Origin of the sequence: Streptomyces sp. NPDC050085, assembly GCF_044460595.1 — a bacterium.
Taxonomy (GTDB): Bacteria; Actinomycetota; Actinomycetes; order Streptomycetales; family Streptomycetaceae; genus Streptomyces.
Genome location: NZ_JBITJZ010000002.1, coordinates 57,372 through 111,607, shown reverse-complemented (window position 1 = coordinate 111,607; position 54,236 = coordinate 57,372). Strand labels below are relative to the sequence as shown.

Here is a 54,236-nt window from a genome sequence, read left to right as displayed (position 1 = left end):
CGGAGCTGCACCTGCACATCGAAGGCACGCTCGAACCGGAGCTGGCCTTCGTCCTCGCCGAGCGCAACGGCTTCCGGCTCCCGTACGCCGACACCGAGGCGCTGCGGAAGGCGTATCTCTTCGAGGACCTGCAGTCGTTCCTCGACCTCTACTACTCGCTGATGGCCGTGCTCATCACCGAGGACGACTTCGAAGCGCTCGCCGAGGCGTATCTGGAGCGCGCGGCCGAGCAGGGCGTGCGGCACGCCGAGATCTTCTTCGACCCGCAGGCGCACATGGCGCGCGGTGTGGAGATGGGGACGGTCGTGCGCGGCCTGGCGCGCGCCCTCGGGCGCAGCGAGGAGCGGCACGGCATCTCCACCAAGCTCATCATGTGCTTCCTGCGCGACCAGTCCGCCGAGTCGGCGATGGAGACGCTGGCGGCGGCGAAGCCGTATCTGGAGCACATCGTCGGCGTCGGGCTCGACTCCGCCGAAGTCGGCAACCCCGCCTCGAAGTTCCGTGACGTGTACGACGCCGCGGGCGCCCTGGGGCTGCGGAAGGTCGCGCACGCGGGGGAGGAGGGCGACCCGTCGTACGTGTGGGAGGCCCTGGACGTGCTGGGTGTCGAGCGCGTCGACCACGGCCTGCGGTCATTGGAGGACCCGGAGCTGGTCGCCCGGCTCGTCCGGGACCGCATCCCGCTGACCCTGTGCCCGCTGTCCAACGTGCGGCTGCGCGCCATCGACGTCCTGGAGGAGCACCCGCTGCCGCGGATGCTGGACGCCGGGCTGCTGTGCACGGTGAACTCCGACGATCCCTCGTACTTCGGCGGGTACGTCGGCGACACCTTCCACGCCGTCCACGAGGCGCTCGGCCTGGACCACGAACGGCTGCGGGAGCTGGCCCGCAACTCGTTCGTGGCGTCCTTCCTGGACGGCAGCGAGGAGGACGAGGCGCGCCGGGCGCGCTACCTCGCCGAGGTCGAGGCGTACGACTTCGAGGGCTGAGCGGGCTCCTGAACGGGCTCCTGAACGGGCAGGGGCGCTTCTTCGGGGGTGGTGAACTCGGCCTGGACCGGGCCGAGTTCACCGGCGGGCACCTCGATCTCGACGACCGGCTGCTCGGGCACCGCGGTCGGCGGGACGAACGCGCCGACCGGGGCGCCGCTGCGGCGCCGGGCCGCGGCCGCGAACAGCGGGCGGCCACCCGTGTGCAGGGCCACCCCGGTCAGCGGCACCGCCAGCAGGAGCAGGGCGGCGGCGAGCGCCGCGCCCATCGTCGGGAAGCCCACCGACTGCGAGAGCGAACTGCCCACCAGGGGGCCGCACGCCGTGCCCAGCGACGACGCCGAGCCGACGAGGACCGCCCAGCGGCCGCGCGGGTCGAGCGAGGCGGCGAGGCCCAGCAGATAGGACAGGACCACCGGGTACAGGGTGTTCCAGGCGATCTCGCCGGTCGCGAAGGTGGCGAGGCCGTCCGCGCGGGCGCTGAGCGCGATGCAGCAGGCGATGGCGGCGGTGCCCGCGCCGATCGGCAGGGCGCGGCCGAGCCGGGCGCCGAGCGCGCCCGCGCCGATCACGCCGAGCAGGCCCGCGCCGAGCGCCACCGCGAAGACCGAGCCGACGGCGACCTCGGACAGTCCCGCCTGGTCGGTGCCGATGCGGCTGCTGACGCCCCACAGGGAGTTCTGCGCCATGGACCAGCAGACGATCACGGTGGCCAGGACGAGGCCTGAACGGGCGTACGGGAGCGGGGACTTGGGGGCCGGGGCCGCGCTGTTGTCCGGGCCCGCCGGGTCGGAGAGGCGGTTCGTCGCGGGCCACACGGCGAGGGCCGTGACGGCGAGCGCGGCGAAGGGGAGGGCGTGCCCGCTCGGGCTGATCCGGGGGATCGTCAGATAGAGGGCGCCCGCGAGCGCGGAGACGGTGAGCAGGCCGAGCGTGGACGCGCGGTGCGGGTCCTTCTGCGCGGCGATGCCGGTCGCGGCGACGGCGGTGGCCGTGCCCGAGCCGAAGCCGCCGAGCATCGCACCTGCGACGACCAGGGGTATGGAGGCGGACAGGGCCGCGGTGCCGTAGCCGACGGCGGCGAGGAGGAGTCCTGCGCGGGCGGCGCGGCGGGCGCCGACGCGTTCGACGCGGGACGCGAGCGTGAAGCCCGCGGTGGCCGAGCTCAGCAGCAGTGCGCTGCCGGCCAGACCGGCCTGGGTGGGTGAGAGCCGCAGGCTGTCGGCGAGACGGCCGACGACGGTGGGCAGCAGATAGGCAGCGAGGTAGCCGGCCGTGAAGAGGGCTATGAGGGCGGGCTTCGAGAAGGAGGTGCGGCCCGCAGGGCCCCTGTTGAGGGCGGTGGTGGGAGACGGGAGGGCGCGCGAAGACACGGGCAGTCCTGGAGACGGACCCCCTGCCTTGGCCGCTGTTTTGGGCAAGGGGGTGGTAAGGAAAGGGAGTTGGGGGGGCGTGGCGTCTTTGCGAACGGGACCGAACCGGGGACGCCTGCGCGGCCAATTTGTATCAAGCCGGAGGGGCCGCGCAGAAGTCGGGGATGTGTGACCTGCGGCACGTTTGGTTTGGGGGTGGTTCGGTCGGGTATCGGGTTGCCTCGGCTCTTGCGACATCTATCGAGATTCGATAGATTCCCATCGTTGTTCGATGGGGAGAGGGGTCATGGGGAAGCTGACCGTGCGCGCGCTGCGTGCCGTGCTCGTGGTGGTGCTCGCCGGCACCGTGCTCGTCCAGGCGTTGATGGTGTGGGCGCTGGTCAGTGGGAACGATCCGGAGGACGGGTCGCTGCCGCTGACCGCGTTGCGCGTGGTCACGATCCTGGGCATCGGGGCGGCCCAGGTCGCCCTGGTCTGCGTAGGGCGACTGGTCACGATGGTGCGACGCGGAACCGTGTTCTCCCACGCCGCCTTCCGGTACGTGGACGGCATCATCGGCGCGATCGTCGCCGCCGCCCTCGTGTGGTTCGCCGTCACCGCCCTGAACGCGCCCGGCCAGCGGGACGACCCGGGCGTCACCCTCATCATGGGCGGGATCGGCCTGGCCATCCTGGGGGTCGCGCTCATCGTGCTCGTGCTGCGGATGCTGCTCGCCCAGGCCGTCGCCCGTGATGCCGAGGCGGCGCAGATGCGGGCCGAGTTGGACGAGGTCATCTGATGCCGATCGCCGTCGACATCGACGTGATGCTGGCCAGGCGGAAGATGTCCGTGGGCGAACTCGCGGACCGCGTGGGGATCACCCCCGCCAACCTGGCGGTGCTCAAGAACGGCCGCGCCAAGGCGGTCCGCTTCGCGACGCTCGCCGCGCTCTGCGAGGTGCTCGAGTGCCAGCCGGGCGACCTGCTGCGCTGGGAGGCCGAGGAGGCCGAGGGGGCCGACGGCGAATAGGGGACCTAGGGCGTGTCTTCAAACTCCCTCCCCCGGCCGAAGGCTGGGGGAGTGCCGGGTGCCGACCCTCGTACTGGATGTACTTGGGTCTGCGCCCGGTGCGGCGAAGGGGGCACCTCCCTGCTCGAGGTTGTTCGAGAGCTTGGGGGCGCGTGCCAGACGTCGTGAGGCTGGGGGCACCTCCCAGCGTTAGCTGGGGAGGGAGTTTGAAGACACGCCCTAGCGCCAGTCGGGCGTGCCCGAGCCGCCTCGGTGGGCCGCCGTCTCGATCTTCGAGCGGGTCTCGCGCATGACCGCCACGATCCGCTCCTCGTGCTCGGGCGTGAGCCGGGCGACCGGCACCGAGCAGCTGATCGCGTCGTGTGCGGGAGCGGCGTAGCGCAGGGCGAAGCCGAAGCCGACGATGCCGGCCACGCCCTCCTCGCGGTCGATCGAGTACCCGCGGGCCCTGGTCGCATCGAGGTCGGCGGCGAGCGATTCGCGGGTGGTGTGCGTGTTCACGGTCGCCCGGGCGTAGGGGCCCTTCGGCAGTTGTGCGTCCGGGCGTTCGGCGAGCAGTGCCTTGCCGAGCGCGCCGACGTACGCGGGCAGGCGACGCCCCACGCGGCTGATGGTGCGCAGGTACTCGTGCGACTCGCGGGTGGCGAGATAGGCGACGTCGAACCCGTCGAGCCGGCCCAGGTGGATCGTCTCGCCGAGCGCCGTGGACGCCTCGTCGAGGAAGGGGCGCGCGGTGCGTACGTGCGGGTCGGTATCGAGGTAGCTGGTGCCGGTCAGCAGGGCGTGGATGCCGATGCCGTAGAGCGATCCGGTGACGTCGGTGCGGACCCAGCCGCGTGCGATGAGGGTCTGCAGCAGCGCGTACATGGAGCTGCGCGGCACGGCCAGCTCGTCGGCGAGCTCCTGGAGGCGGGCCGGGCGGTCGCCGCGGGCGGCGAGGACTTCGAGCAGCTCGACGGTGCGGGCCGCGGACTTCACCTCGCGGACGCCGCGGGGCGCTTCGCTGGGGGCGTGGGGCTCCGACATGGAGGTGATCGTATGCGCCGGGCGAGGGGCACGGGGTGCCGCGGCGGCGTTGACGAGACCTGTTCGCATCTCTAACCTCTGTCTACAGATGTGGATGGCGTCTACGTGGGGAGATGGCATGGCGGAGCAGAACGTGGCGGCCCGGCTGCGGGACGGGATGGCGCGAGGGGTGCTGTCGTTCCCGCTCACGAGCTTCGGAGCAAGCGGCGAACTCGACCTGGACGCGTACCGCGCCTACGTGGCCGGGCAGATCGGGTCCGCCCCCGGCGCCGTCTTCCCGGCCTGTGGCACCGGCGAGTTCTTCTCGCTCGACGAGGACGAGTACCGCCGCGTCGTCACGGCCACGGTCGAGGAAGCGGCCGGACGCGTGCCCGTCGTGGCCGGTGTCGGGTACGGCTGGGCGCAGGCGGCCCGGTTCGCGCGGATCGCCGAGGAGGCCGGGGCCGACGCGCTGCTCGTCCTGCCGCACTACCTCGTGCGCGGACCGCAGAGCGGGCTCGTCGCGCAGGTCGAGCAGATCGCGGCGCGGACGCCGCTGCCGCTGATCGTCTACCAGCGCGACCAAGTCGCCTTCTCCGTCGACTCGTTGAGGAAGGTCGCCGCCCTGCCGAACGTCATCGGGCTCAAGGACGGACACAGCGACCTCGACCGGCTCCAGCGCCTCACGCTGGCCGCGCCCGACGACTTCCTCTTCTTCAACGGGGCCGCGACCGCGGAGATCCAGGCGCGCGCGTACGCCGCCGTGGGCGTGCCCGCGTACTCCTCGGCCGTGCACGCCTTCGCGCCCGAGATCGCCGACGCGTTCTTCACCGCCCTGCGCGACGCGGACCACGCCCGAGTCGACCGGCTACTGCGGGAGTTCTACGTCCCCTTCGTCGAGATCCGCGACCGCGTGCCCGGCTACGGCGTCTCGCTCGTCAAGGCCGCGGCCCGGCTGCGCGGTCGCCCCGTCGGGCCCGTGCGCGCACCCCTCGCCGACCCGACGCCGGGGGACCTCGCCGACCTGGAGCGGGTGCTCGCCGCCGGGCTCGACCTCGTCTCGCGCGTCTCCGGGAACACCCTTGCCGGAGCCGCCCGATGACCGCAGCCGCAGCGGCAGCCGCAGGCCTGACCGTCACCGACGTCCGCCTCACGCCGATCCTCGTCGCGGACCCGCCGCTGCTCAACACACAGGGCCTGCACCAGCCGTACACGCCCCGGCTGGTCATCGAGGTCGTCACGGCCGGCGGCGTCACCGGGATCGGCGAGACGTACGGCGACGCCAAGTACCTGGAACTGGCGCGGCCGTTCGCCGAGAAGCTGATCGGGCGTCACGTGTCCGACCTCAACGGCCTGTTCGTGGTCGCCGGCGAGGTCTCCGTGGCCGACGCCCGGGTCGACGGCCAGGTCGACGTGGGCGGTCTGCGCGGCGTTCAGACCGCCGACAAGCTGCGCCTGTCCGTGGTCTCCGGGTTCGAGGTGGCCTGCCTCGACGCGCTCGGCAGGACGCTCGGCCTTCCCGTGCACGCCCTGCTCGGCGGCAAGCTGCGCGACTCCGTCGAGTACAGCGCGTACCTCTTCTACAAATACGCGGACCATCCTGAAGGAATCGCCTCCGAGAAGGACGACTGGGGCGCGGCGCTCGACCCGGCCGGGGTCGTCGCGCAGGCCCGCCTCTTCCACGAGCGGTACGGCTTCGAGTCGTTCAAGCTCAAGGGCGGCTGCTTTGACCCGGAGGAGGAGATCGCCGCGATCAGGGCGCTCGCCGCGGCCTTCCCCGGCAAACCGCTGCGCCTCGACCCCAACGGGGCCTGGTCCGTGGAGACTTCGCTGAAGGTCGCGGGCGAACTCGGGGACGTACTCGAATACCTGGAGGACCCCGCGCTCGGCACGCCCGCCATGGCCGAGGTCGCCGCGCGCACCGGGGTGCCGCTCGCCACGAACATGTGCGTGACGACCTTCGCGGAGATCGAGGAGGCGTTCCGCGCGCGGGCCGTCCAGGTCGTGCTCTCCGACCACCACTACTGGGGCGGACTGCGCAACACGCAGCAACTCGCCGCGATCTGCCGGACGTTCGGGGTCGGCATCTCCATGCACTCCAACACGCACCTGGGGATCAGCCTCGCCGCGATGACGCACGTCGCGTCCACCGTCCCGAACCTGCACCACGCCTGCGACTCCCACTACCCGTGGCAGTCCGAGGACGTGCTCACCGAGCGCCTCACCTTCGAGGGCGGCCGGGTCGCCGTCTCCGACGCGCCGGGCCTCGGCGTCGAACTCGACCGCGACAGGCTCGCGTTGCTGCACGAGCGCTGGCTCGACGAGGGCAACGCCCAGCTGCGCGACCGCGACGACGCCGCCGCGATGCGCGCCCTCGACCCGGAGTGGGTCACCCCGGCGGTGCCGCGCTGGTAGCGGACGGCACTGCCGGCGGACGGCACCGGTGGAACACGACAGCCGTGTGACCGGGGGATGTCACCGGCCGTGGTGCGGGCCCGCTTCGTGCACACTGTGCGGACCCGTACCACGGCAGGGAGCAAGGACGTGAACCACACCCGCCAGGACACCCGCCAGGACCATGCCCACACGGACCCCCTCGCGGCGCTGCGCGCGCCCGGCGACCCGGCCTGCGACGTGTACCTCACCGGCACCGTCTTCCTCGACATCGTCTTCACCGGGCTCGACAGCGCGCCCGTGCGCGGCACCGAGTCCTGGGCCCGCGGCATGGGGTCGAGCCCCGGCGGCGTCGCCAACATGGCGGCGGCGCTCGCCCGGCTCGGCCTGCGCACGTCGCTGGCCGCCGCGTTCGGCGACGACCACTACGGCGAGTACTGCTGGGACACCCTCGAACAGGGCGAGGGCATCGACCTGAGCCACTCGCGCAAGGTGCCCGGCTGGCACTCCCCGGTCACCGTCTCCATGGCGTACGAGGGCGAACGCACCATGGTGAGCCACGGCCACGAGCCGCCGCCGCAGGAACCCGCCCCGCGCTGCCCGCCGCGCGCGAGAGCCGCCGTCGCCTCGCTCGCGCCGGGCGCCGACGCGCCCTGGGTCGGCGAGGCCGCGCGCAAGGGCACCCGGATCTTCGCGGACGTCGGCTGGGACGACACCGGCCGCTGGGACCTGGCCGCGCTGCCCGACCTCGGTGAGTGCGAGGCGTTCCTGCCCAACGCCGAGGAGGCCATGCGCTACACCGGCACGTCCTGTCCGCGCGCCGCCGCGCACGCCCTCGCCGAACACGTCCCGGTCGCCGTGGTCACGCTCGGCGCCGAGGGCGCGTACGCCGTCGACGGCCGCACCGGCGAGACCGCCTCCGTCCCGGCCATCGAGGTCGCGGCCCTCGACCCGACCGGCGCGGGGGACGTCTTCGTCGCCGGGTTCGTCACCGGCACACTCGCGGGCTGGCCGCTCGCCGACCGGCTCGCGTTCGCCGGACTCACGGCGGCGCTCTCGGTCCAGGAGTTCGGCGGCTCGCTGTCGGCGCCCGGCTGGTCGGAGATCGCGGGGTGGTGGCGGCAGGTGCGGTCCTACGACGATCAGGACCCGGCGGCGCTCGAACGCTACGCCTTCCTGGAGCCGCTGCTGCCGGAGGCGGTCCGCCCGTGGCCACTGCGCCGGGCCGTGCCGACGATCGGCTTCGGGGGTTCGGCGTAGCCCGTAGCTCTGTTGAACGCGCCCCGGATCATTGACAGTTGACGTTTCGCGCTCGATTATCGGCGAGATCGCGCACGTTCTTGCACGGATGACTTCTCGCACCGATGACTTCTCGCACCGATGACTTCTCGTGAGTTCCCCGGAGGCGCAGCAACTGTGAGCAGCGGCATCAGCAGACGGTGGGTTCTGGGCGGGGCCGTGGCCCTCGCGACGGTGTCCGGCGGCGGGGTCGCCAGGGCCGCCGGGGCGGGCAGCGCGACGGGCAGCGCGACGGGCAGCGCGACGGCGGGTGGCGGCTTCTCGGTGCGCGCCGCCGAGGACGCCGTACGCCGCCTGCTGCCCCGGCACCACCGGCAGCTCGTGCTGCGCGCCGTCGACGGCGGCGCCGATCGCTACCGGGTGAGCGGGCGCGCCGGACGCCTCGTGGTCGAGGGCACGAGCCCCGCCGTCCTGCTGGCCGGGGTGCACGCCTATCTGCGAGGGGCCGCGCACGCCTCCGTGTCGTGGAACGGGGACGGGCTCGGCCGCCTGCCGCGCGTCCTGCCCGCACCCGCGCAGCCGATCGAGGCCACGGCCAACGTGCCGTACCGCTTCGCCTTCAACGACACCAACGAGGGCTACACAGGACCCCATCGGCAGTGGCCGGACTGGGAGCGCGAGCTCGACGTGCTGGCCGCGCACGGGGTGAACGCGGTCCTGGTGACGCTCGGCGCCGACGCCGTCTACTACGACACGTTCCGTGAATTCGGCTACGGCGAACGGGAGTTGCTGGACTGGATCCCCGGGCCCGCGCACCAGCCCTGGTGGCTGTTGCAGAACATGGCCTCCTTCGGCGGTCCCGTGTCCCGGCAGCTCCTCGAGGCGCGCGCCGAACTGGCCGCCCAAGTAACCGGGCGCGTACGGGAATTGGGCATGGTGCCCGTCCTGCCCGGATACTTCGGGACCGTGCCCGACGACTTCGCCGGCCACCACGCGGGCAGCGACGCCCGCGTCGTCCCCCAGGGCGACTGGGCCGGATTCCCGCGGCCCGACTGGCTCGATCCGCGCACCGGAGCCTTCCGGGACGTCGCGGCCGCGTTCTACCGGCGCCAGCACGAACGCGTCGGCGACAGCGCCCTCTACAAGATGGACCTGCTGCACGAAGGCGGACAGGCCGGTGACGTGGTCGTCGGCGACGCCGCCCGCGCCGTCGAGACGGCCCTGCGCCGGGCGCGGCCCGACGCCGCCTGGGCGATCCTCGGCTGGCAGAGCAACCCGCGCCGCGACATCCTCGACGCCGTCGACAAGACCCGGATGCTGATCGTCGACGGCCTCTCCGACCGGTACGCGACCGTCCAGGACCGCGAGCGCGACTGGGGCGGGACCCCGTACGCGTACGGCTCCATCTGGAACTTCGGCGGCCACACCGCCATCGGCGCCAACCTGCCCGACTGGGTCGAGACCTACCCCAAGTGGCTGCACAAGGACGGCAGTTCACTGCGCGGCGTCGCCGCCATGCCCGAGGGTGCGGACAACAACCCGGCCGCCCTCGCCCTGCTCACCGACCTCGCCTGGGGGAGCGGCGAGATCGCCCTCGACGACTGGTTCGACGCGTACGCCGCGGCCCGCTACGGCGGCGCCGACCCGCACGCCCGCGCCGCCTGGCGCGCCCTGCGCTCCACCGCGTACGGCATGCGCCGCACCGACTCCTGGAGCGAGCCCCCCGACGGCCTGTTCGCCGCGCGCCCCGACCTGGCCGCGGACAAGGCGGCGGCCTGGAGCCCGGCGGCCGAACGGTACGACGTCGTCGCCTTCGACCGCGTGCTGGACGAACTCGTGCGCGTGGGCGGGGAGTTGAGGGGCGGCAGCGCCTATCGCCACGACGCCGTCGACGTCGCCCGGCAGGTCCTGTCGAACCGCAGCCGCGCGCTGCTGCCCCTGATCAAGAGCGCGTACGACGCCGGGGACCGCCCCCTGTTCCGGGAGCTGACCGGGACCTGGCTGGACTGGATGCGGCTGCTCGACCGGCTGCTCGGCGCCTCGCCGCAGCACCTGCTCGGGCGCTGGCTCGCCGAGGCGCGGGCCTGGGGCGCGGACCGGGCCGAGCGGGACCGGCTCGAGTACGACGCCCGGTCCATCCTCACCACGTGGGGCACGCGCGACGGCAGCGAATCGGGCCTGCACGACTACGCGAACCGGGAGTGGGCCGGGCTCGTCGGCTCGCTGTACGCGGGGCGCTGGCAGCGGTACTTCGACGCGCTCGACGCCGCCCTGGCCGACGCCGTGGCGCCCGAGCGCATCGACTGGTTCGCCTACGAGGACGCCTGGGCGCACGGGCACGAGACCCACCCCGCCGAGCCGAAGGGGGACGCGCACCGCCTGGCCGAGGAGGTGCGGGACACCCTCGCCCGCTCCCCGCACCAGATCGCCCTGCACGCGGAGGCCGACCACGCGGCAGTCGAGGCCGGGCAGCCCGTCACGGTGACCGTCTCCTTCACCAACCGCAACGGGTTCGCCGCGGCCGGTGACGTCACCCTGTCCCTCGACGTGCCGGACGGGTTCACGGTCCGCGCCCTCGGCCCGGTCACGGCGCGGTCCGTGGCCTCGGGCGACATCTTCACGGCCCGCTTCGAAGCGGCGCTCGGCGGCGGCCCCGTGACCGGGCTCGTCGCCCGCCTGACCGCCCGCGCCGCGTACACCGCGGGCCGGGGACGGGCCCGCGCGCTCACCGCGCTGCGGCTGCTCGCGGCGGCACCCGTGACCGCCCCCTACGCCACCTTCACCACCAACGGGGCCGTCTTCGGACAGCAGGGCGACGCCTTCGCCATCGAGGGCGGGGGAGCGGACCTGTGGGGCGGCACCAGCGAATACGCGGCCGTGTACCGCGGCGGCGCGTACGGGACCGGGAGCGGCGCCGCCGTGCGCGTCGACGTACAGGACGCGACCGGCGGCTGGGCCCGCGCCGGGCTCGTCGTGCGCAACGACCAGTCGAGCGCCGCCTCCGCGGGCGCCGTGAACCTCGCCGTCACGCCCGCCAACGGCGTGGTCCTGAGCTGGGACGCGAACGGCGACGGCCGCTTCGACACCTATGCCTCGGCGGGTTCCGTCACCGCTCCCGTCCGGCTGCGGCTGCGCCGGGAGGGCGAGACGTACGTCGGTGAGTACAGCGGCGACGGGCAGACCTGGACGGCCGTCGGCACCGCACGCCCGGCCGGTGCGGCGGCAGCGCAGGACGTCGGGGTGTTCATGACCGCGGCGAACGGCGGCTCGGGGCGGCGCGGGATCGCCGCGTTCTCCGGGTTCGAGGTCACCGGGGGCTGAGGCGGCCTCCGGGGCGGTCGGGGCCGGACGGGAAAAGCCCTCGGCCCTGTCAGTGTCGCGTCGTACTCTGGAACGCATCAGACCACGGCTGTCACAAGGAGATTGCGGCCTTCAGAGCCCGCCCATGACGCAGACACCATCCAGCGCCCGCGCGCAGTTCACCGTCCCGGCGAAGCACCCCATGGTGGAGGTCCTCGGATCCGGTGACGCGCTGCTGCGAGTGATCGAGAAGGCCTTCCCGGAGGCCGACATCCACGTCCGGGGCAACGAGATCAGCGCGACGGGCGAGCAGCGGGAAGTAGCCCTCATCCAGCGCCTGTTCGACGAGATGATGCTGGTTCTGAGGACGGGGGCTCCCATGACGGAAGACTCGGTGGAGCGCTCCATCGCCATGCTGAAGGCCAGCGAGGGCGGCGAGGGCGACGGCCAGGAGACCCCCGCCGAGGTCCTCACGCAGAACATCCTGTCCTCGCGCGGCCGCACGATCCGCCCCAAGACGCTGAACCAGAAGCGCTACGTCGACGCCATCGACAAGCACACGATCGTCTTCGGCATCGGCCCCGCCGGCACGGGCAAGACCTACCTCGCCATGGCCAAGGCGGTGCAGGCCCTGCAGTCCAAGCAGGTCAACCGCATCATCCTGACCCGCCCCGCGGTCGAGGCCGGCGAGCGCCTCGGCTTCCTGCCCGGCACCCTCTACGAGAAGATCGACCCGTACCTGCGCCCGCTGTACGACGCGCTGCACGACATGCTCGACCCGGACTCGATCCCGCGCCTCATGGCGGCGGGCACGATCGAGGTCGCGCCGCTGGCGTACATGCGCGGACGCACGCTCAATGACGCGTTCATCATCCTCGACGAGGCGCAGAACACGAGCCCCGAGCAGATGAAGATGTTCCTCACCCGGCTCGGCTTCGAGTCGAAGATCGTGATCACCGGTGACGTGACGCAGGTCGACCTGCCGAACGGGACGAAGAGCGGGCTGCGGCAGGTGCAGGACATCCTGGAAGGGCTCGACGACGTGCACTTCTCGCGCCTGTCGTCCCAGGATGTCGTGAGGCACAAGCTGGTCGGCCGTATCGTCGACGCGTACGAGAAGTACGACACCGAGCACGGCACGGAGAACGGGTCGCACAAGGGCCGTTCCAGAGGGAAGTAGAGAACCAACAGCGCCATGTCGATCGACGTCAACAACGAGTCAGGAACCGAGGTCGACGAGCAGGCGATCCTCGACATCGCCCGCTACGCCCTCGCGCGGATGCGCATCCACCCGCTCTCCGAGCTCTCGGTGATCGTCGTGGACGCCGACGCCATGGAGCAGCTGCACGTGCAGTGGATGGACCTGCCGGGGCCGACGGACGTCATGTCCTTCCCGATGGACGAGCTGCGTCCGCCGGCGAAGGACGACGAGGAGCCCCCGCAGGGGCTCCTCGGCGACATCGTGCTCTGCCCCGAGGTCGCGAAGAAGCAGGGCGAGGACGCGCCGACGCAGCACACCATGGACGAGGAGCTCCAGCTGCTCACCGTGCACGGCGTGCTGCACCTGCTCGGGTACGACCACGAGGAGCCGGACGAGAAGGCCGAGATGTTCGGTCTCCAGGCCGCCATCGTGGACGGCTGGCGCGCGGAGAAGGGGATGGAGGGTCCGTCCCCGGCCCCGACCGTGTCATGAGTCCGTCCCTGATCGCGGGCGCCGTCGCTCTGGTCGTCGTCGCCTGGCTCGCGGCGTGCGCCGAGGCGGGCATCGCCCGCACCTCCAGCTTCCGCGCAGAGGAGGCCGTACGGTCGGGGCGGCGCGGCAGCGCGAAGCTGGCCCAGGTCGCGGCCGACCCGACGCGGTATCTGAACGTGGCGCTCCTGGTCCGCGTGGCCTGCGAGATGGCGGCCGCGGCCCTGGTCACGTACGCGTGTCTCGAGGAGTTCGACGAGACCTGGCAGGCGCTGCTCGTCGCCATCGGCGTCATGGTGCTCGTCTCGTACGTGGCCGTGGGCGTCTCGCCGCGCACCATCGGCCGCCAGCACCCGCTGAACACTGCGACGGCCGCCGCGTACGTGCTCCTGCCGCTGGCCCGGATCATGGGCCCGATCCCGCCCCTGCTCATCCTCATCGGCAACGCGCTCACGCCCGGCAAGGGCTTCCGGCGCGGCCCGTTCGCCTCCGAGGCCGAGCTGCGTGCCATGGTCGACCTCGCCGAGAAGGAGTCCCTCATCGAGGACGACGAGCGCCGCATGGTGCACTCCGTCTTCGAGCTGGGTGACACCCTCGTGCGCGAAGTCATGGTGCCGCGCACCGACTTGATCGTCATCGAGCGGTACAAGACGATCCGGCAGGCGCTGACCCTCGCGCTGCGCTCGGGCTTCTCCCGCATCCCGGTCGTCGGCGAGAGCGAGGACGACGTCGTCGGCATCGTGTACCTGAAGGACCTCGTCCGCAGGACGCACATCAACCGGGACTCCGAGGCCGAGCTGGTGTCCACCGCGATGCGCCCGGCGGCCTTCGTCCCGGACACCAAGAACGCCGGTGACCTGCTGCGCGAGATGCAGCAGCTGCGCAATCACGTGGCCGTCGTCATCGACGAGTACGGCGGCACCGCGGGCATCGTCACCATCGAGGACATCCTGGAGGAGATCGTCGGGGAGATCACCGACGAGTACGACCGGGAACTGCCGCCCGTCGAGGAGCTCGGCGACGACCGGTTCCGGGTCACCGCCCGGCTCGACATCGGCGACCTCGGTGAGCTGTACGGCATCGAGGAGTACGACGACGAGGACGTGGAGACCGTCGGCGGTCTCCTCGCGAAGGCCCTCGGCCGGGTGCCGATCGCCGCGGCCTCCGCCGTGGTGACGCTGCCCGACGGGCGGGAGCTGCGGCTGACCGCCGAGGCCGCGGCGGGCCGCCGGAACAAGATCGTGACGGTGCTCGTGGAGCCGGTCGTCGCACCGGCGCAGGCGGCGAAGGGGGAGGGTTCGGAGTGACACCGCAGGAGTTGCGCGCACTGTGCCTGTCGTTCAACGCGGCGGTGGAGGAGTTCCCCTTCACCCCGGAGACGTCGGTGTTCAAGGTGCTGGGGAAGATGTTCGCCCTCAGTCATCTCGACGCGCGGCCCCTGACGGTCAACCTCAAGTGCGATCCCGAGGACGCGATCCGGCTGCGCCGCGAGCACGAGGGGCTGATCGTGCCCGGGTGGCACATGAACAAGCGGCACTGGAACACCGTCACCGCCGACCGGTCCGACGAGCTGCCCGACCGGATGGTCCGTGAGCTCGTCGAGGACTCGTACGACCTGGTGGTGGCGGGACTGCCGCGGGCGGATCGGCTCCGGCTCGACCGGGCCTAGAGCCCGGGCGTACAGGCGGCCGCGCGCTGTCCACGCGCCCCGAAATGGCCCGACTGCCCCTCCCCAACACAGGGAAGCGGCGGCAGAATGGTGGGGCGCGGCGCCCCCTGCGACGCCACCGCTCCGGGCAAGCCTGCCAGGGAACTCGGAACGGCAGCGTCAGTCTCGGGCGTCCGCCGCTGTCGGCCCCGGCCTTCGGGTCGGGGCTGATTACTGTCACACGTAGGGCAGGATCCACTCCTCGGCGATCTTGTGGATCGCGATCAGCAGGTTCACCAGCGGGATGATCAGAGCCACCCGCTCGGCCCACGTGCGCCTGGTCTTCTGCGGCTGGGGCCCTCCTTCCTCTCCTTGGCGTCCGGACATGTCGCTCAACCCCTTTCCGGTCGGGGAGTTGAGGCTGACGGGCGATCAACTCCTTTGCGGATCTTGGGTGTTGATCGGGTCACACCTCATCAACTTACCCCCGCAGCGTATCCCCGTGTTCGCCAAAAGCACAGTGCCTAAACGAGACCTCTCTCTAAGCCGAGTCCAATCTGCTACCTAGCAGAGTGCGGAGTAAGGGTAGGGTGTGCACAGCACACCCGGTGTGCGGCGTGCGCACACCGGCTTGAGCGATAGTGAAGTGTCGCAACTAAGAGGTCTCGATGAGTCATGTGTATAGCTGCTATGTTGCACAAAGCCGGATGCGGTCGGGGGTGAAGCATTCATGGCAGTGACCAGTGCGGCGCTGCTGCGACTGCAGCTGCGCACCGAGCTGCGCAAGGCGCGGATCGCGGCGGGGCTGACTCAGCGACAGGTTGCCGACCGGATGGAGTGGAGCCCTTCCAAGCTCATCCGGATCGAGGCGGGCGAGGTCGGCATCTCCGTCAACGACCTGCGTCCACTCGTCGCGGCGTACGGCATCTCGGACCGGCGCAAGCTGGAAGAGCTGCTCGACATGGCCCGCGGAAGCCGGCGGATGCCGTTCACCGAGTACCGGGATCTGTACAGCAAGGACTTCATGCAGCGGCTCGCGCTGGAGTCGGGCGCTTCGGTGCACCGCCAGTTCGCCTCGCTGGTCCTGCCCGGTCTGCTGCAGACCGAGGAGTACATGCGGGCCGTGATCCGCGCGTACAGCAAGGAAATGACGTCGGAGGAGCGCGTCGACCGCGTCGTCGAGTCGCGCCTCGCCCGCCAGGAGGTGCTGGACCAGGAGGACGGGCGCGAGTTCAGCTTCGTCCTGGACGAGTCCCTGCTGCGCCGTGTCACGGGAGGCCGGGGGGTGATGCGGGCCCAGCTGGAGCACTTGGCCGAGCTGTCCGAGCGCGAGCACGTGACGCTGCAGATCCTGCCGTTCAGCGTCGGTGCGCACCCCGGCATCCAGGGGCCGTTCACGCTGTTCGAGTTCCAGGCCGAGGGCATGGAGGACGCCCTGTTCCTTGAGGACTCCCGGGGCGTGACCATCGCCTCGACCTCCCCGGAGGAGACCAGGCAGTACCTGGAGCGCTTCTGGGAGCTGGAGGACCTGTCGTTGAAGGACGGGGTCGGCGTGCTGCTGCGGCGTCTGTCGGAGCGCATCGCCGAGGGAGGGGATGAACTGGAGGTGCTGCTGCAGCACGACCCCGTCTGAGCAGGCGTTGTCGCCAACTTGCCGTGAGCGCCGGTAAGTTGGCGGAAATTGTCATGTCTGCGTGCGTGGAATCTGCACGTACTATGGGAGTTCTGCCGTGCGACCCACGGCGCTGTACGGGGGACGCCCCCGGCTGGGCGGTCCACAACCGGGGTGGAGGTCGAGGGTGACTCAGGCACGCGCATGGGCATGGCGCAAGAGCAGCGGATCCGTGGACACGGACGACTGCGTCGAGGTCGCCTGCACGGGCGCCGCGATCCGCGTCCGCGACTCCAAGCGCCGACGCGGCGACGTCATCGCCGTGGCCCCCGACACCTGGGACTCCTTCCTCGGCTACCTGGGCCACCTCACCGACCCGTCGGCCGAGCGCCCCTAGTCCGCTCCTTATGCTCACCTCATGACTGAGAGCACCGACCTCGGCCCCGAGGACCGCAAGATCGTCACCCTGGCCCGCTCCGCGCGGGCCCGCAACGGTGTGCCCGAGGGGGCGGCCGTGCGCGACGAGACCGGGCGTACGTACGTCGCGGGCACCGTCGCCCTCGACTCGCTGAAGCTGAGCGCGCTGCAGACCGCCGTCGCCATGGCCGTGGCGTCCGGTGCGCAGTCCCTGGAGGCGGCGGCCGTCGTCTCCGCTGCGGACGTCCTGCCGGACGAGGACGTGGCCGCGGTGCGTGATCTGGGCGGGGCCGGCACGCCGGTGTTCCTGGCCGGGGCCGACGGTGCGGTGAAGGCCATCCTGGAGGCCGGTCCGCCGCAGTGACCCGGGTCACCCGGAAGGCGCCCGGAACGGTGTCCGTGCAGGTCAGGGCCTAGTTTTCGGCGTGCAACCGGGGGCGGCGTGAAGGGTGCCACATCGGCCGGGGCGGGGGCAGGACGTCCTGGTGGCCGGTCCGGGCTGCCGGTCCCGCAGGCCACGGGCGCGGCGTCGGCGCAAGGGGCGCAGGGCCCGCCCGGGGAACCTTTCGATTCGGGACCTCGGTCCCGTCCGGCCGGGCCGAAGCCCCGCGGATCGGTGCGCGGCGGCGGTCATCGTGGAGTGGTCGCTCCGGCACTGCCCGAGGCGACAGCCGCGTTCCGGGCAGCGTCCTGGCCGCGGTGGCCCCGTCCCCGAACAAAGGCTTCCTCCACGTGTTCACCACCGTTCGCAAGGCTGTCGTCCGCTCCTGTGCCCGTGTCCGCCGCCTGACCACGGCCGCTGCCGTCGTCGGCGCCGGCGGCATCCTGGTGATCGCGGGCACCGGCTCGGCCTCGGCCGCGACGACCGCCTCCCAGACCCAGTGGGACTCGGTCGCGCAGTGCGAGTCGGGCGGCAACTGGGCGGCGAACACAGGCAACGGCTTCTACGGCGGTCTGCAGTTCACGACCTCCACCTGGGCCGCGTACGGCGGCACGCAGTACGCGTCCTCCGCCGACCAGGCCAGCCAGTCCCAGCAGATCGCGGTCGCCAACCAGGTCCTGGCCGCCCAGGGCGCCGGTGCCTGGCCGGTCTGCGGCGCCGGCCTCTGACCGGGAGCAGGACGCACAGCAGAACGCACGGAAGGGCCCGTACCGCAGCGAGCGGTACGGGCCCTTCTGTACAGCGCAGTGGGTCAGACCGCGTCCGGGCCGCGCTCCCCGGTGCGGACCCGGACCACGGACTCCACCGGGACCGCCCAGACCTTGCCGTCCCCGATCTTCCCGGTCCGCGCGGCGCGCACGATCGCGTCCATGGCGGGCTCCGCGTCCTCGTCCGCGACCACGACCTCGATCCGCACCTTCGGGACCAGGTCGACCTGGTACTCGGCGCCCCGGTACACCTCGGTGTGACCGCGCTGGCGCCCGTAGCCGCTGGCCTCGGTGACCGTCAGGCCGTGCACGCCCAGTTCCTGCAGCGCCGTCTTGACCTCGTCGAGGCGGAACGGCTTGACGACCGCGGTGATCAGCTTCATGGCTGCTTGGCCTTTCCTGCGAGGGCAGCGGGGACGTGCGCGGGGTGCGTGGAGGCACTCAGGACGCCGTGATCGTACGCACTCTCCGCGTGCACCGTCTGGTCCAGGCCCGTCAGCTCCTCGTCGGCCGACGCCCGGAAGCCCATCAGCCGGTCGATGCCCTTCCCGATCCCGTACGTGACGAGGAAGGTGTACGCCGCCACGACCAGGACGGCGAGCAGCTGCTTGCCGAGCTGGCCGAAGCCGCCGCCGTAGAAGAGGCCCTCCTTGGCCGTCGAGCCGGTCATCGCCGACGTCGCGAAGAGGCCGATCAGGAGCGTGCCGACGACACCGCCGACGAAGTGCACGCCGACCACGTCGAGCGAGTCGTCGTAGTTGAGGCGGAACTTCCAGGCGACGGCGTACGAGCAGACGACACCGGCCGCGAGGCCCACGACAGCGGCGCCCAGGACCCCCACCACGCCGCACGCCGGGGTGATCGCGACCAGGCCCGCCACCGCGCCCGATGCCGCGCCGAACGTCGTCGGGTGCCCGTCCCGCTTCTGCTCCACGAACAGCCAGCCCAGCAGGCCCGTGCAGCCCGCGATCAGGGTGTTGAAGAGGGAGGCGGCGGCGACGCCGTTCGCGCCGAGGGCCGAGCCGCCGTTGAAGCCGAGCCAGCCGAACCAGAGCAGGCCGGCGCCCATGACCACCATCGGCAGGTTGTGCGGGCGCATGGCCTCCTTCTTGAAGCCGATGCGCGGGCCGAGGACCAGGCACAGGGCCAGACCCGACGCACCCGAGGCGATCTCGACGACCAGTCCGCCCGCGAAGTCCAGGGCGCCCAGCCGGTTCGCGATCCACCCGCCGGGGCCCCAGACCCAGTGCGCGACGGGAACGTATACGAGCAGCGCCCACACGGGTACGAAGACGAGCCACGCCCCGAACTTCGTGCGGTCCGCGACCGCTCCGCTGATCAGCGCGGCCGTGATGATCGCGAAGGTCAGCTGGAAGGTGGTGAAGAGGAAGGTGGGGACCGTGCCGGTGAGCGAGTCCGGGCCGATGCCCGCCATCCCCGCGTGCGACAGATCACCGATCAGGCCCGAGAACGCGTCGTCGCCGAAGGCCAGCGAGTACCCGGCGACGAGCCAGACCACCGTGACCAGGGCGATCGACACGAAGCTCATCATCAGCATGTTGAGGACGCTCTTCGTGCGGACCATGCCGCCGTAGAACAGGGCCAGGCCCGGTGTCATCAGGAGCACCAGGGCGGTCGCGGCGAGCAGCCAGGCGGTGTCGCCCGTATCGAGGACGGGGCCCGGGGAGGCGGCGAGGATCTCGGTCGTGGCAGGCATGCGAGCCAGCGTCACCGGGCCGCGTTTCCGAATCCCTACCCGCGCGTTTCCGCCGTGTTTCGTATTGCCGAGGCGTTACGGGAACCTCACCGTGCTGCACCGCCTCCGGCATCAGGGACAATGGGCGCCATGAGCGTTCACACCCCCGCACCCGGATCCGCGCACCGCGCCGGCTTCGCCTGCTTCGTCGGCCGCCCCAACGCGGGCAAGTCCACCCTTACGAACGCTCTGGTCGGCAAGAAGGTGGCGATCACCGCCGACCAGCCGCAGACCACGCGGCACACCGTGCGCGGCATCGTGCACCGCGAGGACGCGCAGCTGATCCTCGTGGACACCCCCGGGCTCCACAAGCCGCGCACGCTGCTCGGCGAGCGCCTCAACGACATCGTGCGCACCACTTGGGCCGAGGTCGACGTCATCGGCTTCTGCCTGCCCGCGAACGAGAAGCTCGGCCCCGGCGACCGGTTCATCGCCAAGGAACTCGCGTCGATCAAGAAGACGCCGAAGATCGCGATCGTCACGAAGACCGACCTCGTCGACAGCAAGCAGCTCGCCGAACAGCTCATCGCCATCGACCAGCTCGGCAAGGAGCTCGGCTTCGAGTGGGCCGAGATCATCCCCGTCTCGGCCGTCGGCGACAAGCAGGTGGACCTGCTGGCCGACCTGATCGTCCCCCTCCTCCCCGAGGGCCCGGCGCTCTACCCCGAGGGCGACCTCACCGACGAGCCGGAGCAGGTCATGGTCGCGGAGCTGATCCGCGAGGCCGCGCTCGAAGGCGTACGGGACGAGCTGCCGCACTCCATCGCCGTCGTCGTCGAGGAGATGCTGCCGCGCGAGGACCGGCCCGCCGACAAGCCGCTGCTCGACATCCACGCCTTCGTCTACATCGAGCGGCCCAGCCAGAAGGGCATCATCATCGGCCCCAAGGGCAAGCGGCTGAAGGACGTCGGCATCAAGTCCCGCAAGCAGATCGAGGCGCTGCTCGGCACGCCGGTCTACCTCGACCTGCACGTGAAGGTGGCCAAGGACTGGCAGCGGGACCCGCGCCAGCTGCGCAAGCTGGGCTTCTAGTCACTTACCTGTGGGGCTGAGGTCCTGGAGGCCTATCACCCGCAGCAGCTCCAGGCGTTCGTACGTGTCCGTGCCCGGCCGCGCCGAGTGCACGACGAGCAGCTGGCCCGCGCCGTTCCCGTCGCCGAGCAGCACCTCGCAGTCCAGGTCGAGCACGCCGACCACCGGATGCAGGAAACGCTTCGGCGACGGGCGGTGCACCGTCACCTCGTGCGACTGCCACAGCTCCTCGAACTCCCTTGACGCCGCGCGGAGTTCGGCCACCAGCGCGGCCGGGCCCGGGTCGTCGGGACGGGCCGCGGCGACCGCCCGCAGGCCCGCGACGTGGCTGCGGGCGTGCGCCTCGTGGAACTCGGGCGGGAACAGCTCCCGGGCGCCCGGCACCGTGAACCAGCGGCGGATCATGTTCGCCCCCGCGTGGTCGCCGGTCAGCGCCACCGACATCGTGTTCTGCGCCAGCACCTGGCCCCAGTCGCTCAGCACCGACGCCGGCAGGTCGTGCAGCCGGTCCAGGATGAGCAGCAGGCCCGGGCGGACGTGCCCCGAGAACGCGCCGGGCCGCGGCGGCTCCTCGCCCGCCAGGTGGAACAGGTGGTCCCGCTCGGCGTCGGTGAGCCGCAGCGCGCGGGCCAGGGCCGTCAGCATCTGCCGCGAGGGCCTGGCTCCCCGGCTCTGCTCGAGCCGCGCGTAGTAGTCCACCGACATTCCGGCGAGCTGCGCCACCTCCTCGCGGCGCAGCCCCGGCGTACGGCGCCGCGGCCCCGCGGTCAGGCCCACGTCGGACGGGGCCAGGCGGGTGCGGGCGCGGCGCAGGAAGTCGGCGAGTTCGGCTCGGTTCACCCCTCCAGCATCGCTCGGGTCCCGGGTCTTATCCAGGGAGTGCCGGTCCCTGGATAAGGCGGTCTCTCCCGCCGGGCCGCCGTTTCGCCGACGGTGGTGTGCATGGCTACGACAACGAGGAGGCGGCCATGCTGACATTGGTGACAGGGGCGACGGGACAGGTCGGGCGGCGCTTCGTGCCGCGGCTGCTGCAGGGTGCTCCGCTCGGCGACCGGGTGCGGGTGCTGGTGCGGGACGAGGCCCGCGGGGAGCCGTTCGCGGCGCTCGGCGCGGAGGTCGTCGTCGGCGATCTGCGCGACGCGGAGGTCCTGGGCAAGGCGACCGCCGGGGTCGACGCGGTGGTCAATGTCGCCGCCGCGTTCCGTGGCGTGCCGGACGAGGAGGCGCGGGCGGTCAACCGGGACGCGGCGATCGAGCTCGGGCGGGCCGCGGTTGCCTCGGGCGTGAGCAGGTTCGTGCAGGTCAGCACGGGGCTCGTGTACGGGGCCGGGCGGGGCAGGCCGCTCGTGGAGGAGGACGGAACGGTGCCGGGCGGGCACTTCTGGGGCGCCTACCCCGAGTCGAAGTGGGAGGCGGAGAAGGCGCTCGGCGCGCTGGAGGGCCTCGACGACCTGCGCATCGGGCGACTGCCCTTCGTGTACGGGGACGGGGACCCGCACCTGGACCAGGCGGTCCAGTGGGCACCGGCCTGGCCCGCGATGCAGCGGCTGCACATGGGGCATCACGCGGACGTGGCGCAGGGGCTGCGGCGGCTGCTGTACGCGCCCGGGGCGTCCGGGGTCTACAACATCGCGGATGACGCGCCTGTCACCACGGTCGACATTCTTCAGCTGGGCGGGGTGGAGGTGCCTGCGGAGGCGTACGAGAAGGAGGTGCCGGATGCGTGGCACTCCGTGATGTCTACGGCCCGCATCCGCAGGGAGCTGGGGTTCAGGCCGATTTTCCCGTCGGTCTGGACGGCTCTGGACGCCGGGGTCCTGTAAATCGGCAACCTGCAATTGCGCTGAGGTCCCGGGGCTCTGCCCCGGACCCCGCTGCTCAATCGCCGCAGGGGCTTCAACTGCCCGCGGCGATCATCGCCGTGCCCACCGGGCGGAATCCCAGCCTCCCGTAGAGCCGGGCCACGTCATCGTCCCCGGCCGACAAGAACACCAGCCCCACGCCGGCGGCCACCGCATGGGTGACCAGCGTTGACGTCACCGCGAGGCCCAGACCCCGGCGCCGGGCCGCCGGCAGCGTGCCCACCCCGGCGATCTCCGTGACGGGCCCCACCGGCAGGTGCATGCCGGAGCTGAGCGCCGCCCCGTCCTCGACGGCCGCCGCGACGACGAGCCGCCCTGCCCGGATCCGCTCCTGGTATCCGGGCAGGGCCCCGTTCGTCGTCAACTCGGCGAGTGCGCCGGTGACTTCGGCCGGGCCCGCCGTGCCCACCCCGGTGCCGGGATGTGCGAACGCCACCTGCCCGAGCGCCAGCGCCCCGCCCAGGAACGGGTCCTCCGCGTCGAGCACCCGCACCGCCGGGTGCGGCTCCCGCCCGGTGAAGTCGGCCGCGTCCAGCGCCATCAGGGGGTGGGAGTGCACCTCGAGTCCCGCCTCGAGGGCCGCGTCCCGCAGGCCGGGCGTCGTCTCCGCCACCCACTCGAACGCCTCCGGCACCCCCAACTCCCGCTGCCGGGCACGTACTTCAAGCACATCGGAAACGCTCGGCGCGGGCGCGCCGGGTCGCAACGCGGGTCGCGCGTAGTACGGCCAGCCGGCCCCTTCGCGGACGAAGAGGGTGAGGGAGCCGAAGTCCTCCACCCGGGCTGCGGCGCGCGGCACCGTGTCGTAGTAGCGCTCAAGATCGTCGAGAAGCATGGTGCCGACGTTATGCGACGCTCTTGATCCGGCGCACCAGAATTGCGCCCGCCAGACCCACCCCCGCCGCCACCAGGTACAGCACCCGGTACCCGCCCAGCTGGTTCACCAGCGGAGCGGCGAGCGCCGGGGCGGCCACCTGGGGAAGGGAGTTGGCGATGTTGATGACGCCGAGGTCCTTGCCCCGGTCGAGCGCGGCGGGCAGCACGTCCGTCATCAGGGCGAAGTCGACCGAGGTGAACACCCCGAAGCCGATGCCGAGCAGGGCGGCCGCGACGATCGCGCCCGGCCAGGTCTGCCACCCGGAGAGCATCCCCGTCGCCGCCGCCATCAGCACGCCCGACCACAGCACGAACGGCTTGCGCCGGCCGACGCGGTCGGACCAGGCGCCGCCCACGACCACGGTGGCGAGCAGCGTCACCCCGTTCACGGCCGTCAGGATCAGCACCCCGGAGTCCGGGTCGTCGTAGTGGAGCCGGTCCCGCAAGTAGTAGAAGAGGTAGAGCAGGACCAGGGAGTTGCCCAGGTTGATGAGGAAGCGCGTCAGCCACGCCCACGCCAGGTCCGGGTACCTGCGCGGGCTCAGCCAGAAGCCCGCGGCGAAACCGCGCCACGACCACGCGGGACGCGCCGCCCGTGCGAGCCGCAGGTCCCGGTGGCGCAGCACGTACGGGGCCACGCCCACCAGCGTGAACACGGCGCACGCCACGTACCCGGCCCCGACCCCGCCCGCCACGGTCGCAAGGCCCGTGCCGACGACCACGCCCAGGATCTGCGCGGCCCCCAACCAGCCGCCCACGGCGCCCCGTTGGAGCCGCGGCACCCGGTCGGGCACGGCCGCGGTGACCGCCGCGAACGCCGCGTTCAGCGTCAGCTGCACCAGGCACCAGCCGAGGAAGACCACCCACAGCGCACCGGCCCCCGCGAGCAGCAGCAGTGACAGCGCACCGCCCGCGGTGCCTGCCACGATCCAGGGCGTACGCCGCCCGAAGCGCGACACCGTACGGTCGGAGAGCGCGCCGAACAGCGGGTTCGCGGCGAGCGACACCACCGCCCCGACGCCCGTCACCCACGCGAGCAGCGACTCCTTCGACATGCCGGTGCCGGGCGCGAAGTGCTCGGACTGCTTGGCGAGCAGGATCTGCAACGGGCCGTACCAGCCCACCCAGATCGCCCCGTTGGCCAGGGACAGCGCCGCCGTCCAGCTCCTGCCGACCCGCTCGGCGGGCTCCTCCAGGGCGAGGGCCGTCATGCGCGGGAGGCCCGCTGCGCCCGCAGCGCGTCGCGCAGCCAGCCGTACGAGGCCTTCGGCGTGCGCACCTGCGTCGTGTAGTCGACGTGCACGAGACCGAAGCGCTTCGTGTACCCCTCTGCCCACTCCCAGTTGTCCAGCAGCGACCAGACGAAGTAGCCGCGTACGTCCACGCCCTGTTCCAACGCCCGGTGCAGCGCCCGCAGATGGCCGTCGAGGTAGGCGATCCGCTCCCGGTCGTCGACACCTTCGTACGCGCACCCGTTCTCGGTGACGACGAGCGGGGGCAGCCGGTCGCCGTAGCGGTCGCGGAAGCCGGTGAGGAGCTCCGTGAGGGCCTCGGGGACCACCGGCCAGTCGAAGTCCGTCTTCGGATGTCCCTCGATCTCCCTTACGGAGAAGGGGAGTTCGGCGGGGAGCGTGAGGCCGGAGAACTCGACGTCCGCGGTGCCGGGGGCGCCCACCTTCGTCGGCTGGTAGAAGTTGATCCCGTACCAGTCGAGGGTGTCCTCGGAGATCACCTTCAGGTCAGCCGCGAGGTCGTCGCCCGGCATCAACTCGCCGAATCCGTCCGGGTACCGGCCGAGGATCAGCGGGTCGGAGAAGAGCCGGTTGAGGATGATGTCGTACAGGTCGGCGGCCTCGACGTCGGCCTGCTCGGTGGACGCGGGCCAGGTCGGGCCGTGCGAGTTGGCGATGCCGATCTCGCGTGCGCCCGCCGCGCGCAGCGCCCGCGCCGCGAGACCGTGCCCGAGGAGCTGGTGGTGTGCCACCGGCAGCGCGTCGAAGAGGAGCTTGTGGCCCGGCGCGTGTTCGCCCAGCGCATGGCCCAACAGGGTGTGTTCCGCGGGCTCGTTGAGGGTGATCCAGCGTGTCACGCGGTCGCCGATGCGGGCCACGACCGTCGCCGCGTGGTCGGCGAAGCGCGCTGCCGTGTCCCGCTCGAGCCAGCCGCCCCGCTCCTGCACCTCCACCGGCAGGTCCCAGTGGAAGAGCGTGGGGACCGGGAGTACGCCCTGCGCGCACAGCTCGTCGACGAGCCGGTCGTAGAAGTCCAGACCGCCCGTCGTGAGCACCCGCGGCCAGGAGACGGAGAAGCGGTACGCGTCCACGCCCAGGTCGCGGACGAGCGCCACGTCCTCCCGGTGGCGGGCCACGTGGTCGCAGGCCGTGTCCGCCGTCGAGCCGTCCCTGATCCGGCCGGGCTCGGCGCTGAACGCGTCCCAGATCGAGGGCGCCCGCCGGTCGGCCGCGCCCTCGATCTGGTGGGCCGACGTGGAGACGCCCCACAGGAAGCCGGGTGGGAAACTCGGCAGGGGCGACAGCGGTTCCTCGGTGGCGGTCATGGGCGCGATCATCCGTACTGGCGAGTACGGAAGTCAACGCCCTTGCGCCCACCTGGAGTTACGCCCCTTCCATCAGGCCCCTTCCTTCAATACGCGCGTGATCAGCTTGCGCTGTTCCTCGGTGATCCGGGGGTCCGCGCAGTACACGGTCCGCCCGTCCACGGTGATGGTGTAGCTGAAGCCGTCCGGCACTCCTATGGGCGGCGTGCCCCGGCCGTCGGCCAGCGCCTTCTCGGCCAGGGCGTGCCACTCGAGGGCGTCGGTGCGCCCCGCCGTGTCGACCTCGGCGTGCCGGTCGATGCCGGCGAATCCGCCCGTGCGCGTGACGTGGATACGCATGAGTTCCTGTCTACACCCGGGGGGACGCTCAGTGCGTGGGTACGCCGACCTGTTCCCAGGCCTTCAGGACCGACTGGTACTCCTCGCCGCCGCCGTACCGTGCCTGCGCGGCCTCGACCGTGAGCTTCGCGAAGTCCTTGAACAGGGCCTTCTCCTGCAGCTTGCCGCCGGTGAGGGTGTCGTACCAGATCTGCCCGGCCCGCTCCCACGCGTGCCCGCCGAGCGACTCGGCGAGGATGTAGAACGCGTGGTTGGGGATGCCGGAGTTGATGTGCACGCCGCCGTTGTCCCGGCCGGTGGTCACGAAGTGGTCCATGTCGGCGGGCTGCGGGTCCTTGCCGAGCACGTCGTCGTCGTACGCCGTGCCGGGCGCCTTCATCGAGCGCAGGGCGACGCCCTGGACGTTCGGTGCGAGCAGGCCCGCGCCGATCAGCCAGTCGGCTTCGGCGGCGGTCTGGCCGAGCGTGTACTGCTTGATCAGCGAGCCGAAGACGTCGGACATCGACTCGTTCAGGGCGCCTGGCTGGCCGAAGTACGTCAGGTTCGCCGTGTACTGCGTGACGCCGTGGGTCAGCTCGTGGCCGATGACGTCGACGGGGATGGTGAAGTCGAGGAAGATCTCGCCGTCACCGTCGCCGAACACCATCTGCTCGCCGTTCCAGAAGGCGTTGTTGTAGTCCTGGGAGTAGTGCACCGTCGCGTTCAGCGGCAGACCGTTGCCGTCGATCGAGTAGCGGGAGAACTTCTCCAGGTACAGCTGGAAGGTCGCGCCCAGACCGGCGTAGGCGCGGTTGACGGTCGCGTCCTTGCCGGGCTTGTCGTTCTCGCCGCGGACCTTGCGCCCCGGCAGGTCCGTGCCGTGCCGGGCGTCGTAGATGGTGCGGCGGGGCTTCTTCGCGCCGGACTCGGGGGCCGCGGCCAGGGACGGGGCGCCGAGGACGGTCGTCATGCGGCGGTGGGTGCGCTCGAAGGCGTCGCGCTCGAGGCTCTTGCGGGCTGCCGCGGCGGCGGCGGTGTTCCCGGACCGGGCGACCTGGTCCTGGACGTGGGGCGGCACGATGGTGCAGAAGACGGGCTCGAACCCTTCCGGGTGTCCCGTGAGGTTGGCGGTCATGCGTGGCAATGTGGCACTGGGTCATGCCGCTGTCACTACCTGCAACCATGATTGCTGAAATAGAGGCATTGATCACCTCTTGACCGATACTCGAGCGCGGTCCCGCATACTGATACGGCCCTCCTGTTCCGGCGCGACTCGGCTAAGGTGCGATGCATCATGCGTTTCGGGCTGCTTCTCCTTAGCTGCCGCGGCGAGGGCCTGTAGTCGAGGCCGACCCCCTCCCCGCGGAGTTTGGCGTTGCGCCGTCGGCCGCCTTACCGGCCACCTCTGAGGAGCCCCACGCATCATGCCGAACTTCCAGCGCCCCACCGCGATGCCGACGCACAAGTACGGCCAGTACGAGCAGGTGGACATCCCCGACCGCACGTGGCCCGACCAGCGGATCACGGTCGCGCCCCGCTGGCTCTCCACCGACCTGCGCGACGGCAACCAGGCGCTGATCGACCCGATGTCGCCCGAGCGCAAGCGCCGCATGTTCGACCAGCTGGTCAAGATGGGCTACAAGGAGATCGAGGTCGGCTTCCCGGCCTCCGGGCAGACCGACTTCGACTTCGTCCGCTCGATCATCGAGGAGCCGGGCGCGATCCCGGACGACGTCACGATCTCCGTACTGACCCAGGCCCGCGAGGACCTGATCGCGCGGACCGTGGAGTCCCTGATCGGCGCCAAGCGCGCCACGCTCCACCTGTACAACGCGACGGCCCCGGTCTTCCGCCGCGTCGTCTTCCGCGGCTCCAAGGACGACATCAAGCAGATCGCCGTCGACGGCACCCGCCTGGTGATGGAGTACGCGGAGAAGCTGCTGGGCCCGGAGACCACCTTCGGCTACCAGTACAGCCCCGAGATCTTCACGGACACCGAGCTGGACTTCGCGCTCGAGGTCTGCGAGGCGGTCATGGACGTCTGGCAGCCGGGCCCGGACCGCGAGATCATCCTCAACCTGCCCGCCACGGTGGAGCGTTCGACGCCGTCCACGCACGCGGACCGCTTCGAGTGGATGAGCCGCAACCTGTCGCGCCGCGAGCACGTCTGCCTGTCGATCCACCCGCACAACGACCGCGGCACCGCCGTCGCCGCCGCCGAACTGGCGGTCATGGCCGGCGGCGACCGCGTCGAGGGCTGCCTGTTCGGCCAGGGCGAGCGCACCGGCAACGTCGACCTGGTCACCCTGGGCATGAACCTGTTCTCCCAGGGCGTCGACCCGCAGATCGACTTCTCCGACATCGACGAGATCCGTCGTACGTGGGAGTACTGCAACCAGATGGAGGTCCACCCGCGCCACCCGTACGTGGGCGACCTGGTCTACACGTCCTTCTCCGGCTCCCACCAGGACGCCATCAAGAAGGGCTTCGACGCCATGGAGGCCGACGCGGCCGCCAAGGGCGTCACCGTGGACGACATCGAGTGGGCCGTCCCGTACCTGCCGATCGACCCGAAGGACGTCGGCCGCTCCTACGAGGCCGTCATCCGGGTCAACTCGCAGTCCGGCAAGGGCGGTATCGCCTACGTCCTGAAGAACGACCACAGCCTGGACCTGCCGCGCCGCATGCAGGTCGAGTTCTCCAAGGTCATCCAGGCCAAGACGGACGCCGAGGGCGGCGAGGTCACGCCGAAGGACATCTGGAACGTCTTCCAGGACGAGTACCTGCCGAACCCCACCAACCCGTGGGGCCGCATCCAGGTCAAGACCGGCCAGACGACCACCGACACCGACGGCGTGGACACGCTGACCGTCGAGGCCGAGGTCGACGGCACCGAGCACGTCCTGGTGGGCTCCGGCAACGGTCCGATCTCCGCGTTCTTCCACGCGCTGGGCGCCATCGACATCGACGCCCGCCTGCTGGACTACCAGGAGCACACGATGAGCGAGGGCGCGTCCGCCGTCGCCGCCTCGTACATCGAGGTCGCCATCGGGGACAAGGTTCTGTGGGGAATCGGCATCGACGCTAATACGACACGTGCGTCGCTCAAGGCGGTTGTGTCTGCGGTCAACCGCGCCACCCGCTGAGGCAGTTGAGCTGGGAGTTCGTGGCCCCGTACACCTTTCGAGGGTGTGCGGGGCCACGTCGTTTCTCGGCCAGAGCCGGTGATCTCCGTGACCTCGGCGTGACCAAGGTACTGACGTCGCATCAACAATGTGGCTAACATCACGCCAACGCCGCGATGTTGCGGCGCCGTTAAGGGAGGTGTGCGACGTGCTGCCGATCTGGGGACGTATGCGGCAAACCGGGATCTCGAGGATTCTCGGCGTGCACACCACATGGACCACCGTGGGCGACGGGGAGTTCTTCTGCCCCGGCTGCGGTGGTGACCGCAACTACCAGCGCCGCACGGGCCGGCGCCGCTTCCTGCTCCTCGGCGTGCCCGTGGTGCCGCGCGGCGAGACCGGGCCCGTCGTCCAATGCGCCGCCTGCGAAGGCCGGTTCGGCATGGACGCCCTCGACCACCCGACCACGCACCGCTTCTCCGGCATGCTGCGCGACGCCGTCCACACCGTGGTGCTCGCGGTGCTCTCCGTGGGCGGATCACCGTCCCGTACGTCCCTGGAGTGCGCGGTGGGCACGCTGCGCGGAGCCGGGTTCGAGGACTGCACCGAGGTCCAACTGGCCGCGCTCGTCGAGGCGTTGATGACCGACGCCGGGCGGATGCCGGAGCACTGCGGGCCCGGCGCGGGCCTCGCCATCGAACTGCACGAGGCCCTCGACCCGCTCGCCCCGCACCTCGCCCCCGCCGGACGGGAGTCGATCCTGCTGCAGGGCGCCCGCATCGCCCTGGCCGACGGGCCGTACTCGGCGGGGGAGCGGGAGGTCCTCGGGACGGTCGGGGCCGCGCTGACCATGTGCACGGACGAGGTCGGCCGGCTGCTGGTGGCGGCATCGCGCACACCGTCGTAACTCCCTTGGTGCAGACCGCAGTTGCCGCCGTTCTTGCGGGGCACAATCGTCTCTCCGGGTAGCTGCGGACGGACGAGGGGGAGCGCGTGAGGCACGGCATGCGCTGGGCGCTGGTGGTGGGGCTGAACGTCGTGGCGTTCGCCGGTGTCTTCCTGCTCTTCTACGCGACCGACGTGCCGCTGCTGCCCACCTCCGACGAGGGGCGCATCGCGGTCGGCGTCGCGGCCGCCACCGTCGCCGCGACGGTCGGCGGGGCGTGGGGCGCCTGGTGGGCACCCCGAGCGGTGGCGCCGACGGCCGAGGGCGGTCCGGCAGCACCCGGGCAGCCCGGTGTGCGCCTCGAACTGCCGAACGCGACGGTGACGGTGCACGGCGGCCCCGGCGCCGCGGACACCCCGCCCCGGGCCCCCGTCTACCGGGGCGACCTCCCGCACGAACCCGTCGGCTTCCAGCCCCGCGAGGACCTGCTCGCCGCGCTCGCCGCCGCCGGTGAGGAACACGGGTTCACGGTCGTGCACGCCGTGACCGGCGCGCGGGGCGTCGGCAAGACCCAGCTCGCGGCCGCCTACGCCCGGCGCCGGATCGCGGAGGGCTGGCCGGTCGTGGCCTGGATCACCGCGGAGAGCGGCGGCCAGCTCACCTCCGGACTCGCCGACCTCGCCGACCGGTTGGGGGTGCGCGAACCGGGCGACGACACGGCGACGGCCGCCCGCGCGGCCCTCACCTGGATCGGGCGGAACCCCGATCCGTGTCTGCTCGTCCTGGACAACGCGACGGACCCGGACGAGGTGCTGCGCTGGCTCCCGGCGCCCGGCCGCGGACGCGCCCAGGTGGTCGTCACGGCCACGGCGCAGTCCTTCGAGAACCTGGCCGGGGCCGGTGCGCGCGTCGACGTCACGGTGTTCACGCGGGAGGAGTCCCTGGACTTCCTGCGCAGGCGCACGGGCGTGCCCCCGTCCGCGGAGACCGACGCGGCCGCGCTCGAAGTGGCCGAGGAACTGGGCCGGTTGCCGCTCGGGCTCGCCCAGGCCGCGCAGGTCATCAGGATGCGCGGGATCGGATACCGGGGCTATCTGGAGCGGCTGCGGACCTATCCGCTCGGGGAGGTCCTGGAACGGGTGCCGGGGGAGCGCTACCCCCACCGGGTCGCCGAGGCCGTGCTCCTCTCCGTGGAGCAGGCGGAACAGGCGGGGCAGGCGGATCACGCGGATCGCGCGGGGGAGGGAGGCGCGGCCGTCCGCACGCTCCTGGAGGCGCTGTCCGTGCTGTCGCCGGCCGGTGTGCCCCGCGACGTGCTGTACGGAGTGGTGCGGCAGGCCGGGGTCGAGGACGCCGCGGTGGCGGAGGCGGCGCTCGGCGCGCTGACCCAGGCCTCGCTGGTCACCGACGCGGGGGCGGACGCCGTGGCGGTGCACCGCCTGGTGCAGCGGGTGGTGCGGGAGCGGGCGGGGGAGAACATCCGGCCGGTGGTGCGGGCCGTGACGCGGCACTTGGCACAGGTGCTGGTCCCGTCCGGGCAGGCCTGGGAGCGGCGCGCGCTCGGCGGCCAACTGGTCGACCAGATCGATGCGTTGTGGAACGCCGTGGGGGAGGACCTGGTGGCGTACGGGGAGGAGGAGCAGGAGGCCCTGGTCGATCTGCGGTACTGGGCCGGGTTCGAACACCTCGCGGAGGTCGGGGCGTTGGGGCGTGCGGTCGAATGGGCCGTCGCGACCAGGAGCGCGTGCGAACGGCTGCTGGCCGAGGAGAGCGCCGGCTTCACCCTTGCCCTGGAGTTCGAGGGGGACATGCACGCGTGGGTGGGCGCCAGCCAGAAGGCCCTGGAGGAGCGGGGCAGACTCCTCGGGATCGTGGAGCGGAGCCAGGGTCCCGATCACGACCACACCCTCAACGCCCGCCGGGACCTTGCCGGTTCGTACCAGGCCGCGGGGCGCTACGAGCAGTCGGTGCCGATGTACGAGGCGCTGGAGCGGGACGAGCGCCGCATCCACGGCGCGGACCACCAGCGGGCCCGTGCCGCGCTGCGGGGCCTGGCTGACGCGTACGCGTCCGCGGGCCGGCTCGGCGAAGCGGCCTCGATCGTGGACCGCATGCGCACCGAGTGGTCGCAGGACACCCGGTCGGCGCCCGCGGCCTCGGGCCCCGGCTCCCTGCGGGGGCTCGCGGAGGCCTACGGGTCGGTCGGCCAGGACAGCGAGGGCGCAGCGCTGTTGCGGCGCCATCTCGAGGAGTGCGAGGCCGCCTACGGCCCCGATGCGGTCGAGACGATCAGCACCCGCAGCGACCTGGCCCTGCAGTGCATGGACGCCGGGCTGCAGGACGAGGGCCTCGCCGCCGCAGAGCGGGCGCTCGCGGATGCCGAGCGGGTGCTCGGCCCGCAGGCCGCGGAGACCGTCGAGGTCCGGGACACCCTCGCCACCTGTCTGCAGACGGTCGACCGCGACGAGCAGGCCGTGGCGCTGTTCCGGCGCGTGGTGGACGACCGGATCGCCCTGCACGGTCCGGATCATCCGCGGGTGCTCGGCGCCCGCGCCCGCCTGGTGTGGTCCCTGGACGAGTCGCGACGGCACGCCGAGGCGTACACCGCACAGGCCGAACTGATCGCGGACTACGAGCGGTTGCTGGGCGGCGACCATCCGAGCACGTTCGGCGTCCGCCGGTTCCACATCCACCTGTGTACGCGCCACGGCCGGATCGCGGAGGGGATCGCGCTGGCCCGCGAGTTCCTGGCCGACCACGAGCGCGTCCACGGCCGCACTCATCCGCGGACGTTCGACGTGCGCCTCGCCCTCGCCGACGCCCTGACCGAGGCCGCGGAGTACCGGGAGAGTCTCGCCCTGCTGAGGGAGACGGTGCGGGACACCGCGCTGACCCTCGGCGCCGGTCACCCGCGGACGTTCGCCGCGCGCTCGCGGCTCGCCGGGGTGCTGACCGGTCTGGGCGAGTTCGAGCAGGCCCGCGAGCTGCGCGAGACGAACCTGGCCGAGTACACCCGGGTCTACGGCGGCGAGCACGTGCAAGTCGTGTACGCCCGCAGCGACTTGGCCGACGCGCTCACCGTGTGCGCCCGGCACGACGAGGCGCTCGCCCAGCACCGCAGGGTCGTGGACGACATGGCGCGCATCCGCGGTGCGGACCACCCGGCCACGACCCTGGCCAGGCGCTGGCTGGCGTCCGCCTACGGCAAGGCGGACCGGCGCCGGGAGCAGTACGCGGTGCTGCGCGAGGCCGTCGCGGACACCGAGCGCGTGTACGGCGCCGACAGCCTGGTGACTCTGGCCGCGCGCGCGGAGTACGCAGTGGTTCTGTCCTTCGTCGGTCTCCGGCGTGCGTCCCGCCGTCTGACCCGGGGGCTGTACGCGGACTACGTGCGCCAACTGGGGCCCGACCATCCGTACACGATCAGCAGTCTCGACGACGTGGCCGACGACCTTCGCTCGGTGCAGCGGCGCCTCAAGGCCCTGCGGATCCGGAAGCGGGTGCTGCGTGCGTACGAGGCGAGATCAGGACCCTGGAGCGGGGACTCCGTCGGCGCGCGACGCCAGTTGGGCGCCGCCTATCTCTCCGTCGGACGGGCCTGGGGCAACGCGACCGTGCAGCGGCGCCTCCTGGAGGACCTGACGGCTCACTTCGGCCCGGACCACATCGTGACCCTGGTGCAGCGAGACTGGTGGTCCTTCGCCCTGCGCCGCACGGGGCGCTGGCGCAAGGCAGCGGCCGTCGCCCGGGCCCGCGCCGCCGACTACGAGCGGCTGTACGGACGCGACCACCCCTGGACCCTGGAAGCCCGCCGGGTCGTCGCCGCCACCGACCGCAGGACCGGCCGGGTCCGTGCCGCCCTCGCCCAGTACGAGGCAGGGGCCGCCGACGCGGCCCGCGTCCACGGCCCGGACCACGTCCTGGCCTGGCACGCGCGCGGCCGGGTCGCCTACGCCCTGCTCTGGGCCCTGCACCCGCACCGCTCCGTCGCCGCCTACGACGCCGTGATCCGGGACGGAACGCGCCTGTTGGGCCCGGACAGCCCGCAGGTCGTCGCGATCGCCCGCTGGCGCTACCCGCTCCTGTGCCTGGCCACGGGACACTGGGTCCGGCTGCGTCGCGCGCTCCGGCTCCGTGCCCGGCGCCCCCTGTCGAATCCCCCTGGCAGGCCCTAGGTTGGGCCGGTGATCACTTCCGCTCTCCTCGTCATCGACATGCAGCAGGACATGGCCCCGATCATGCACCGCGCCGACCGTACGCTCCGCGCGATCGCGGAGCTGAGTGCCCGGGCGCGGGGAGCGGGCGTGCCGGTGATCACGGTGCGGCAGCGGGGCTGCGGGCCCGTCCTGCCCGAAGTCGCCCCGCTGGACGGCGAGTTGGTCATCACCAAGACCACGGCGGATGCCTTCCTGCGCACCTCGCTCGACGAGGAGCTGCGCACGCGCGGCATCACGGAGCTCCTCGTCACCGGCTTCGCCACGGAGAACTGCGTCGAGACCACGGCCCGCCAGGCACTCAGCCGCGGCTACGACCTCGTCCTCGTCGCCGACGGACACACCACGTCGGTCCGCCCGGCCCGGACGGACTTCGTCCCGCCGGACCGGGCCATCGCCCACCACAACGAGATCTACCGCCACATCGACTTCCCGGACCGCAGGGTGCGGGTGCTGGGCGCCGAGATGGTGGAGTTGGGCGTACGCGAGGAGTGAACCGATGGGTGCCGCAGCCGGGTTACCGGTGGTGGTCGAGACGCAGGACCTCGGCGATCCCGTCGTCGATGCCGGTCTCCAGGCCCTTGCGGTGCGCGGCGGCGTACGCCGCGGCCCCGAGGGTGTCGCGCAGGCGGCGCTCGCGGCCCCGGCGGACCGCGGCGAGGCCCGGCATCCCCGACTGCGGGCGGCCGAACGAGGCCCAGAGGCTGTCGGCGATGCCCAGCAGCCAGGGGGCCCGCTCCGGGTCGGTCGCCATCAGGGCCGCGGACAGCGTCTCGAGGATCATCGCGGCCCCGAGGGTGTCGTGCAGCAGCCACTTGATGCGCAGGGCCTCGCTGCCGTGCCGCAGGGCCGCCACCGGGTCGCCGGTGCCCAGGGCCGCGTTCGCCAGGCAGTACAGGGCGTAGGCGCGGCACCACTGCTCCCCGGTCCGCTCGCACGCCTCGCGCAGGATGTCGGCCGTCACGGCGAGTTCGGCGAACCGGCCCAGATTGAGGTGGGCGACCGTCACGCTGCACAGGGCCATGTACCGGGCGATCGGGGAGTCGCCCCCGAAGCCCGGTGACCGCATCGCCGGTTCGAGCAGCGCGACCGCGTCGCCGGGCCGGGCGCTCGTGGCGAGCCCCGCTCCCGTGAGCGAGGCGGAGGCCTCCGCCGTCGCCGGGTCGCCGAGCGCGTCCGCGACGGCCCGGCAGGCGCTGTCCAGCGCGGTGACGGCCGCCCGGTCGCCCTGGGCGACGGCCACGAGACCGCAGGCCCACAGCGCCCAGAACCGCTCCGGGCTGTGATCGCGGTCCGAGGTCCTGGCGAAGGCCCGCTCCAGGTAGTGGCGGCCTTCGCGCTGGAAGCCGTGGCAGAACCACAGGGGCCACAGGTTGCCCGCCATCTCCAGCGCGGGCAGTGGGTCCGGGTCTGTCAACCAACTCTCCAGCGCTGAACGCAGGTTGGCGTAGTCCGAGGTGAGGCGGTGGTACCAGCCGATCTGCCGGGGACCGGGCCACTCGCGGTGCGCGGTGCGGGCGAGGCGGCGGTAGTGGTCCCGGTGCCGGTGCGCCAGCGACTGCTCCTCGTCGAGCCCGCGCAGCCACTCCTTGCCGAACTCGCGCACGGTGTCCAGCATCGCGTACCGGACGCCGGTGGCCGTCTTCTGCCGCTGCAGCACCGACTTGTCCGCGAGTGAGGCGAGCAGGCCCGCCGCCCGGTCGCCGCCGAGCGGACCGCCGGAGCACACCGCGGCGACCGCCTCCTCGTCGAAGCCGCCGGCGAACACCGACAGGCGCGCCCACAGCAGCCGCTCCAGCGGGGTGCACAGCTCGTGGCTCCAGCCGATCGTCGTACGCAGCGTGCGGTGCCGCGGCTCGTGGCCCTCGCCGCCCTGCGCGGTGAGCGGCTCGAAGCGGGTGTGCAGGAGCCTGCGCAGGTGGTCGAGGGGCAGCTCCGGCAGCCGGGCGGCGGCCAGTTCGATGGCCAGGGGGATGCCGTCCAGGTGGGCGCAGATCTCGGCGATCGCCGCGCTGTCCGACTCCGCGAGCACGGTACGGGGCACGGCCGAGGCGGCACGGTCCCGGAACAGCACCACCGCGTCCGCGGGGCCGCCCGCCGTGGACACGGGCAGCGGTGCCACGGTGACCACGTGCTCGCCGGGCACCCGCAGCGGGCAGCGGCTGGTGGCCAGGATGTGCAGCCCGGGTGCCGCGGCCAGCAGCAGCCGCGCGAAGTCGGCGCAGCCGTCGGCGAGATGCTCGCAGCAGTCCAGGATCAGCAGCAGCCGCTTGTCGGCCAGCCACTCCGCCACCATGTCGACGGCGGGCCGGTGCGACCGGTCGGCCAGGCGCAGCGCCTCGTACACGGCGAGCGGCAGCGCGTCCGCGTCCCTGAGCGGGGAGAGCCCGGCCAGCCACACCCCGTCCGGGAACGCGGCGCGGACCCCGGCCCCGGCACGCCGTGCGAGCCGGGTCTTGCCGACCCCGCCCACCCCGGTCAGGGTCAGCAGTCGCTGCTCGGTCAACTCCCGTTCCAGGTACGCCAATTCGGATGTCCGCCCGATGAACCTGGTCGTCTCGACAGGAAGACTGTCCACGGCCCCACCTCTCCGAAGCAGGACGTCAGTCTGCTCCTGTACGCGCGTCACCTCAGACGATGGCGCGAGGTGAACGAGTGCGCCGGGCTCACCCCGCCGATCCGGACGCAAGCAGTCCGTGCGAGATCACTTGCGGTCAGTACCGGGCCGAGGCGGTCAATGGCATGTGCCACCAGGGCCGTTGGGGCCATAGTGGGCGGCTCACCATGGCGGGGCGCACAGGACGGGAGGCCCGGCATGGCCGTACAGGTGGATCGCCGACGGCGGCGACAGGACAGCGGGTCAGGCCCCCCGCACGCCACCGGCGCACTCTGTGCCGTCCTGTGCCTGTGCACCGCGCTGGCCGCGCTCACGGACGCCTGGCGCCCCGCCGTCGCCGTGCTGCTCATCGGCCCCGTCCTCGCCTGCGCGTGGCTCGGCGTGCGCGCCACGGTCGTCGCGGTGGTGTGGAGCGTGGCCCTGGCGGTGGCGGCCGGAGCGGTCCGGCGCCACGTGGCGAGCCCGCCGCTCGGCGTCGAGTACCTCGTGCTGCTCGCCGGCAGCTGCACCGCGATCCAGGTGGCCCACCGGACGGCGGCCCGCGCGGCCGCCCTCGCCCGGGTCACCGAGATCGCCCGGGTGGCGCAGGGCGCGCTGCTGCGCCCGGTCTCCGTGCGGGTCGGCGACGTCGACGTGTCGACCCGTCACCACTGCCCCACGGCCCCCGAGACGGTGGGCGGCGACGTCTACGACATCGCCGAAACCCCTTATGGGCTACGGGTGTTCATCGGTGACGTACGCGGCCACGGCCTGGACGTCGTCCGGACGACGGCGGCCGTGGCCGGCGGCTTCCGCGACCTCGCCTACGTCACCCCGCACCTCACGGACCTCGCCGAGCAGCTCGACGCCCGGATCGCCCTCGACCTCGGCCCCGAGGACTTCGTCACCGGGCTCTTCGCCGAGTTCGCCCCCGGCGAGCTCCGGCTCGTCAACTGCGGCCACCCGCCGCCGCTGCGCCTCGGCTCGGGACGGCCCGAACTCCTCGAACCGGTCCAGCCCGCACGCCCGTTGGGCCTCGGGGCGTGCCCCGGGCAGCGCCGCTACTGGCTCCAGCAGGGCGACCGGGTCCTCTTCTACACGGACGGTCTGACCGAGGCCAGGGACGCGTCCGGCGTCGACTTCCCGCTGCTCCAGCGCGGCGGCGACGCACTGGGCGGGCTGTTCCTCGGCGATGCGCTCGACGCCCTGTACGAGGCGCTCACCGAGCACACCGGCGCGCCGATCCGGGACGACGTGGCGCTGGTCCTGTGCGAGCGGTCCGTGTCCCAGGGGCCGGGCCCGGCGCTCCCCGGCGCGGCACAAGGAGACCAACTGCGCCGAGCCTGACGGCACTTCGTCACCGTTCGGCCCCGGCGGCAGACAAGCCTCCGCCCGGCGTCCAACTCCCGAAACCGCGGGGGACGCCGAAGCGTCATGGGCGCAAATGGGCCGCCCGTGCCGTCGAGGAGGCACCGCCATGAGCACGCTGACAGTCCTCAGCCCCGCACCCCTGCAGGGCGCCGTCGTCACCCTCGGCGCGACGCCGCTCGTGATCGGCCGCACCGCGACGTGCGACCTGCGCCTCGACGACCCCTGCGTCAGCGGCACCCACGCCGTCATCCAGTCGGTGAACGGCCACCACGAGATCGAGGACCTCCGCTCCCGCAACGGCACGCGCGTCAACGGGGCCCCGGTCACCACGTCCCGCCCCCTCAGCCACCGCGACGTGATCCAGTTCGGCAACGTACAGGTCTGCTACGAAGAGAACGCGGCGGCCCGCAACGCCTCCCTCCAGACCGTCACGGCCCTGCCCTCCGTGAACTTCGCGGCCCGCGACCAGAGCGCCCGCGACCAGCTCAACAACATCGGCGGCAACCAGTACAACCAGTACGTCCAGCAGATCCGCCACGAACGCGACGGCCTCCTGCGGGACGTCCTGTCCACGCGTACGAGGGCCCGCTGGCTGCTGCTCCTCTCCCTCCTCCTGCACCTGGCAGGGGTGGCGATGGCGATCCCGTTCGCACGCAACGTCACGGAACTCCTGAAGGCGCAGCACCTGCCGGTGACCTACCAGGAGGTCGTGAACAAGCTCATGGTCCCCGAGTGGCAGGGCCTGCCGGTCATCGTCATCGGCGGCTTCGTCATCGTCGCCGCCCACTCGCTCACGATCGCCGGGATCGTGCTCCACCTCATCGCGGCGTCCCGGCGCCGCCGCCTCGAATCAACCATCGGCGGCCTGTGCCCGCCGCCGGGAGGGATCGCGTCATGACCGAATTCCACGTACGCAACCAGCGTGCCCACACCATCTCGATGGTCGGCGGCAACCAGTACAACAACACCGACCCCGCCGCACTCGACCCACGAGCCGAACTCCGCCTCCTGGTAGAGGAGTTGACCCGAGTCCAGCTACCGCCCTACGTGGCACACACCGCGCATCACGAACTGGCGGTGATCGACGACCAGTTGGCGGCAGGCCACAGCGCCGACCTCCCCACCCGCCTGTCCCGCCTGACGGCCCTGCTGACCTCGGCCGGCGCACTGGCCTCCGGCGGCTCGGCCCTGGCCACGCACCTGTCGAACCTGACGGGTTGGGTCACGGGCGGCTGAACGCCGAGGCCTCGCCCACGAATGCCGTCCACGCGGCAGCGCCGATCACGACGACGGGCCCGTCCTGGACCTTGGAGTCCCGGACGGGAACGACACCGGGGACTCCGTCGGCGACCTCGACGCAGCTACCGCCTTCGCCGTTGCTGTACGTGGACTTGCGCCAGTGGGCGGCGCCGGTGAAGTCGTACGCGACCTCGACGCATTCGCCGCCTTCGCCGTTGCTGTAACTGCTCTTGCGCCAGCGGGCGTTGCTCAAGTCGTACTCGCGCATCGTCTGAAGTCCTCCGCCGCCGATTCGATCAGGGCCAGGGACGCCTCCGGCGACAGCGCGGCGACCCTGAGGAGATCGTATGCGCGTTGTGCTCGCTTCACCACGGCTGGATCGTCCAGCAGCGTTCCCGAAAACGAGGTCTCTGTATAGGCGACCGGCGGGGCGTCGTCGAACTCCATGAGCTGGAGCATCGCCCCCATGGCGGCGCATGCTCCGGCCGCGTACGGGATCACCGTCAGCCACACCGTGCGCTCCCGCATCATCGCAGCGATACGGTCGAGCTGTTCGGCCATGGCGGCGGGGCCGCCGACCGGGGTACGCAGCACGTTCTCGTGCAGGATCGCCCAATACTCCGGCCTTGTAGCGTCCTTCAGGATCAGGGCCCGCTCAAGGCGGGCCGTCACCTTCTCCTCGACGTACGCGTCGGTGACGAAGGGGTTGGCCGCGACAGTGACGGCCTCGGCGTACGCGGCCGTCTGCAAGAGCCCCGGGACGACGGTCGGGGCGAACTGGCAGATCCGCGTGGCCAACCGCTCCAGCTCCACCACTTCCGCGAAGTAATCCGCATAGCGATGGTCATCGATCAGGCTGCGCCACATCCGCTCGAAAATGCCGTCGGTTTGCAGCGCGTCGTCAATCCTGCGGGCGACGTCCAACTGCGGTTTCCGAATTGCCTGTTCGAACTGGCCGATGTAGCCGCCGGATACGAATACCCGTAAGCCCAACTCCACTTGCGTCAGACCCGCGTCCTCGCGGCACCGCTTCAGTTCGAGCCCGAAGAACTCCCAGGCCGCCTGCCGTGAACCATTCGAACCATTGGCCATGGCCAATCCCCCAGTCCAGCCCCGCAGTTGTAGTGCACAGACCTCTCCCCACTCTAGACACGCAACGCCACCGTGGAGGTGCAAAGCGTGAAATCGAATCGGGAAGGGGAGCCACGTGACGGGACGAACGGAGCACGCCGCGGTGTGCGTGGAGGAAGCCGAGGAAACCGTGGAGAATTTGCGAGCCGCACTCGCGGGGGTGGGAATTGTGCTGCCCTCGCTCGGGCTGGACCTGGGGTCAATCGCGCGAACCGCCCCGTGTCCATTGGTGGAATTGGGGCGTTGTCCGGTTGACGTGGCGGCCCGCCTGGCTGCCCTGCTCACCGCACTACCGGACAGGAGCGCCACCCGATGAAGCCGCCGATCGGTTCGTACGCAGTCGACACGAGTACGGGGCGCGTGGGCCGGGTGATGGGACACGAGGGCCCGTACGTGCAGCTGCGTCCCTTCGGCGGCGGGCGGGAGTGGGACTGCCCGCCCGAGATAGTGCGCGAGGCGACGACGACGGAGCGGCTGCGGGCGGCGACGGCGTACGAGAACAGGAGAAGCCGCGGCGAGGTGCCCTGAGGTGCCTTGAGAGGGGGGCGGGGGACGTGCGGCGATCACGAATCCCGATCGCTGCCCGCGCCGGTTGCTTCTTGGTCGGGGGCTCCTGCGCGGCTTGACTCGTCCCATGACGAACACTGCGAACACCGCGAACACCACGGACACCACGGACACCAAGAACCCCAAGCACGTCGTACGCCGCTACTTCGACGCCCTGGCCGCAGGGGACCAGGACGTCATCTGGAACTCCTGGGACGAGAACGGCAGTTGCTGGTACGCGGGCGAGCTGCCGATCTCGGGGACCTGGGAGGGGCGCGAGCAGGTCGTCAACGGGTTCCTCGCCACCGCCTTCGCCCACCTCGACCCCGACCGGGAGGTCGGCCTGCGGGTCACCAACATCTTCGGGGAGGGCGAGCAGGTCTTCGTCGAGTGGGACTCGTGGGCGACCGGGCTCACCGGCCGGGCCTACCGGCAGAAGAACAGCGGCGTCTTTGTCGTCCGCGACGGCAGGATCGTCAGCATGCGGGAGTACGCCGACACGCAGCACTGGGAGCGGGCGCTCGTGGCGTGAAGCACAGGGGCGGTGAGGCCCCTGCCCGCCCCCGTCCCCCTTCGCGTAGGGGAGAATGGGGTCATGAAGCCGGGTGAAGCGCGATGAGTCTCTTCCGTGACGACGGGGTCGTGCTGCGCACCCAGAAGCTCGGGGAAGCCGACCGCATCATCACCCTCCTCACGCGCGGTCACGGCCGCGTACGCGCCGTGGCCCGTGGGGTGCGGCGCACCAAGTCGAAGTTCGGGGCGCGGCTCGAGCCGTTCTCCCACGTCGACGTGCAGTTCTTCGCGCGGGGCAGCGAGCTGATCGGGCGCGGGCTGCCGCTGTGCACGCAGAGCGAGACCATCGCCGCGTACGGTGGCGGGATCGTGACGGACTACGCCCGGTACACCGCGGGCACCGCCATGCTGGAGACGGCCGAGCGCTTCACCGATCACGAGGGCGAGCCGTCCGTGCAGCAGTACCTGCTGCTCGTGGGCGCCCTGCGGACGCTGGCCCGCGGCGAGCACGAGCCGCACCTCATCCTCGACGCGTTCCTGCTCCGCTCACTGGCGGTGAACGGGTACGCGCCCACGTTCGGGGACTGCGCGAAGTGCGGAATGCCCGGTCCCAACCGGTTCTTCTCGGTCGGCGCGGGCGGCTCGGTTTGCGTCGACTGCCGGGTAGCGGGCAGCGTCGTACCCTCACCGCAGGCCCTCGCCCTGCTCGGTGCGCTGCTGACCGGCGACTGGGAGACGGCCGACGCGTGCGAGGCGCGCTTCGTCCGGGAGGGCAGCGGGCTCGTGTCGGCGTACCTGCACTGGCACATGGAGCGCGGACTGCGCTCGCTGCGTTACGTAGAGAAAAGCTGAAGTAGAGAAAAGCTGAAGCAGTACACAGCTGAAGTTGCTGAGCTAGGGGAGAGGCCCACCACCATGGCACGTCGCGGAATTCTCGGCCGGTCGTCACGACGCGAGTACGTGGCACCCGAACCGCACCCGTCGGGCGCGCGGCCGCCGAAGATCCCGGGCGAGCTCGTCCCCGAGCACGTCGCCATCGTCATGGACGGCAACGGCCGGTGGGCCAAGGAGCGCGGGCTGCCCCGCACCGAGGGCCACAAGGTCGGCGCCGAGCGCGTCCTCGACGTCCTCCAGGGCGCCATCGAGATGGGTGTGGGGGCCATCTCCCTGTACGCCTTCTCCACCGAGAACTGGAAGCGCTCGCCCGACGAGGTCCGCTTCCTCATGAACTTCAACCGGGACTTCATCCGCAAGACCCGCGACCAGCTCGACGACCTCGGCGTCCGGGTGCGCTGGGTGGGCCGCATGCCCAAGCTGTGGAAGTCGGTCGCCAAGGAGCTGGAGATCTCCCAGGAGCAGACCAAGGACAACGACAAGCTGACCCTGTACTTCTGCATGAACTACGGCGGCCGCGCCGAGATCGCCGACGCCGCGCTCGCCATCGCCGAGGACGTGAAGGCCGGCCGCCTCGACCCGTCCAAGGTCAGCGAGAAGACCTTCGCGAAGTACCTGTACTACCCGGACATGCCGGACGTCGACCTGTTCCTGCGGCCCAGCGGCGAACAGCGCACCTCCAACTACCTCCTGTGGCAGAGCGCTTACGCCGAGATGGTCTTCCAGGACGTGTTGTGGCCGGACTTCGACCGACGGGACCTGTGGCGCGCCTGCGTCGAATACGCTTCGCGCGACCGCCGGTTCGGCGGGGCGACGCCCAACGAGGTGCTGCTGCAGCTGGAGGGCGGCGACAGCGTCAAGTGACCGCGGGGAGGCTGCGTGGCGCACGAGCGGGTCGAGTTGGCGTACGAGCCCGAGCGCGATGACGCGTGGGCGGCACTTCGGGCGCGGGTGCGGTCGAGCAGGGCGGGCCGCCGGATGGGCCTGCTGCTCGTGGCACTCACCGCGTGCGCCGCGGTCTTCGGCGCGTGGGGCGATACGGGGCTCGTGGTGCAGATCGGCGGGATCCTCCTGATCGGCCTCGTGATCGCGCCGTGGGCCGACGTCTTTGCCCAGCACCGCGCCGCCCGGCGCCGCGGCCGGTGCCAAGTCGTCGTGGAGACGGGCGGGTTCACGACGACGTACGCACGGGATGGGGCCGCCACGTTCACCGCCTGGGAGTCGCTGCCGCGCTACCGCGAGACCCGCGACCGGTTCCTCCTGCTCGGCCCCTACGCCGAGACCACCCCCACCTGCGTGGTGCTGCCCAAGCGCGGCATACGAGAGCCCGGCGGCGCGGACGCCCTCCGGGCTCTGCTCGACCGGCACATCGGCCGGGTCACTCAGCGGTAGCGCACTCCGCGCAGGTGCCGAAGATCTCCACCGTGTGCGCCACGTTCACGTACCCGTGCTCGGAGGCGATGGCCTCCGCCCACTTCTCGACCGCGGGGCCCTCGACCTCGACGGCCTTGCCGCACATCCGGCAGACCAGGTGATGGTGGTGGTCGCCGGAGGAGCAGCGGCGGTACACCGCCTCGCCCTCCGACGTGCGCAGGACGTCGACCTCGCCCGCGTCGGCGAGGGACTGCAGCGTGCGGTAGACCGTGGTCAGGCCGACCGAGTCGCCCTTGTGCTTGAGGACGTCGTGCAACTCCTGGGCGCTGCGGAACTCGTCCACCTCGTCGAGCGCCGCCGCCACGGCCGCGCGCTGGCGGGTCGACCTGCCTCGAACCGGGGCTGCCACGGGTTCCTCCTCACATCCCTGCCACGTACGTACGGCCGCCATTGTGCCAGGCGGCGCTTTGGCCGGGTCATCCATGAAGCGACGGAATCGGGGCCTGCTGCTCCGGGATCGTGCACTCGGCGGGGTCGCCGGCGGCCGCGGACACGGCCCGTGCCCTGCGCCGCGCGAGCGGTGTCGCGAGCAGCGTGAGGACGATGAAGGCGCCGATCGTCAGGAGCACGATGGTGGCTCCGGGCGGGACGTCCTGGTAGTACGACGTGACCGTGCCGCCGAGGGTGACGACGACGCCGATCGCGACCGCGATCACGAACGTCGCCTTGAAGCTGCGGGTCAGCTGCTGGGCCGCCGCCACGGGCACCACCATCAGGGCCGAGACCAGGAGGAGGCCCACGACGCGCATCGCGACCGTCACGGTCACCGCCGCCGTCACCGCGATGAGCAGGTTGAGGGCCCGCACCGGCAGGCCCGTGACCCGCGCGAACTCCTCGTCCTGGCTGACCGCGAACAGCTGCCGGCGCAGGCCCACCGTCACCAGGACCACGAAGGCCGCCAGGAGACAGATGGCGAGGACGTCCTCCTGCGACACCGTGGACAGCGAGCCGAAGAGGTACGAGTTGAGGTTGGCGTTCGAGCCGCCGGGCGCCAGGTTGATGAACATGACGCCGCCCGCCATGCCGCCGTAGAAGAGCATGGCGAGCGCGATGTCGCCGCGCGTCTTCCCGTACCAGCGGATCAGCTCCATGATCACGGCGCCGAGGACCGCGACGGCCGTCGCCATCCACACCGGCGACGTCGACAGCAGGAAGCCGAGGCCGACGCCGGTCATCGCCACGTGGCCGATGCCGTCGCCCATCAGGGCCTGGCGGCGCTGGACGAGGTAGATGCCGACGGCCGGGGCGGTGATGCCGACGAGGACGGCCGCGAGCAGGGCCCGCTGCATGAAGGCGTAGTCGAGGAATTCCATGGTCATCGGCCTTCTAGCTCAGCAGTCCGGTGCGGATCGGCTCCGCGTCCGCGGACGTGTGCGGGTGTACGTGGTCGTGGCCGGGCAGCGCGTGCTGGCCGACGGCCTTCGGGGGCGGGCCGTCGTGCAGGACGCAGCCGTCGCGCAGCACGACCGCGCGGTCGATCAGCGGCTCCAGCGGGCCGAGTTCGTGCAGGACGAGCAGGACCGAGGCCCCGGCCGCGACCTGCTCGCGCAGCGTCGCGGCGAGGATCTCCTGGCTGGCCAGGTCGACGCCCGCCATGGGCTCGTCCATGATCAGCAGCTCGGGTTCGGCGGCCAGTGCGCGGGCGATCAGTACGCGCTGGTGCTGGCCGCCCGACAGCGCGTTGACGGAGTCCTTGGCGCGGTCGGTCATGCCGACCAGCGCGAGCGCGCGGGCCACCGCGGCGCGGTCGGCCGCCCGCAGCACGCCGAAGCGGGCCCGGGACAGACGGCCGGAGGAGACGACCTCGGTCACCGTCGCGGGCACGCCGCCCGCGGCCGTCGTGCGCTGCGGCACGTAGCCGACGCGCGCCCACTGCTTGAAGCGGCGCCGCGGCGTCCCGAAGATCTCGATCTCGCCGCCGGTGAGCGGCACTTGACCGATGATGCTGCGCACGGCCGTCGACTTGCCCGAGCCGTTCGCGCCGAGCAGGGCGACGACCTCGCCGCGCCCGACGGTCAGGTCGATGCCGCGCAGCACGGGGCGCGAGCCGAGCTCTGCCGTCACCTTCCGCAAGGTGATCACGGGGTCAGTCATGTCCGCGCCGCCCTTCAAGTCGCTTGGTCCGTACGTCACTTGGTGCCGAGAGCCTTTTGCAGCGCGGCCAGGTTCGACTCCATGACCTGGAGGTAGTCGTCACCCTTGGACTGGTCCGTGATGCCCTCGATCGGGTCGAGTACATCAGTCTTCAACTTCGCGTCGTCGGCCAGGGTCTTCGCCGTCTTGTCGCTGACGAGGGTCTCGTAGAAGACGGTGGTCACCCCGTCGGCCTTCGCCATCTGCTGGAGCTTCCTGACGCGGTTGGCGCTGGGCTCGCTCTCCGGGTCGAGGCCGTTGATGGCCTCCTCGGTGAGGCCGTAGCGCTCGGCGAGGTAGCCGAAGGCGGCGTGGGTCGTGATGAACACCCGTGAACTGTCCGCGTCGGTGTTCTTCAGCCCTTCCTCGTACTTGGTGTTGAGCTGGTCCAGCTTCTTCACCAGGGCCGCGGTGTTCTTCTTGTAGTCCGCCGCGTGGTCCGGGTCGGCCTTCTGAAGGGCCTTGCCGACGCCCTCGGCGACCTCGGCGTACTTCACCGGGTCGAGCCAGATGTGCGGGTCGGTGCCCTCTTCGCCGTGGTCGTGGTCGTGATCGGACTCCTCGGCGTGGCCGCCGACCTCGTTCCCGTGCTTCTCCAGGGAGGTCAGGGACGCCGCGTCGATCTTCGTCTTGATGCCGGACTGGCTGATCGCGTCGTCGACGGCGGGCTGCAGGCCCTTGAGGTAGACGGCGGCGTCGGCCTCTTCGAGCTGGGCGCGCTGCTTGGTGCTGAGCTCCAGGTCGTGCGGCTCCTGGCCGGGCTGGGTCAGCGTGGTCACGTCGACGTGGTCGCCGCCGATCTCCTCGGCGAGGAACTGCATCGGGTAGAACGACGCCACGACGTCCAGCTTGCCGTCACTGCCCTTGCCGTCGGCGGCGGAGGACCCGCACGCGGACAGGGCCGTCAGGCCGAGCACGGTGGTGGCGGCGACGGCGGCGGTGGATATGAGGCGGCGGCGGGGGCGACGGGCCAGGCGTACGTTCATGACATCCATTTTCAACAAAACTGGAAATGATTGTCAAGAAGGGTTTGGTGAAGCGTTCGTCCCGCTCTGTGCGGACTCCGGTCCCGGAACCGATTTGATTAGGGGGGTGGCCCCGCCGGTAACCTGAAGCATTCTCCTCCGGAGCGCGTATCCAGCGCGCTCACCGTCGTCGTAATGAAGAGAGCACCGTGGCCGCCGACAAGATCGAGACCATCGTCAGCCTCAGCAAGCGCCGTGGCTTCGTCTACCCCTGCAGCGAGATCTACGGTGGTCAGCGGGCCGCCTGGGACTACGGGCCGCTGGGCGTGGAGCTGAAGGAGAACATCAAGCGCCAGTGGTGGCGCTACATGGTCACCTCGCGCGAGGACGTCGTCGGTATCGACTCGTCGGTGATCCTGGCCACCGACGTCTGGCAGGCGTCGGGCCACGTCGCCACGTTCACCGACCCGCTCACCGAGTGCACCTCCTGTCACAAGCGGTTCCGCGCGGACCACCTGGAAGAGGCGTACGAGGAGAAGAAGGGCCGCGTCCCCGAGAACGGCCTGGCGGACATCAACTGCCCGAACTGCGGCACCAAGGGCGCCTTCACCGAGCCCAAGCAGTTCTCGGGTCTGCTCGCCACGCACCTCGGCCCGACGCAGGACAGCGGCTCGATCGCCTACCTGCGCCCCGAGACCGCCCAGGGCATCTTCACCAACTTCAGCCAGGTGCAGACGACTTCGCGCCGCAAGCCGCCCTTCGGCATCGCGCAGATGGGCAAGTCGTTCCGCAACGAGATCACGCCCGGCAACTTCATCTTCCGCACCCGTGAGTTCGAGCAGATGGAGATGGAATTCTTCGTCAAGCCGGGCGAGGACGAGAAGTGGCAGGAGTACTGGATGGAGCAGCGCTGGAACTGGTACACGGGCCTCGGCATGCGCGAGGAGAACATGCGCTGGTTCGAGCACCCGCAGGAGAAGCTCTCCCACTACTCCAAGCGCACCGCTGACATCGAGTACCGCTTCCGCTTCGGCGGCAGCGAGTGGGGCGAGCTCGAGGGCGTCGCCAACCGCACCGACTACGACCTCTCGGCGCACTCCAAGGCCTCCGGCCAGGACCTCTCCTACTACGACCAGGAGAAGAACGAGCGCTACACGCCGTACGTCATCGAGCCCGCGGCCGGTGTCGGCCGCACGATGCTGGCGTTCATGCTCGACTCCTACTTCGAGGACGAGGCGCCGAACGCCAAGGGCAAGATGGAGAAGCGCACGGTCATGCGCTTCGACCACCGCATCGCCCCGGTGAAGGTCGCGGTCCTGCCGCTGTCCCGCAACCCGGAGCTGTCCCCGAAGGCCCGGGGCCTGGCCGCCGCGCTGCGCCAGCACTGGAACATCGACTTCGACGACGCCGGCGCCATCGGCCGCCGCTACCGCCGCCAGGACGAGATCGGTACGCCGTTCTGCGTCACCGTCGACTTCGACACCCTGGACGACAACGCGGTGACGGTGCGCGAGCGCGACACCATGAAGCAGGAGCGCGTCTCCCTCGACCAGATCGAGGGCTACCTGGCCAGCCGCCTGATCGGCTGCTGACCTGGTTGTACGTTGCCGAGGGCCCCGGCCGCCGTTCCGTGCGGCCGGGGCCTTCGTGCTGTCACGGGGCTCGGGCAAGGGCCTGACGGGGCTCAACTCGCCACGGAAAGGCGACTGTTGATCTGGGGATTGGTGCAGACTGCGGGGCATGCCGCAGATGACTAGCAGCAAAGTCAGTCGCTGGGACCAGCACGGGCGGGCGCACGTCGTGAGCGTCGAAAAGGCCGGTATCCAGCGGCAGTTGACGTGCGGGACGTGCGGGTGGCGCAGAAACGCCCAGTTCCTGCCGTGGCTCAAGGCGCAGGAGCATCTGGAGCAGGAGCACCAGGCGACCGTGGATCCGGCCGCCGGGGGCTAGGGCGGCACGCCCTAGGGCGTGTCTTCAAACTCCCGTCGTCGCCCGCAGGGCGGCCGCGCGGCGTCTGGTGCGTGCTCTCGGCGTGCCGGGTGCAAGGCCTCGTACTGGATGTACTTGGCCTTACGCCCGGTGCGGCGAGAGTGCGTGCCAGGCGTCGTGAGGCAGACGGGAGTTTGAAGACACGCCCTAGCGGGTCCTCAGCCCGCGCATCACCAGGGACACGACCGCGTCGAAGGCCTGCTCCGCGCCCGGCCGGGACCACTCCGGGGCGTGCACCGGGTCGTGGAAGTGGGCGGTCGCCTCGAACACGGCGCGGGCCGTCACGGGCAGGTCGGAGATCTCGAACTCGCCCTGCCGGACGCCCTCTTGGAGGATCTCCGTCAGCTGGCCGACGAGCTCGGCGATGTGCGCGTCGACCACGCCGCCGTTCTCCGTCGTCAGGACGGTGTACGTGGCGAACAGCTCGGGGTCGTCGCCCGCCTTGTGCCGCTTGGCCTCGAAGAGGGCCGACAGCCAGTGCCGCAGCTTGGCGGGCGGGGCCTCGTCCCCCGCGACGACCGCCGCGAGCAGCTCCGTCGTACGGTCCAGCCAGCGCTTGGTGACCGCGCCGCGCAGCTCCGCCTTCGTGCGGAAGTGGCGGTACACCGAGCCGTGGCTGACCCCGAGTGCGCGGGCGACGTCGACGACGGTGGCCTTGGCGGCGCCGTGCCGACGCAGCACGTCCTCGGTCGCGGCGAGGATGCGCTCGGGGGTCAGGGTCTCGGTGGGCGGCATGGTGACGAAGTTACCCGGCGCCGGTCAGCGCTCGCTGTCGAGGTGTGCCATCTGGGCCGCCGGGTAGCGCTCGCCGGCCGCCGCGTCGGCGGGCACGGCCGCCTCGATCGCGGTGAGGTCGGCGGCGTCCAGGGTGACGTCGAGCGCGCCGAGCGCCTCGGTGAGGCGGTCGCGGCGGCGGGCGCCGACCAGCGGCACGATGTCGTTGTTGTGCTGCGAGCCCCGGCTGAGGACCCACGCGATGGCGATCTGCGCGACGCTCGCGCCCTTCTGCTCGGCGATCTTGCGGAGCTGGTCGACGAGGTCCAGGTTGTGCTGGAGGTTCTCGCCCTGGAAGCGCGGGCTCATGCCGCGGAAGTCGTTCGCGGCGAGCTGCCGGTCGCGGGTGAAGTGGCCGGAGATCAGACCGCGGGACAGGACGCCGTACGCGGTGACGCCGATGCCGAGTTCGCGAGTGGTCGGCAGGATGTCGTCCTCGATGCCGCGCGAGATCAGCGAGTACTCGATCTGCAGGTCGGCGATGGGGGCGGTGGCGGCGGCCCGGCGGATGGTGTCGGCGCCGACCTCGCTGAGGCCGATGTGCCGCACGTGCCCCTTCTCGACCAGCTCGGCGATGGCGCCGACGGTCTCCTCGATCGGGACGTCGGGGTCGATCCGGGCGATCCGGTAGATGTCGATGTGGTCGACGCCGAGGCGCTGGAGGCTGTACGCGACGAAGTTCCGCACGGCCTGCGGGCGGCCGTCGTAGCCGGACCAGCCGCCGTCCGGATCGCGCAGGGCGCCGAACTTCACGCTGGTCAGCGCCTTCTCGCGGGCCGCAGCGGGCGCACTGCGCAGGGCCTCGCCGATCAGCATCTCGTTGTGACCCATGCCGTAGAAGTCGCCGGTGTCGAGGAGCGTGACGCCCGCGTCGAGGGCGGCGTGGATCGTGGCGATCGACTCGGCGCGGTCGGCGTCGCCGTACAGGGCGGACATGCCCATGCAGCCGAGGCCGAGGGCGGAGACGTGGGGGCCGGTGGCGCCCAGGGTTCGAGTGGGGAGGGTTCCAGTGGGGAGGTTCATGCCTCCAGCCTGACATGACAGATGACAGATTTCAATATCTGTCATCTGTCACCTGCCATCTGTCGTCTCTTGCCCGTCAGTGACTAGGACGGGATCTGGCCTAGTTCGCCTCTACGGTCTCCCCATGACCGACTCGCTGCGCACGTTCCGCATCGCCGTCCCGCAGTCCGACCTCGACGACCTCCACCACCGCCTGGCGCACATCCGCTGGCCGATCGGCGCCGAGCACGGCGAGGTGCGCGAGCTCGCCGAGTACTGGCGCACCGGTTACGACTGGCGGCGCCACGAGGAGCGGCTGAACCGCTTCCCGCAGTTCACGACCGACATCGAGGGGCAGGAGGTGCACTTCCTGCACGTGCGCTCCGCCGACCCCGACGCGCTGCCGGTCCTGCTCACGCACGGCTGGCCCAACTCCTTCGTGGAATTCGCCGAGTTGATCGACCGGCTCACCGACCGCTTCCACGTCATCGTGCCCTCGCTGCCCGGGTTCGCGTTCTCCGCGGCGCCGCGCGACACGGGCTGGTCGGCGGCGCGCGTCGCCGGGCTGTGGGTGGAGCTGATGCGACGGCTCGGCTACGACCGCTACGGGGTCGAGGGCGGCGACTTCGGTGCGTACGTCGCCCCCGAGGTGGCCGTGGCCGACCCGGAGCACGTCGTCGGGGTGTACGTCATCGGCGGGCTCGGCTTCCCGGCGGAGGCCGACGTGCCCGAACTGACGCCCCGGGAAAGGGAGGTGTACGACGCGCTGCAGTCCGCGGACTGGATGCACGGCGTCGACCACCACGCTCTGCTGCGCGCCGCCCCGCAGACCTTCGCGTACGGGTGGCAGGACTCGCCGGTGGGGGCGCTCGCCTGGATGCTGCGGAAGTTCCAGGACTTCAACGCCTCGGGCAAGGGCCTCTTCGAGGCGATCGACCGGGACCTGTTCCTGACGAACGTCAGCCTGTACTGGTTCACCGGCACGTTCGCCACGTCGGCCTGGCCGTACTACGAGGCCCCGGCCGGACCGTTCGCCTGGCCGCGCGGGCAGAAGGCGGTGCCGACCGGGGTCTACAGCGGGGACGCGCCCGCGATCCGGCGGCTCGCGGAGCGGCACAACACCATCGTCCACTGGCCGCAGGGCAACCCGGGCGGCCACCACTTCGTGGCGATGGACCAGCCGGAGGCGTTCGCGGCGGACCTGGGCGCCTTCTTCCGGACGGTGAACGGGTAGAGCGGCCTCAGGCCATGCGCCCACGCTTCATACGTCCGCGCTTCATACGCCGACGGTCCCGTCGATGCGTTCCCTGAGCAGATCGGCGTGGCCGTTGTGGCGCGCGTACTCCTCGATCATGTGGACCACGACCCAGCGCAGCGACACCGTGCCGCGCCAGGCGTCCGTGCCCTCCACGTCCAAGTCCCTTGCGTCGGCGACGACTTGGTCGGCGAACGCGGTCTCCGCGCGCCACGCCTCCCACACGGCGGCCGCGTCCGCCTTCGCCACGTCGTCGAAGTCGCCCTCCGGATTGTCGGGCGTGGAGTAGAGGTTCGGGACGTCCTGCCCGGCTATCGTCCGGCGGAACCAGCGCCGCTCCACATCGGTCACGTGCCGGACGAGGCCCAGCAGGGAGAGGGAGGACGGCTCCACCGAGGCGGTCGCCAACTCGGCTTCCAGGCCTGCGCACTTGAGCTCCAGCGTCCTGCGCTGCGCGGTGAGGAACCCGGCGAGCATGCGCCGTTCGTCGCCGGTGGCCGGGGTGGCGAAACGGGCCTCGGAGGCCTCGCCCGGGAAGAGTTCGACGCGGCGGGTGATGTCTGCGGTCATGCCGGTGAGCGTAGGGGGAGGGGTGCGGCAGCGTCTGCCGAGTTTCGGGTGCGGCCGGCCGGGGCCGTCATGGACGCCGAGGGCGGTGGCGCGGACTCGGCGCCGATGCTTCCGTGCCGGTCCGCGCCGCGGAGCCCCGAGTACGTCGACTACCACGTCCGGTTCCTGCCGCTCGGCTTCGTGTGCGAGGCCGAGGGCGGCGGAGAGGACGTCGCCGACACCGTGCCCCCGTACGTCAATCCCGCCCTCGCGGGCCTCGGCCTCGTGACGGTCTGCCTCGGGGCGGGCGCGCTGGTCGAGCACGAACACGAGCGCGAGGAGCGGCGGCGGGCCGTGACCGTGAACAGTCGCTAGGTGGCCCGCACCTCGATCTCGTGCACCGAGTTGCGCGCCCCCGGCGGCGGTTGGACGCGGCCCGTCGCGTCCGTGGCGCGGCTGCGGATGACGTGCGGGCCCGGGGTCAGGGCCGTGGTGAGGGTGAAGGGGCGCCAGGCCGTGGGGTGTTGGGGGCGCGGGCCGAGGGTGGCCGGCTGCCAGGGGGCGTCGTCGACCGAGATCTCGACCCCTGCGATCTCCGAGGTGCTCCAGGCCCGGCCCGCCAACTCCACCACTCCGGCCAGGACTTCGTCGCCGTCGTAGGGCGCGAGCAGTTTGCTGTTCACGTCGATGTCGCGCACCGGGCGGCCGTCCCGGACGTACAGGCGCGTGGTGAAGAGGTGGTCCGGGCGGGTGTCGGAGACGACCAGGCGGGTCAGCCACTTCACCGAGTTCGTGCCGAACATGCGCGGCGCCACCGCCCGTACGGGAAAGCCGTGCTGCGTGCGCAGCGGCGCGCCGTTCATGGAGTGGGCCAGTACGACGTCCGCGTACGCGCGGTCGAGCGGCAGGTCCTTGACGTAGGTGAGGCCCTTCTCGTCGGCGAAGTCGCCGTGGTCCGCGCCCTCCAGCCACAGGTGGCGGCCCGTCGCGTGCGGGCGGGCCAGGTCGAGGACCGCCGAGAGCGGGACGCCGGTCCATTCGAGGTTCGCCACCGCCCGCGTCGGCACGGTGGGGGCGAACGGGCTGCCGAAGCACTCGTGGACCGCAGTGAACGTGCGCTGCGGTAGAGCGAGCAGCGAGCGGAGGTCCAGGCGCAACGGCTGCTCCACCAGGCCCTCCACCCGCAACTCCCACTCCTGCGCGGCCAGTTCGGGCGGCGCCCCCAGGTGCGTACGGACGAAGACGGAGTCGACCGGGGTGAGAGGCGAGGGCGGGGTGCGCGGGTCCGGCGGGCGTGTGCTCATGCGGCCCAGTCTGCCGTCCCGCCCCCCGACCGTGCTCATGAGCCCGGGCCGCTCACAAGCCCGGCCCGCGCACGTCCTGTGGCCGGCTCAC

55 protein-coding genes and 1 pseudogene (2 of these 56 cut by a window edge) are annotated in these 54,236 nt (G+C 71.6%); 33 read left to right on the top strand and 23 right to left on the bottom strand.

Annotated elements, in window-relative coordinates:
• On the top strand, positions 1-989 hold the 3' portion of the coding sequence (locus ACIBUY_RS08915) for an adenosine deaminase (RefSeq protein ID WP_365577379.1). It extends 34 nt beyond the left edge of the window; 989 of the gene's 1,023 nt are visible here — the last part of the coding sequence; its start codon lies beyond the left edge, outside the window; the stop codon is at positions 987-989.
• On the opposite strand, the gene ACIBUY_RS08910 is transcribed toward ACIBUY_RS08915, so the two are convergent.
• Positions 950-2,278 carry an MFS transporter gene (locus tag ACIBUY_RS08910; protein ID WP_399152519.1) on the bottom strand — a complete coding sequence of 443 codons (1,329 nt, stop codon included), beginning with the start codon at positions 2,276-2,278 and terminating at the stop codon, positions 950-952. The two genes, ACIBUY_RS08915 and ACIBUY_RS08910, sit on opposite strands and share 40 nt — an antisense overlap.
• A gap of 370 nt (positions 2,279-2,648) precedes the next feature.
• Between ACIBUY_RS08910 and ACIBUY_RS08905 the strand changes: the two genes are divergently transcribed.
• Complete coding sequence (locus ACIBUY_RS08905) at positions 2,649-3,140, top strand: DUF2975 domain-containing protein (RefSeq protein WP_365577377.1); 492 nt, start codon at positions 2,649-2,651, stop codon at positions 3,138-3,140.
• Entirely contained in the window at positions 3,140-3,370 is a 231-nt protein-coding gene (locus ACIBUY_RS08900; protein ID WP_365577375.1) for a helix-turn-helix transcriptional regulator, read from the top strand. Before ACIBUY_RS08905 ends, ACIBUY_RS08900 begins: the two co-directional genes overlap by 1 nt.
• A gap of 219 nt (positions 3,371-3,589) precedes the next feature.
• On the opposite strand, the gene ACIBUY_RS08895 is transcribed toward ACIBUY_RS08900, so the two are convergent.
• Positions 3,590-4,396: an IclR family transcriptional regulator gene (locus ACIBUY_RS08895; protein WP_365577373.1), complete on the bottom strand. Its 807-nt coding sequence runs from the start codon at positions 4,394-4,396 to the stop codon at positions 3,590-3,592.
• A gap of 118 nt (positions 4,397-4,514) precedes the next feature.
• Between ACIBUY_RS08895 and ACIBUY_RS08890 the strand changes: the two genes are divergently transcribed.
• From ACIBUY_RS08890 to ACIBUY_RS08855, 8 genes are all read left to right on the top strand, one after another.
• A complete protein-coding gene (locus ACIBUY_RS08890; RefSeq protein ID WP_399152221.1) occupies positions 4,515-5,477 on the top strand; it encodes a 5-dehydro-4-deoxyglucarate dehydratase in 963 nt (320 codons plus the stop codon).
• A complete protein-coding gene (locus tag ACIBUY_RS08885; protein ID WP_399152220.1) occupies positions 5,474-6,790 on the top strand; it encodes a glucarate dehydratase family protein in 1,317 nt (438 codons plus the stop codon). The genes ACIBUY_RS08890 and ACIBUY_RS08885 overlap by 4 nt, the downstream gene beginning before the upstream one ends.
• 57 nt (positions 6,791-6,847) lie before the next feature.
• On the top strand, positions 6,848-8,029 hold the full coding sequence (locus tag ACIBUY_RS08880; RefSeq protein WP_399152219.1) for a carbohydrate kinase family protein: 1,182 nt from the start codon (positions 6,848-6,850) through the stop codon (positions 8,027-8,029).
• Between the two features lie 156 nt (positions 8,030-8,185).
• The gene (locus tag ACIBUY_RS08875) at positions 8,186-11,329 is read left to right on the top strand and encodes an alpha-N-acetylglucosaminidase TIM-barrel domain-containing protein (protein ID WP_399152218.1); all 3,144 of its coding nucleotides are present in this window, start codon (positions 8,186-8,188) and stop codon (positions 11,327-11,329) included.
• Positions 11,330-11,453: 124 nt separating this feature from the next.
• Complete coding sequence (locus ACIBUY_RS08870; RefSeq protein ID WP_365577364.1) at positions 11,454-12,488, top strand: PhoH family protein; 1,035 nt, start codon at positions 11,454-11,456, stop codon at positions 12,486-12,488.
• 15 nt (positions 12,489-12,503) lie between these two features.
• Positions 12,504-13,001: an rRNA maturation RNase YbeY gene (gene ybeY / locus ACIBUY_RS08865; RefSeq protein ID WP_399152217.1), complete on the top strand. Its 498-nt coding sequence runs from the start codon at positions 12,504-12,506 to the stop codon at positions 12,999-13,001.
• Positions 12,998-14,305, top strand: coding sequence for a hemolysin family protein (locus ACIBUY_RS08860; RefSeq protein ID WP_365577360.1), 1,308 nt, complete (start codon positions 12,998-13,000; stop codon positions 14,303-14,305). The genes ybeY and ACIBUY_RS08860 overlap by 4 nt, the downstream gene beginning before the upstream one ends.
• Entirely contained in the window at positions 14,302-14,667 is a 366-nt protein-coding gene (locus ACIBUY_RS08855; protein ID WP_365577358.1) for an MmcQ/YjbR family DNA-binding protein, read from the top strand. The genes ACIBUY_RS08860 and ACIBUY_RS08855 overlap by 4 nt, the downstream gene beginning before the upstream one ends.
• A gap of 216 nt (positions 14,668-14,883) precedes the next feature.
• Here ACIBUY_RS08855 and ACIBUY_RS08850 read toward each other — a convergent pair whose 3' ends face one another.
• Positions 14,884-15,033 (bottom strand): hypothetical protein, encoded by a 150-nt coding sequence (locus ACIBUY_RS08850; protein WP_365577356.1) that lies wholly within the window; start codon positions 15,031-15,033, stop codon positions 14,884-14,886.
• A 343-nt stretch (positions 15,034-15,376) separates the two neighbouring features.
• Between ACIBUY_RS08850 and ACIBUY_RS08845 the strand changes: the two genes are divergently transcribed.
• The 4 genes and pseudogenes from ACIBUY_RS08845 to ACIBUY_RS08830 form a co-directional block, all read left to right on the top strand.
• Entirely contained in the window at positions 15,377-16,279 is a 903-nt protein-coding gene (locus ACIBUY_RS08845) for a Scr1 family TA system antitoxin-like transcriptional regulator (protein ID WP_365577354.1), read from the top strand.
• A gap of 166 nt (positions 16,280-16,445) precedes the next feature.
• Positions 16,446-16,655, top strand: a complete 210-nt coding sequence (locus tag ACIBUY_RS08840; RefSeq protein WP_365577352.1) for a DUF397 domain-containing protein — start codon at positions 16,446-16,448, stop codon at positions 16,653-16,655.
• 21 nt (positions 16,656-16,676) lie between these two features.
• Entirely contained in the window at positions 16,677-17,039 is a 363-nt protein-coding gene (locus tag ACIBUY_RS08835; protein WP_365577348.1) for a cytidine deaminase, read from the top strand.
• Between the two features lie 422 nt (positions 17,040-17,461).
• Positions 17,462-17,782: pseudogene (locus ACIBUY_RS08830) on the top strand (transglycosylase family protein); the annotation flags it as partial.
• Between the two features lie 86 nt (positions 17,783-17,868).
• Here ACIBUY_RS08830 and ACIBUY_RS08825 read toward each other — a convergent pair.
• Together ACIBUY_RS08825 and ACIBUY_RS08820 are read right to left on the bottom strand one after the other, a co-directional pair.
• Positions 17,869-18,207 (bottom strand): P-II family nitrogen regulator, encoded by a 339-nt coding sequence (locus ACIBUY_RS08825; RefSeq protein ID WP_365577346.1) that lies wholly within the window; start codon positions 18,205-18,207, stop codon positions 17,869-17,871.
• Positions 18,204-19,541, bottom strand: a complete 1,338-nt coding sequence (locus ACIBUY_RS08820; RefSeq protein ID WP_399152216.1) for an ammonium transporter — start codon at positions 19,539-19,541, stop codon at positions 18,204-18,206. Before ACIBUY_RS08820 ends, ACIBUY_RS08825 begins: the two co-directional genes overlap by 4 nt.
• Before the next feature lie 120 nt (positions 19,542-19,661).
• On the opposite strand from ACIBUY_RS08820, the gene era reads away from it, so the two are divergent.
• Entirely contained in the window at positions 19,662-20,612 is a 951-nt protein-coding gene (era, locus tag ACIBUY_RS08815) for a GTPase Era (protein WP_365577342.1), read from the top strand.
• Here the strand turns inward: era and ACIBUY_RS08810 are convergent, their stop codons facing one another.
• Positions 20,613-21,452, bottom strand: coding sequence for a helix-turn-helix transcriptional regulator (locus ACIBUY_RS08810; RefSeq protein ID WP_365577340.1), 840 nt, complete (start codon positions 21,450-21,452; stop codon positions 20,613-20,615).
• Between the two features lie 128 nt (positions 21,453-21,580).
• Between ACIBUY_RS08810 and ACIBUY_RS08805 the strand changes: the two genes are divergently transcribed.
• Entirely contained in the window at positions 21,581-22,435 is an 855-nt protein-coding gene (locus tag ACIBUY_RS08805) for an NAD-dependent epimerase/dehydratase family protein (RefSeq protein WP_399152215.1), read from the top strand.
• 73 nt (positions 22,436-22,508) lie between these two features.
• On the opposite strand, the gene ACIBUY_RS08800 is transcribed toward ACIBUY_RS08805, so the two are convergent.
• The 5 genes from ACIBUY_RS08800 to ACIBUY_RS08780 form a co-directional block, all read right to left on the bottom strand.
• Complete coding sequence (locus tag ACIBUY_RS08800) at positions 22,509-23,309, bottom strand: GNAT family N-acetyltransferase (protein ID WP_365577337.1); 801 nt, start codon at positions 23,307-23,309, stop codon at positions 22,509-22,511.
• A 10-nt stretch (positions 23,310-23,319) separates the two neighbouring features.
• A complete protein-coding gene (locus tag ACIBUY_RS08795; protein WP_399152214.1) occupies positions 23,320-24,561 on the bottom strand; it encodes an MFS transporter in 1,242 nt (413 codons plus the stop codon).
• Positions 24,558-25,907 carry a GH1 family beta-glucosidase gene (locus ACIBUY_RS08790; RefSeq protein WP_399152213.1) on the bottom strand — a complete coding sequence of 450 codons (1,350 nt, stop codon included), beginning with the start codon at positions 25,905-25,907 and terminating at the stop codon, positions 24,558-24,560. Before ACIBUY_RS08790 ends, ACIBUY_RS08795 begins: the two co-directional genes overlap by 4 nt.
• Before the next feature lie 72 nt (positions 25,908-25,979).
• Positions 25,980-26,246 carry a protealysin inhibitor emfourin gene (locus ACIBUY_RS08785; RefSeq protein ID WP_365577301.1) on the bottom strand — a complete coding sequence of 89 codons (267 nt, stop codon included), beginning with the start codon at positions 26,244-26,246 and terminating at the stop codon, positions 25,980-25,982.
• Positions 26,247-26,274: 28 nt separating this feature from the next.
• Positions 26,275-27,360 carry a M4 family metallopeptidase gene (locus ACIBUY_RS08780; RefSeq protein ID WP_365577299.1) on the bottom strand — a complete coding sequence of 362 codons (1,086 nt, stop codon included), beginning with the start codon at positions 27,358-27,360 and terminating at the stop codon, positions 26,275-26,277.
• Between the two features lie 289 nt (positions 27,361-27,649).
• Here ACIBUY_RS08780 and leuA point away from each other — a divergent pair, with 289 nt between their 5' ends.
• From leuA to ACIBUY_RS08760, 4 genes are all read left to right on the top strand, one after another.
• The gene (gene leuA, locus ACIBUY_RS08775; protein WP_399152212.1) at positions 27,650-29,371 is read left to right on the top strand and encodes a 2-isopropylmalate synthase; all 1,722 of its coding nucleotides are present in this window, start codon (positions 27,650-27,652) and stop codon (positions 29,369-29,371) included.
• A gap of 208 nt (positions 29,372-29,579) precedes the next feature.
• On the top strand, positions 29,580-30,257 hold the full coding sequence (locus ACIBUY_RS08770; RefSeq protein ID WP_365577387.1) for a TerB family tellurite resistance protein: 678 nt from the start codon (positions 29,580-29,582) through the stop codon (positions 30,255-30,257).
• Between the two features lie 86 nt (positions 30,258-30,343).
• A complete protein-coding gene (fxsT, locus tag ACIBUY_RS08765; RefSeq protein WP_399152211.1) occupies positions 30,344-34,411 on the top strand; it encodes an FxSxx-COOH system tetratricopeptide repeat protein in 4,068 nt (1,355 codons plus the stop codon).
• Between the two features lie 9 nt (positions 34,412-34,420).
• Entirely contained in the window at positions 34,421-34,945 is a 525-nt protein-coding gene (locus ACIBUY_RS08760; protein ID WP_365577293.1) for an isochorismatase family protein, read from the top strand.
• 22 nt (positions 34,946-34,967) lie between these two features.
• Here the strand turns inward: ACIBUY_RS08760 and ACIBUY_RS08755 are convergent, their stop codons facing one another.
• On the bottom strand, positions 34,968-37,028 hold the full coding sequence (locus ACIBUY_RS08755; protein WP_399152210.1) for an ATP-binding protein: 2,061 nt from the start codon (positions 37,026-37,028) through the stop codon (positions 34,968-34,970).
• Between the two features lie 237 nt (positions 37,029-37,265).
• On the opposite strand from ACIBUY_RS08755, the gene ACIBUY_RS08750 reads away from it, so the two are divergent.
• The 3 genes from ACIBUY_RS08750 to ACIBUY_RS08740 all read left to right on the top strand — a co-directional run bounded on the left by ACIBUY_RS08750 (position 37,266) and on the right by ACIBUY_RS08740 (position 39,653).
• A complete protein-coding gene (locus ACIBUY_RS08750; RefSeq protein WP_399152209.1) occupies positions 37,266-38,393 on the top strand; it encodes a PP2C family protein-serine/threonine phosphatase in 1,128 nt (375 codons plus the stop codon).
• 130 nt (positions 38,394-38,523) lie between these two features.
• The gene (locus ACIBUY_RS08745; RefSeq protein WP_365577287.1) at positions 38,524-39,315 is read left to right on the top strand and encodes an FHA domain-containing protein; all 792 of its coding nucleotides are present in this window, start codon (positions 38,524-38,526) and stop codon (positions 39,313-39,315) included.
• Positions 39,312-39,653 (top strand): hypothetical protein, encoded by a 342-nt coding sequence (locus ACIBUY_RS08740; RefSeq protein ID WP_399152208.1) that lies wholly within the window; start codon positions 39,312-39,314, stop codon positions 39,651-39,653. The genes ACIBUY_RS08745 and ACIBUY_RS08740 overlap by 4 nt, the downstream gene beginning before the upstream one ends.
• Here ACIBUY_RS08740 and ACIBUY_RS08735 read toward each other — a convergent pair.
• Positions 39,640-39,924, bottom strand: a complete 285-nt coding sequence (locus ACIBUY_RS08735) for a DUF397 domain-containing protein (RefSeq protein ID WP_399152207.1) — start codon at positions 39,922-39,924, stop codon at positions 39,640-39,642. The two genes, ACIBUY_RS08740 and ACIBUY_RS08735, sit on opposite strands and share 14 nt — an antisense overlap.
• On the bottom strand, positions 39,906-40,748 hold the full coding sequence (locus ACIBUY_RS08730) for a helix-turn-helix domain-containing protein (RefSeq protein WP_399152206.1): 843 nt from the start codon (positions 40,746-40,748) through the stop codon (positions 39,906-39,908). Before ACIBUY_RS08730 ends, ACIBUY_RS08735 begins: the two co-directional genes overlap by 19 nt.
• A 351-nt stretch (positions 40,749-41,099) precedes the next feature.
• Here ACIBUY_RS08730 and ACIBUY_RS08725 point away from each other — a divergent pair, with 351 nt between their 5' ends.
• The 5 genes from ACIBUY_RS08725 (at position 41,100) to ACIBUY_RS08705 (ending at position 44,132) form a co-directional block, all read left to right on the top strand.
• Complete coding sequence (locus ACIBUY_RS08725) at positions 41,100-41,315, top strand: hypothetical protein (RefSeq protein ID WP_365577277.1); 216 nt, start codon at positions 41,100-41,102, stop codon at positions 41,313-41,315.
• 106 nt (positions 41,316-41,421) lie between these two features.
• Positions 41,422-41,865: a nuclear transport factor 2 family protein gene (locus tag ACIBUY_RS08720; RefSeq protein ID WP_399152205.1), complete on the top strand. Its 444-nt coding sequence runs from the start codon at positions 41,422-41,424 to the stop codon at positions 41,863-41,865.
• Positions 41,866-41,948: 83 nt separating this feature from the next.
• The gene (gene recO / locus ACIBUY_RS08715) at positions 41,949-42,698 is read left to right on the top strand and encodes a DNA repair protein RecO (protein WP_365577273.1); all 750 of its coding nucleotides are present in this window, start codon (positions 41,949-41,951) and stop codon (positions 42,696-42,698) included.
• Between the two features lie 63 nt (positions 42,699-42,761).
• Entirely contained in the window at positions 42,762-43,604 is an 843-nt protein-coding gene (locus tag ACIBUY_RS08710) for an isoprenyl transferase (RefSeq protein WP_365577271.1), read from the top strand.
• Between the two features lie 15 nt (positions 43,605-43,619).
• Entirely contained in the window at positions 43,620-44,132 is a 513-nt protein-coding gene (locus ACIBUY_RS08705) for a hypothetical protein (RefSeq protein ID WP_399152204.1), read from the top strand.
• Here ACIBUY_RS08705 and ACIBUY_RS08700 read toward each other — a convergent pair.
• From ACIBUY_RS08700 to ACIBUY_RS08685, 4 genes are read right to left on the bottom strand one after another with little or no spacing between them, the layout of a single operon-like run.
• Positions 44,119-44,565 carry a Fur family transcriptional regulator gene (locus ACIBUY_RS08700; protein ID WP_399152203.1) on the bottom strand — a complete coding sequence of 149 codons (447 nt, stop codon included), beginning with the start codon at positions 44,563-44,565 and terminating at the stop codon, positions 44,119-44,121. The two genes, ACIBUY_RS08705 and ACIBUY_RS08700, sit on opposite strands and share 14 nt — an antisense overlap.
• A gap of 25 nt (positions 44,566-44,590) precedes the next feature.
• Positions 44,591-45,487 (bottom strand): metal ABC transporter permease, encoded by an 897-nt coding sequence (locus tag ACIBUY_RS08695; protein WP_365577385.1) that lies wholly within the window; start codon positions 45,485-45,487, stop codon positions 44,591-44,593.
• 13 nt (positions 45,488-45,500) lie between these two features.
• Positions 45,501-46,268: a metal ABC transporter ATP-binding protein gene (locus tag ACIBUY_RS08690; protein WP_365577265.1), complete on the bottom strand. Its 768-nt coding sequence runs from the start codon at positions 46,266-46,268 to the stop codon at positions 45,501-45,503.
• A gap of 35 nt (positions 46,269-46,303) precedes the next feature.
• Positions 46,304-47,293: a metal ABC transporter substrate-binding protein gene (locus ACIBUY_RS08685; protein WP_399152202.1), complete on the bottom strand. Its 990-nt coding sequence runs from the start codon at positions 47,291-47,293 to the stop codon at positions 46,304-46,306.
• Positions 47,294-47,481: 188 nt separating this feature from the next.
• Between ACIBUY_RS08685 and ACIBUY_RS08680 the strand changes: the two genes are divergently transcribed.
• Both ACIBUY_RS08680 and ACIBUY_RS08675 read left to right on the top strand, forming a co-directional pair.
• Positions 47,482-48,864 carry a glycine--tRNA ligase gene (locus ACIBUY_RS08680; protein ID WP_365577261.1) on the top strand — a complete coding sequence of 461 codons (1,383 nt, stop codon included), beginning with the start codon at positions 47,482-47,484 and terminating at the stop codon, positions 48,862-48,864.
• Between the two features lie 148 nt (positions 48,865-49,012).
• Positions 49,013-49,222 (top strand): hypothetical protein, encoded by a 210-nt coding sequence (locus tag ACIBUY_RS08675; protein ID WP_365577259.1) that lies wholly within the window; start codon positions 49,013-49,015, stop codon positions 49,220-49,222.
• Between the two features lie 186 nt (positions 49,223-49,408).
• Here the strand turns inward: ACIBUY_RS08675 and ACIBUY_RS08670 are convergent, their stop codons facing one another.
• Together ACIBUY_RS08670 and ACIBUY_RS08665 are read right to left on the bottom strand one after the other, a co-directional pair.
• A complete protein-coding gene (locus ACIBUY_RS08670; RefSeq protein ID WP_365580520.1) occupies positions 49,409-49,996 on the bottom strand; it encodes a TetR family transcriptional regulator in 588 nt (195 codons plus the stop codon).
• A 24-nt stretch (positions 49,997-50,020) separates the two neighbouring features.
• Positions 50,021-51,058: an aldo/keto reductase gene (locus tag ACIBUY_RS08665; protein ID WP_365580522.1), complete on the bottom strand. Its 1,038-nt coding sequence runs from the start codon at positions 51,056-51,058 to the stop codon at positions 50,021-50,023.
• 124 nt (positions 51,059-51,182) lie between these two features.
• Here ACIBUY_RS08665 and ACIBUY_RS08660 point away from each other — a divergent pair, with 124 nt between their 5' ends.
• Complete coding sequence (locus ACIBUY_RS08660; RefSeq protein ID WP_399152201.1) at positions 51,183-52,271, top strand: epoxide hydrolase family protein; 1,089 nt, start codon at positions 51,183-51,185, stop codon at positions 52,269-52,271.
• Between the two features lie 42 nt (positions 52,272-52,313).
• On the opposite strand, the gene ACIBUY_RS08655 is transcribed toward ACIBUY_RS08660, so the two are convergent.
• Positions 52,314-52,862 (bottom strand): DinB family protein, encoded by a 549-nt coding sequence (locus ACIBUY_RS08655; protein WP_365580527.1) that lies wholly within the window; start codon positions 52,860-52,862, stop codon positions 52,314-52,316.
• 69 nt (positions 52,863-52,931) lie between these two features.
• On the opposite strand from ACIBUY_RS08655, the gene ACIBUY_RS08650 reads away from it, so the two are divergent.
• Complete coding sequence (locus tag ACIBUY_RS08650; RefSeq protein ID WP_399152200.1) at positions 52,932-53,216, top strand: hypothetical protein; 285 nt, start codon at positions 52,932-52,934, stop codon at positions 53,214-53,216.
• Here ACIBUY_RS08650 and ACIBUY_RS08645 read toward each other — a convergent pair.
• Together ACIBUY_RS08645 and ACIBUY_RS08640 are read right to left on the bottom strand one after the other, a co-directional pair.
• On the bottom strand, positions 53,213-54,145 hold the full coding sequence (locus tag ACIBUY_RS08645) for a molybdopterin-dependent oxidoreductase (protein ID WP_399152199.1): 933 nt from the start codon (positions 54,143-54,145) through the stop codon (positions 53,213-53,215). The two genes, ACIBUY_RS08650 and ACIBUY_RS08645, sit on opposite strands and share 4 nt — an antisense overlap.
• An 87-nt stretch (positions 54,146-54,232) precedes the next feature.
• A protein-coding gene (locus tag ACIBUY_RS08640; RefSeq protein ID WP_399152198.1) for an MFS transporter crosses the window boundary here: on the bottom strand, positions 54,233-54,236 show its end. 1,427 nt of this gene lie beyond the right edge of the window; the window shows 4 of its 1,431 coding nt (coding positions 1,428-1,431); the start codon falls outside the window, past its right edge — the gene reads right to left on this strand; it ends in the stop codon at positions 54,233-54,235.

Excerpts from the sequence above, each read along its gene's own strand:
- ACIBUY_RS08905 (WP_365577377.1), top strand. The coding sequence starts at position 2,649 with ATGGGGAAGCTGACCGTGCGCGCGCTGCGTGCCGTGCTCGTGGTGGTG.
- ACIBUY_RS08900 (WP_365577375.1), top strand. The coding sequence starts at position 3,140 with ATGCCGATCGCCGTCGACATCGACGTGATGCTGGCCAGGCGGAAGATG.
- ACIBUY_RS08895 (WP_365577373.1), bottom strand. The coding sequence starts at position 4,396 with ATGTCGGAGCCCCACGCCCCCAGCGAAGCGCCCCGCGGCGTCCGCGAG.
- ACIBUY_RS08890 (WP_399152221.1), top strand. The coding sequence starts at position 4,515 with ATGGCGGAGCAGAACGTGGCGGCCCGGCTGCGGGACGGGATGGCGCGA.
- ACIBUY_RS08885 (WP_399152220.1), top strand. The coding sequence starts at position 5,474 with ATGACCGCAGCCGCAGCGGCAGCCGCAGGCCTGACCGTCACCGACGTC.
- ACIBUY_RS08880 (WP_399152219.1), top strand. The coding sequence starts at position 6,848 with ATGTCACCGGCCGTGGTGCGGGCCCGCTTCGTGCACACTGTGCGGACC.
- ACIBUY_RS08870 (WP_365577364.1), top strand. The coding sequence starts at position 11,454 with ATGACGCAGACACCATCCAGCGCCCGCGCGCAGTTCACCGTCCCGGCG.
- ybeY (WP_399152217.1), top strand. The coding sequence starts at position 12,504 with ATGTCGATCGACGTCAACAACGAGTCAGGAACCGAGGTCGACGAGCAG.
- ACIBUY_RS08860 (WP_365577360.1), top strand. The coding sequence starts at position 12,998 with ATGAGTCCGTCCCTGATCGCGGGCGCCGTCGCTCTGGTCGTCGTCGCC.
- ACIBUY_RS08850 (WP_365577356.1), bottom strand. The coding sequence starts at position 15,033 with ATGTCCGGACGCCAAGGAGAGGAAGGAGGGCCCCAGCCGCAGAAGACC.
- ACIBUY_RS08845 (WP_365577354.1), top strand. The coding sequence starts at position 15,377 with ATGGCAGTGACCAGTGCGGCGCTGCTGCGACTGCAGCTGCGCACCGAG.
- ACIBUY_RS08835 (WP_365577348.1), top strand. The coding sequence starts at position 16,677 with ATGACTGAGAGCACCGACCTCGGCCCCGAGGACCGCAAGATCGTCACC.
- ACIBUY_RS08825 (WP_365577346.1), bottom strand. The coding sequence starts at position 18,207 with ATGAAGCTGATCACCGCGGTCGTCAAGCCGTTCCGCCTCGACGAGGTC.
- ACIBUY_RS08820 (WP_399152216.1), bottom strand. The coding sequence starts at position 19,541 with ATGCCTGCCACGACCGAGATCCTCGCCGCCTCCCCGGGCCCCGTCCTC.
- era (WP_365577342.1), top strand. The coding sequence starts at position 19,662 with ATGGGCGCCATGAGCGTTCACACCCCCGCACCCGGATCCGCGCACCGC.
- ACIBUY_RS08805 (WP_399152215.1), top strand. The coding sequence starts at position 21,581 with ATGCTGACATTGGTGACAGGGGCGACGGGACAGGTCGGGCGGCGCTTC.
- ACIBUY_RS08800 (WP_365577337.1), bottom strand. The coding sequence starts at position 23,309 with ATGCTTCTCGACGATCTTGAGCGCTACTACGACACGGTGCCGCGCGCC.
- ACIBUY_RS08795 (WP_399152214.1), bottom strand. The coding sequence starts at position 24,561 with ATGACGGCCCTCGCCCTGGAGGAGCCCGCCGAGCGGGTCGGCAGGAGC.
- ACIBUY_RS08790 (WP_399152213.1), bottom strand. The coding sequence starts at position 25,907 with ATGACCGCCACCGAGGAACCGCTGTCGCCCCTGCCGAGTTTCCCACCC.
- ACIBUY_RS08785 (WP_365577301.1), bottom strand. The coding sequence starts at position 26,246 with ATGCGTATCCACGTCACGCGCACGGGCGGATTCGCCGGCATCGACCGG.
- ACIBUY_RS08780 (WP_365577299.1), bottom strand. The coding sequence starts at position 27,360 with ATGACCGCCAACCTCACGGGACACCCGGAAGGGTTCGAGCCCGTCTTC.
- leuA (WP_399152212.1), top strand. The coding sequence starts at position 27,650 with ATGCCGAACTTCCAGCGCCCCACCGCGATGCCGACGCACAAGTACGGC.
- ACIBUY_RS08770 (WP_365577387.1), top strand. The coding sequence starts at position 29,580 with ATGCGGCAAACCGGGATCTCGAGGATTCTCGGCGTGCACACCACATGG.
- ACIBUY_RS08750 (WP_399152209.1), top strand. The coding sequence starts at position 37,266 with ATGGCCGTACAGGTGGATCGCCGACGGCGGCGACAGGACAGCGGGTCA.
- ACIBUY_RS08745 (WP_365577287.1), top strand. The coding sequence starts at position 38,524 with ATGAGCACGCTGACAGTCCTCAGCCCCGCACCCCTGCAGGGCGCCGTC.
- ACIBUY_RS08740 (WP_399152208.1), top strand. The coding sequence starts at position 39,312 with ATGACCGAATTCCACGTACGCAACCAGCGTGCCCACACCATCTCGATG.
- ACIBUY_RS08735 (WP_399152207.1), bottom strand. The coding sequence starts at position 39,924 with ATGCGCGAGTACGACTTGAGCAACGCCCGCTGGCGCAAGAGCAGTTAC.
- ACIBUY_RS08730 (WP_399152206.1), bottom strand. The coding sequence starts at position 40,748 with ATGGCCAATGGTTCGAATGGTTCACGGCAGGCGGCCTGGGAGTTCTTC.
- ACIBUY_RS08725 (WP_365577277.1), top strand. The coding sequence starts at position 41,100 with ATGAAGCCGCCGATCGGTTCGTACGCAGTCGACACGAGTACGGGGCGC.
- ACIBUY_RS08720 (WP_399152205.1), top strand. The coding sequence starts at position 41,422 with ATGACGAACACTGCGAACACCGCGAACACCACGGACACCACGGACACC.
- recO (WP_365577273.1), top strand. The coding sequence starts at position 41,949 with ATGAGTCTCTTCCGTGACGACGGGGTCGTGCTGCGCACCCAGAAGCTC.
- ACIBUY_RS08710 (WP_365577271.1), top strand. The coding sequence starts at position 42,762 with ATGGCACGTCGCGGAATTCTCGGCCGGTCGTCACGACGCGAGTACGTG.
- ACIBUY_RS08700 (WP_399152203.1), bottom strand. The coding sequence starts at position 44,565 with ATGGCGGCCGTACGTACGTGGCAGGGATGTGAGGAGGAACCCGTGGCA.
- ACIBUY_RS08695 (WP_365577385.1), bottom strand. The coding sequence starts at position 45,487 with ATGGAATTCCTCGACTACGCCTTCATGCAGCGGGCCCTGCTCGCGGCC.
- ACIBUY_RS08690 (WP_365577265.1), bottom strand. The coding sequence starts at position 46,268 with ATGACTGACCCCGTGATCACCTTGCGGAAGGTGACGGCAGAGCTCGGC.
- ACIBUY_RS08685 (WP_399152202.1), bottom strand. The coding sequence starts at position 47,293 with ATGAACGTACGCCTGGCCCGTCGCCCCCGCCGCCGCCTCATATCCACC.
- ACIBUY_RS08675 (WP_365577259.1), top strand. The coding sequence starts at position 49,013 with ATGCCGCAGATGACTAGCAGCAAAGTCAGTCGCTGGGACCAGCACGGG.
- ACIBUY_RS08670 (WP_365580520.1), bottom strand. The coding sequence starts at position 49,996 with ATGCCGCCCACCGAGACCCTGACCCCCGAGCGCATCCTCGCCGCGACC.
- ACIBUY_RS08665 (WP_365580522.1), bottom strand. The coding sequence starts at position 51,058 with ATGAACCTCCCCACTGGAACCCTCCCCACTCGAACCCTGGGCGCCACC.
- ACIBUY_RS08660 (WP_399152201.1), top strand. The coding sequence starts at position 51,183 with ATGACCGACTCGCTGCGCACGTTCCGCATCGCCGTCCCGCAGTCCGAC.
- ACIBUY_RS08655 (WP_365580527.1), bottom strand. The coding sequence starts at position 52,862 with ATGACCGCAGACATCACCCGCCGCGTCGAACTCTTCCCGGGCGAGGCC.
- ACIBUY_RS08650 (WP_399152200.1), top strand. The coding sequence starts at position 52,932 with ATGGACGCCGAGGGCGGTGGCGCGGACTCGGCGCCGATGCTTCCGTGC.
- ACIBUY_RS08645 (WP_399152199.1), bottom strand. The coding sequence starts at position 54,145 with ATGAGCACACGCCCGCCGGACCCGCGCACCCCGCCCTCGCCTCTCACC.